Below are 57,671 nucleotides of genomic sequence, written 5' to 3' on the forward strand. Positions count from 1 at the left end.
TGGCACATCTCTTGATGAAGTTATTCGTGCTTATTGTGCAGAAAGAGTGTCTCATACTTATTTGAAATGACTATACAGTGGAGAAAGCTACTTGATGAAGAGCTGCGGCAGCGCTTTATCTCTTAGGATGGAAATTAAGCGGGGAAATACATTAAAAAGCAATGGGGAATGGCAATGAGGCAAGTTGTAATTGTGGGATCGGGGCCAACTGGTGCGGCACTTGCCTTACTGCTGGTGAAACGAGGTATTGCTGTAACCTTGGTTGAGGCGGCAAAAGATTCCTACCGAGTCTTTCGCGGTGAAGGGTTAATGCCCAGCGGATTGGATGCGATCGCACAAATGGGCTTATCCACTATGCTAGAAGGTGTTCCACACCGACAAATTGATGCCTGGGAGTTCATTGTGGGCGATCGGCAACTATTTCGAGTTGATGAGCCAATGGGATCAAATCGACCTTGTACACTGGTATCGCAACCGCCTTTGCTAGAAACACTAATTTCAGAAGCTCAGTTGCATCCAGAGTTTGAATTTATCCAAGGTGTTCCCGTAAAAGATTTACTGTACAGCAACGATCGCATTGCGGGTGTAAAGCTAGGAGATGGGCGAGAGATTCCTGCTGCACTTGTGATTGGTACAGATGGTAGAAACTCGGTTGTACGACAGCGTGCAGAATTAGAGTTAGTAAAACAGCAGAATAGTATAGATGTTCTGTGGTTTAAACTTGCCGCTCATCCTCGGTTTGTGGCAGATAATGTATTTTATTCTATTCTGAATGGCGGTAGCGGATTCAGTGTTTTTCATGGGGCAGAATCAGGAAAACTTCATCTGGCTTGGGTGCTATCGGCAGATGACAAAACCGATTGGAAACACACAGACTGGGCAGAAACTTTCGCATCGCGATCGCCTGCGTGGATGGCAGAACATTTCCGCAACTGTGCCGATACGCTCGAATCTCCGATGCGATTATCTGTTGTGGTTGGTCGCTGTCCGCGCTGGCATCGACCAGGAATCATACTTTTGGGGGATGCTGCACATCCCATGTCTCCGGTTCGCGCTCAAGGAATTAACATGGCTTTGCGCGATGTAATTGTTGCCGCAAATCACCTTATACCTTTATTGAAAGCAGGGGCTAATTACGAGGATATTGACTTAGCATTATCGCGGATTCAGGCAGAACGCGAACCCGAAATTATTCGCGCCCAACAACTTCAAGCACAAGAAGCGTGGAAAGGCGAACAACTGCGAAAAAATGGATTATTGCGTTTATTGATGATGCAAGCTGCTCCGTTTTTGGGTGAAAACATTAAACAATTTTGGGTAAAAGGACAGTATGAATTGCGCCAAGGAGTAACAGAGGTAAAATTGGTTGTGTGAAAAGAGGAAATTCACAATTAGGAGAAAATTTTATGCGATCGACAAATATCAAAGGACCGATCGGCACTATTCACATCATCGAAGCCAGCCCCCCTGTCACCGCTGCGGAGTCGGAACTGCTGCCGGTGGTGTTCGTGCACGGTATGGCGGTTTCTGCGAGTATCTGGGAGGCGCAGCTTGCCCGTGTCGCCCGTACCCGACGCGCGATCGCCCTTGATATGCGGGGACACGGCGATTCTGCACCGCCGGAGGACGGCAACTATGCGCCCGCCTCCTGTGCAGCGGATGTTTTGGCGGTACTGGATGGGCTGGGACTCGATCGAGTGGTGCTCGTCGGGCACAGTTTCGGTGCCTGTATTGCCCTCGCCACAGCAGCCGCTGCACCGCAGCGCATCGCGCAGTTGATCCTGGCAGATCCACCTGGAGATTTTACCAAGGTGCCTGCAGATGTGTACGAGGAACGCATCGTTCCCTACCAGAGGGCTCTGGAGACGGAAGATTGGGCGGCTGCTGTGGAAAACAGCTTCAATGAGGCGCTGACAGGAAGCACGGCCGATACGCGCGATCGGATTCTCGCTTGCTTGGCGGCGACTCCACAGGATTGTCTGGCTGGAATGTCTCGCGGGATGTTTGCCTTTGAAGCTGTTGATGCTCTCGATCGCTACCTAGCAGCCCCTGGAACGCGGGCCCACGCCATTATTGCTCCCTCAAACACTTTTCCGTTCAGCCTCCACATCCTCCGTCCCACACTGACGACAACGACGCTACCCGATACTGGACACTGGCTGATGCTGGATGCGCCAGAGGCCTTTGCTAGGGAACTGGATATTTGTTTGGGAAAAGAATCGATATGAATGACTCCTCGTTAAGTAGCTACAAACAGCAAATTCTTAATGACTTTAACAACCGTCAAAACTACGAGACAGAGCTTCATATACGGGCTGCAAACCGATTAGTAGAGTTCGCAAAAATACAACCCGGTCAGCAAGTTTTAGATGTCGCTACTGGAACAGGTTTAGCGGCGATTGCTGCAGCTTTTGCTGTTGGTTCCACAGGTCGTGTTTTGGGAACTGACTTTGCTTCGGGAATGCTGCTGCAAGCCGAGCAGAAAGTCGCTGTTTCGGGACTGACGAATATCAGGTTTGAGAAAGTGGATGCAGACGAGCAAGAGTTCCAGGAAAGCCAATTTGATGTTATTTTGTGTTCGTCGGCGATCGTCTACTTCACAGATATTCCGACATCGCTGCGTCGATGGCACAATGCTCTGAAACCAAGAGGGTTACTTGCATTTTCCTGTCTGGCAGAAACCTCCCCTACCGCGTCTGTCTTGTTTCGGAAAGCAGTACAAAGATACGGTATTGCTATCCCGAATCCCAATGAGTTACTGGGAACGCCGCAGAGGTGTTGCCAAATGCTTGACAATATCGGGTTTGAAGACATCGAAATCACGACTGAGCAATTTGGCTTCTACTTGCAAGATGCGGAAGCTGCGTGGACTGGCAATGCCAAGAGTGCATTCGGGCTTCAAAATGTGAAATGGTCAGATGAACAGTGGCAGCAGTGCAAGCTGGAATATTTTACAGAAATAAATGAAGCTTCAACCGCAGCAGGTTATTGGAACGATATCACAATGTTCTTTGTCAGAACCCATAAATCTGGTCAAGTCGATGCACTCCTTACTTAGGAATGAAAATTAAATAACTTACAATTTTGATGGTTCTTGTGGGATGGGCGTCCCGCCCGTCCAGAAAGGGCGGGCGGGACGCCCACCCCACTTTCCTTGTGTAAATTATTTAGTTCGCGATCCTTAACAAATCTTTTTTCAAAGTATGCAGCATATTCACATCGCTAAAATTTCCGAGTTTGATGAGGGATTAATTATCCATTTAATTGAGGAAAGTCTGTCCCAAGGTTTTCAGTTTGTTGAAAGACTGGTTCGAGATTATCGTAATGGTTATAACTGCTTCGACAAGGTTGGTGAAGCTTTATTTATAGCGTCATCGCAGGAAAGAGCGATCGGAATTTGCGGCTTGAATCGAGATCCTTATTTCAACGATCCAAAAGTTGGACGATTGCGGCATTTGTATGTTGAGTCAGTTTGGCGGGGAAAGGGGGTGGGGCGTTTATTGGTCGATCGGCTGATTTACGAAGCCAGTCAGCATTATCAGTTATTGACGTTGCGAACAGATACGCCAGCAGCCGACAGGTTTTATCAAAAATTGGGATTCAAGACTCAGCGCAATTGGCAGCATACGACGCATCATTTACAATTGAGCAAGATAGACTGTGCGTGACTTTTAGTTTTACCACAATTCATCGAGAGTTAAGTTGTGGGGGTTTTTGAGGATGAAGGCGTTGTTGTCTTTGATTAAGTCACCGCTACAGAGAATCGGTAAGCGTTCTTGATAAGCTTTAATCGCCAGGATGTAATCTTTGTCGGCGAGGGAGGTTTGAATTTTCCGCAATTTGTCAGCAATGACGCCTATTAAAGTTATTTCGCCACTTAATTTGTCGGTGTTGGGAGTGTGAATTTGCATAACAATTCCCTGAATTATCGTGTTGGGAATGCTGGTAAGCAGTTCGCTTAAAATTTCAATTTGAGGGCGATTTTCTGCGTGTTCTAGGGTTTGGATTGCCTCGCGGATGCGGGCTGCATAATCTCCCAGGTTTTCCCGGTTAGGTAGCAATATTTCAAATTCTTCTGCATCGGCTGTTGGTTTGTGCCAAAGTGTGGCATTATCTAAAAAAGGTTGGTCTTCATGCCAGCCGTGAGTGTGTAAGTAATTTCTCAGTTGATTTAGCTCGATAGTTTCGAGAGTTTGGCTATCTTTTACGGTGACTTTCATGGTTGAACTCCTTGGCTAATTCCCTCCATAATTGACTGAAGGGCGGCGACTGTAAATTGGTTGATTCTGGGGATGGCGACGGTGACAGCGTTTGTGTTTTGTGTTTTTGGCTTTCCCCGCAGCGAGATCCAATATCCGCAGTTTCTGATGCAGAGTTCTGTTTCCGACTGGGTTAACCAGTCTTCGGGTGTTTCGGGGATTAAAACGACAACTAAAATTCGGGGAATGGCGAAGTCATCCATTCTTAAGTCGTCGTAGTTTTTGAGCTTGAGGGGGTAGCGGATGGAGTGATTGTCTTGGATATCTCTTGATGTAGATTTTAACTGCAATTCTAAGCGAGGTGCTCTAATGGGGCCTGTCCCGCCTTTCGCAGCTACTCCCCAGTCTACGCTATCATCGTCTACGAAAGGTTTGTAGAGGGAATAGCCGGCAATGGTGGTGACAGCTTGCAGGTAGATGTTGCTGAATTGTTCTTTTTGTTGGTTGATATCCACTTTTTAGGTAGCGATTATTCTTGTTAACCTGGTTGGTTTTAAGTCGTAGATAAAATTACATCATGTTGGTTATGGTTTCCTTGATTTGTATCGGTTGGTTAGTGACAATGGAGTAGAGAACATCGGGGTCTAAATCTGCTCCATTTTCCCAGTAAATTGTCCCCCATTCTGGATTTAGTTTGACTTGGTTAAAGTAAGCCAAGTCTTGCAGTGGGGCGAAGATTCCGGTAAATTCGATTAATTGGCTAATGTCAACTACTCCCTCTTGGTTATCTTCAAATTTGAGGTGAAGTTGATAGTTTTCTAATGGTTGAACTGAGCTAATATCTTTGAGCATTGTTTATTCCAAAGGGGCAATAGGTTCTAATGGTGTTTGAAGTCTGGCAAGTTGCCAGTTTTGCATGAGCTCTGTTTGATGAAGGGCTGCCCACTCTACAACTAATCCTAAGATGCGAGGGGAAAGTTTGCCTTCTAGGATTGAGAGGGTTTCGATATCAATGATGGCTTTTTGTTGATTGTAGCGGGCATGAAAGTGCGGGGGCGGGTGGTCGTTATAGTACATCGTGATGATGATGCCTAAAAATCGGCTGAGCTCTGGCATTAGATTGTCTCCTATACAATTCTTTCGGCGTCTTTTTCCAGATTTCGCAAGACTAAATCCGCTCAATACATTCTTTAATATTGCTTAAAACGTGCGTTTTGGTTCCAATTATACTAAAAAATCTACCTCGCTATCTGCTGTTGCTTCACCCCTGGCAACCGAACCAAAAACGCGCACATTTAACGCGCCTGGGTGAGTAGCAATTCTCAGGATATCCGAGCGCTTGGACTTCAGCAATTCCTCAATTCCCATAACTCCACCCCCGCAGATTTTCCGGAATCATCGCCTCTAACTTGGCACTCTCGGCAAATTGCCTCTCCAACTTCCCCGTCAAATGCAGCATCTTCTCGTCCAAACCCTCCTCCTCCTCCTCCCAAGCCTCCGCGCCGACATACCTCTGAGGAGTTAAAACCTAACACTTACCGTTTTCCTTTTTTGTTGCCTTTTGACTCCGCACAAGTGTTACAACTCTTCTGGAAAGTACATTTGCAGCAAATCTGCCCCGCCCTAACCCAACTGGCCAAACTTCTCCAGAACTTAGGTAAAAAGCACCTAAAGTATGATGCGAAACTCGGGCAAAACTCTTATTGTATAAATCCATCGGGCATTAAACCGATATCCACAACCGCTAAGATTTATTGCCAAAAATTAAATCTTTCCGGCGAAAAGTTGCTATTTAATGAATAAGACTTTACAATCCAACAAGGTAAATGAAACTCTCAACGAGCAGGCCTGCAAGCACTAACCCGAAATGGGTCGCAAGTGCCAAAAAGCAGCAAAAGCTACCTTTTTTAACTCTTTCAACAGCAAAGCATTGGCAAAAAAACCAGGGATCGACGGTTGGCATCTTGGAACGAATGCTTTGCTAGCAATACTACATATGTATTAAAACTTGTCTGCAAAAATTTAGCCCCAAGAGAGGCCTAGCTGCAACTCTTGCTGCGTCAGGTTTTAGTCTCTAATTAGGCTGGTTTTATTGTCTTTAACTACTTGAGGATTCGATCGCATGATTTCGATTTCTACAACTCAATCTGATGTGGTACCTTTGCCTTCGCCAACCGTAACGGCTGCAACCCAAAGCACCGCGGCTGCAGCAACTGGGGTCTGCGTGACGGTTCACGGTCACTTTTACCAGCCACCCCGGGAAAACCCTTACCTGGACGCGATCGAACGCCAAGCCAGCGCCTCCCCCGCCCACGACTGGAACGAACGCATTGACATCGAGTGCTACCGCCCCAACGCCTTTGCCCGCATACTCAACGATCGCGGCGAAGTCACGGGGATCGTCAACAACTACGAGTATATGAGCTTCAACATCGGGCCGACCCTGATGAGCTGGCTCGAACGCTACGACACGGAAGTCTACCAGCGGATTCTGGAAGCCGATCGCAAAAGCTGTCAGCGGCTGGGTCACGGCAACGCGATCGCCCAAGTATACAATCACATCATCATGCCGCTGGCTAACGAGCGAGACAAATACAGCCAAGTTCGCTGGGGGATCGCAGATTTTCGATCGCGGTTCGGTCGCGATCCCGAAGGAATGTGGCTCGCCGAAACCGCCGTAGACTACGCCACCCTCGAAGTTTTAGTCGCCGAAGGCATCCGCTTCATTGTCTTAGCCCCCTCCCAAGCAGAACGCTGCCGCCCGTTCATCGGGCAAAACGAAGAAGGGGAACCAACCGCAAATTCCGAATGGCACGAAGTCGGCGGCGGCCAAATCGATCCGACTCGCCCGTACCGCTGCTATTTGAAACCAGAAATGCGGTTGCTGGCCGACCACCAACTCTCGCCGCTGAGCTCTCACCATTTTGGCCGCAGGCACTTGCAAAATACCGAAGCCCCACCTCCCAACACTCCCTACATTGATATCTTTTTCTACGATGGCCCGATCTCGCGGGATATGGGCTTCAATGACGTGCTCAGCAGCAGCCACCACTTGGCCGGGCGCTTGGGTCAAGCAGTACGGGGAGACCACCGACCGGCTCAATTAATCTGCGTGGCGACGGACGGCGAAACTTTCGGCCACCACAAAAACGGTACTGAAAAATGCCTCGCCTACGCCTTCACAGAAGAGTTTCCCCGTCGAGGCTGGACGGTGACAAATTTTGCTCATTATTTAAGTCAAAATCCTCCCGCTTGGGAAGTGGAACTCAAACCGGTGACGGCTTGGAGTTGCTCTCACGGGGTCGATCGCTGGCAAGATGATTGCGGCTGCGGTGGCGGCGGCGAGTGGAACCAAAAATGGCGCCGCCCTCTGCGGGATACTCTCAATTGGCTGCGCGATCGGCTGATTCCGATTTACGAAGAAGCGGGGCGCAAGCTGTTTAGCGATCCATGGAAAGCCAGAGATGAATATATTGAGGTTATCCGGGATCGATCAGCCACTAATGTTGACAGTTTCCTTCAACGCCATCAAGTGCGCGAACTCGATGCCTCCGAACAGGTGGACGCCCTGCGGCTGCTGGAAATGCAGCGCCACGCCCTGTTAATGTTCACTAGCTGCGGCTGGTTTTTTGAAGAAATCTCGCGGCCAGAAGGCGTGCAAATTCTGCGCTACGCGGCCCGGGCGCTGGAATTGGCGGCCGAAGTTACCGGCGTCCAGCTAGAAAAGGATTTTGTCGCTCAACTAGCCCTCGTACCCAGCAACGTTGACTGTTTTAAAACAGGGGCAGAAGTTTACCGCCAACTGGTGGTGACAGCCCAAATTAGCCTCCGACAAGTGGCCGCCCACTACGCGATCAGTTCTCTGTTTGCCAAATATCCCCGCGAACAGCGAGTTTACTGCTATCAGGCCGAGCAGCAAGATTTCCAAATTCAGCGCATGGGATCGATGACTCTGGCTGTGGGCCAATTGCAGTTAACCTCGGAAATTACGCGGGAAACAGAGATTTTTGTGTTTGCTGCGTTGCACCTCGGCGGCTGGGACTTCCACTGCTGCATTCAGCCTTTTGGCAGCCGCCGGTCTTACACTATGCTCAAAGAGCGGTTGTTTGGAGTTATGCAAGAAGCTTCCGCGTCCCACGCGATTCTGGAAATGGTGCGGCTGTTTGGGGATCAGTCCTTTAGCTTGCGGGATTTGTTTGCTGAGGAACGCCACCGGATCGTGCAGTTGCTGAGTCAGGAAAACTTGACTCGCTTGGATCAGCTTTACACTCAGGTTTACCGCGAAAATTACGGGGTGATGATGGCGTTCCACCGCGACGAGTTGCAGGTGCCGGTAGAGTTGCAGGTGGCTGCTGAGGTGGCTTTGGGACACCGCTGTTTGACGGCGGCCAAGGCCCTGGAACAGGAAACCGAGGATGTGGAACCGCTGCTGGCCGAAATTGAGGCGATCGCCACTGAAAGCGGCCATCTCCGCTGTCGGTTGAACGTTCCCGAAGTCAAGGAAATTTTGGAAAAGATGGTTTGGCGATCGCTTGAGGCGCTGCTGCAAGCAGGATCGGGCGCGGAGGATCGCTCGCCTGTCAACTTAGAAGCTGATATCCGCACGATCGAGCGTTTGATTGCGGTGGGCGATCGGCTGAGTCTGGGTTTGTGTCTGGATCGATCGCAGGAACTGTATTTCAATTCTCTGTACACTCAAATTGTGCCTCTGTGTTTGGGCTGGCTGCAACTGCAAGATGCCTCGGCGGGCGACAGTGTGGTCGCTGCCGTTGCCTTGGGGATTGCAGGTTCCGGCGTCGGCTGGGACTTGTCTTCGATCCGGCAGTTGCTGGAGTTGGGTCAAACCTTGGCCGTTGATGTTGAGTGTTGGTTAAATCAGTTAAATTGATTGTTTTTCGATTAAACCAAATCAATTCTCGCCCTTGAAAATCCGCCCGATCGAGCTTTAAAGCTCGATCGGGCCTGCGGGTTCAACCGAGAATCATCAACATTTCGGCTGACGTGGATCGCGGCTGGGGATCGAAGCAGCGATACGGAACCGCCAACTTTGTTTAAGTTTTCGCTCTACTTGTGGGAAGATAAGAAGACTGTCGGCAAAGCCTACAAGTGTTAAGCACCCCTAGGCTTTGCAGAGTTTTGAAGAGAGAACACTAAATATAAGTCTATGAAAGTTGGCGATCGCGTTTGCATTAAAAACTCTGTTGTTGTCTACCACCACCCTGAAAATCGCAGTCAACCATTTGATATTAAGGGTATGGAAGGAGAAGTCGTGGCGATCGTTCACGAATGGCACGGCCGACCTGTCAGTGCGAATTGGCCGATTCTAGTACAATTTGACAAAAAATTTCGAGCTCACCTGAAAGAGGATGAGGTCGAATTGATATCTTCGGAAGTCTAGCTGTCTCCAAAGTAGAAGCCGGAGGTCAAAGACAATATTAAATCCGGTCAGTCGATTTTAGATTTTAGATTTTAGATTTTAGATTTACTCCACAGATGAATCTGGAAGCTTGAACTAGAGTCTAAAATTTTGCGCCGATGGCGACTCCTGTAGGAAAGCAAGTATCCGCTTTTGGGCGGGAGTCATATAGCTGTTGTACAGTTTGTAGTCAGGACTTCAGTTTTTTCTGTAGCTTTTAGTCGATCGGCGGGGCTACAGTCCTTACTACAAACCATCTTTTTTATTGAATCCTTAATTTTTCGACCGTCCGCGGCTAAACCAACCGAAGATATTCAAATCTCCCTGCATTTTCTGCAATTCCTGCTGATGCTGCTTGGCTGTAGCGTAATACCACTGGCAGTGAAGTTCTAGTTCTTGACGGTACTTAATTTCATCGTAAAACTCGCGGACAATTTGGTGTCTCTGAAAAATTTCGGCCGCGGGAGTCGGTTCTGGGGCAATGTTTTGCAACTCGTGGGGCAGCATGATTGTTTGGGGGCGACGGTGGCTAATATTGGCTTTAATGACTTTAAGCTAGCACACTGAATCAATTTTGGATTTGGGAAGTGGCTTCACCGTTGAGACTACTTAAATTCTTCCATCCAAAATCCCCAATCTAAAATTCTGTTAAAGCCATCCCCGCAGCCGATAAACGATCAAGCCGATGTATTCTTTCAAAGCTTTAGTTGACTGGTTTAACTGATAGGTATCCGGCAATAAATCCAGTGCGACTGCTTGCCAATTGTTTTGGGATGCTGCGATATCCTGCTGCGTTATCTGGAAGTCTGTGGGTGCGGGAATTGCTTTTATTCCTTGACGCTTGAAAATTAAGAGCGATCGAGTCATGTGCATCGCCGATGTCACTAGCAAAACCGGCCCTCTTATGCCTTTAGCATCTAAAATTTTCCGCACGTTGACGGCATTTTGATAAGTGTTGTGTGAATCGGGGTCTTGCAGAATTGCTGATGCCGGTACACCCATTGTTTGGGCAATTTCTGCCATGTCTGCCGATTCGGGAGCCCCGCCGCCTTTCCAATCTACTCTACCGCCGCTGAGAATGAGCAGCGGAGCTTTGCCTTGCCGGTAAAGTCGGGAACCGTAGATTATTCGATCGCCCGCTTCCGCTAATTCTACCCAAGGACGGGGAGGTAAAGCTGCTTTGACACCGCCGCCCAAGACGATAATCGCTTCAGCTTGAGGGAGTTCGGCGGTTGGTAAGTTTTCCCATTCGAGCGCTCGAACTAACGATTTTGAAACCCAACCGCTACTTCCGAGCAGTAAAATAATTAGAGCCGCAGCAATTGGCACCGCCGCCCATTTCGGACGCTTCCAAAGTGTGATTAAAGCCGCCATCATTAACAGGCAACTCAATCCCAAAGGATAAATAAACAGCGGCAGGAGTTTCGACAGAAATACAAACATTCAGCAAGTAATTCAAATTGCTAGTTAGCGGTAATGGGTAATTGGTAATGGACTCTCGTTACTCGCTAATCTGTAATTAGTAATTTAGGTGGCGGGAGTTGTTAATTTTTAGTATTGAGTTTTGAATTGTGAACTCTTTAACTTAAAGCTTAAAACTCAATACTAAAAACTATTTTCGGTGCTAGCGACGATCCTCTGGTCCCGACAACCAGTCTAACAATGTAGGAGCTTCACGCCTAGAGGTTTTGCTATATAGTTTGCTCTCGGTTTCCACTACTTCTTTATTGAGGATAGCATCCGAGCTTTTATCCTTGGAACGCATATTCGGGTTGAGTAGTAGTTCGTTGTGCCACCAAGCGACAATTAAACCTGCTGCCACACCGCCGATGACACCAAGACCGAGACTCACGGGCAGGTAACATCCTACTAAGCGAAACCCAACGGTAAACAACACAAACCATATCAGCGCGGGGCTAAACCCCTTGGAGTCTCCGGTAAATTTTGGCATGAGCTGCAAGTTGTGTTTGTAATAACACAGAAAGATATTGACAATATTAGCAGACAATCCAATTCGCAAGGGCGATCGCTCTGCAACTACTCTCCACAAATCAAGTTTAATTGTACCTCTAAGTCTTGGGCGGTATCTACAATCTTTACAGAAATTTGCTCTAATTCTGTAAAAGGTTCAAAAGCTGCTTGCTGCGAACTCAATAGTTCGGCTGTCGCGTCGGCAATATCGCCCCTGCGCTGTTGCAGTCGTTCTCGCAATACTTCAAATGGTGCGGTGCAGTAAATAATTTGCAGGGGCAAGCCGTGGGATTGAGCCTGATTAATTGCATCGGTTCTCCAGTTTTGGCGATCGAACTTTGCATCTAAAATCACATCCCAACCTCGGTCAGCCAGCACTATCCCCAACTCTAACAATCTACCATAAGTCTGCGCGGTCATTTCATCCGAATACAAATCTTGCCCGCCGCGTTCATTTAAAGGAATTTCGCCTAAATGTTTGCGAACCGCATCCGAGCGAATGTGAATTGCCCCTGTGTGGCGGGCCAAATATCGAGCTGCTGTACTCTTGCCAGAACCTGACAAACCCGACATCAAAGTTAACTTCCCTTGGCGCGGTTGCGTGTATTGCCAAGCCAGTTTATAGTAATGAGCTGCTGTCTGTGAAATCTCTGCTTTTTGGGCAGTTGAAATAGCGGCATCGTCCAACATTAACGAAGTTACTTTCGCTCTAACATAAGCTTGACGGCTCAAATACAAAGGCAACAGTTGCAGTCCTTCCCAATCCCCTGTTTGTTCGATGTAAGTATTGAGAAAAGCATTGCCCAAGTCTCTGCGCCCCCGCGACTCCAGATCCATTACTGTAAAAGCCACATCGTACATGACATCAACAAAGCGAAAAGGCTCGTTAAATTCAATGCAGTCAAACAGCAATATTGTATCTTGCCAGAATGCTATATTCCGCAAATGCAAATCTCCGTGGCACTCGCGAATTTTATTGTTGGCAATCCGCAGGTTAAATAACTCTTGATTGGTCGCAAAAAAAGCATCAGTATAATCTTTAGTTTCCTGATATTGTCTCTGAGTCTGCGGCCCGCCGATATATTTTTGCGAAATCCGGTAATTGTTATCTATTGCTGTGCGAATCTGACTGACTTCGCCAAATGTGCGAATGTAGCTGTTACTAATTGCCCTGCTGTGAAAGTTGGCAACTTCGCGCCCTAAGTCTGCCATAAGTTGCTCTGTTAACAGTCCCCGTTCCAACAAACTAAGCAACAGCGTATCTTGAGGAAACTCCCGCATTTTTAGCACATATTCTACAGCATTTTCTGTAGATTTTAGTGCTGGTAAGTTGCTGCCAAATTGAAACGAATCCCCAATTTGAATAATTGGCAAAACTTTTAGATAAATTTCCGGAGCCGTGCGTCGGTTCAGCAGCAATTCTTCGTTGCAGAAATGCTGCCTTTTCTCCACAGTTGAATAGTCCAAAAAGCCAAAGTTGACTGGTTTTTTGAGTTTGTAAGTATACTCTCCTGTCAGCAAAACAAAGGAAGCATGAGTCTGAATTAGCTGCACTGGTTCTGCCACCCCATGTGGGTAAAACCCGGGCTGCAACATTTGCTGAATCAGAGGTGGGAGACAAGTATCAGTCATATCAATTTTAGATTTTGGATTTTAGCTTAGATCGATTTGGGCTTGGAGATTTAGATAAAGATAACTTAAAGAAAATAGATGTTGAGTTGAAGTCGATTTATTATAAAGTTGATAATTAGTGTAAACCAAAAATTACTGATGACAGAAAACAATCAAGATTCCCGCTCCGTGGATGTGTTTGGCGTGGGAAATGCCCTGGTAGACATCCTAGCATTGGTGGAAGATGAATTTGTACTCGGCCACGGGCTGAATCGCGGCGGGATGACGCTGATGAATTCGGAAACGCAGGGGGGGATTTTGCACGATTTAGAACACAATTCGCTGCAAATGCGATCGGGCGGTTCGGCGGCAAATACGATGATTGGTTTGGCTCAAAGTGGCGGTAAAGCGTATTATTCTGGCAAGGTTGCTAAGGATACTAACGGGGAATTTTATCGGCAAGATTTGCTGGCGGCGGGGATTGATTTTAACGTGCATCCTGCTGAGTCGTCGAAGGAACCCACTGGTACTTGTGTAGTGCTGACTACGCCGGATGCGGAACGCACCATGTGTACTAATTTGGGTGTTTCTACTACTCTGGCGGCGACGGATATTGATGTCGATCGCCTGAGTCACTGCAAGTACAGTTATGTTGAGGGTTATCTTTGGGATGCTCCCGATCCGAGAAAGGCTAGCATTGAGACGATGGAACAGTCTAAGCGTCTGGGTGTGAAGGTGGCTTTTACTTTTTCGGATGGCTTTTTAGTCGATCGCTTTGCTGATGATTTTCACAAGGTGGTTTCGGAATATTGCGATGTAATTTTTTGCAATGCTGATGAAGTTCGGAGCTTTTTTAAGGAAGAATCTTTGGAAGAGTGCGCTCGGAAAATGAGCGAGATTTCGGATTTGGCTTTTATCACTAATGGGGATAAAGGCTGCATGGTGGTAGAGAACAAACAGATTGTGGATGTGGCTGGATTTCCGGTAAAGGCGATCGATACTGTGGGTGCTGGCGATGCTTTTGCGGGGGGTGTTTTGTTTGGAATTACTAACGGTTTGAGTTCTGTACAAGCGGCTCGCTGGGGCAATTTCTTGGCTTCTAGGGTGGTGCAGATTCACGGGCCTCGGCTTGAGGGTTCTCAGGCTCATCTTTTGAGTGAGGTAATTTCTGGTTAGGAATTGAAATGGGCGATCGCACTTTTTTGCGTAAGGGCGATCGCTCTTTTTTGAACCGCAGATAAAGGCAGATGAACGGGGATGAAGGCAGATGGAGCAAGGGCGATGGTGTTAAAATCTGTGAAAGCTTAATTAACCGCACTTGAAATGCTAACAACTACATCGTTCACGGAGATAGTAAATAGGGCTTGAATCACCAATCAATTGCTCTCCTGATTGCCCATAACTTATTCAGCCAGACCTATTTTAGCTGTTTTTTTTTGCGCCTGACAACCTTTTGTGGGTCAGACAATCCATAGAGTGTTTACTTTTCCAACTTATTAAACAAGCCCTAAGTAGGTGTAAGGTGTACCGTGCGCTTTCTACAGATAGAGTTAGCACGTAATTCCTAAACTTTATTTCATCAGATAGGGAGGTTCAGATGACCCAAATAAATCCCGATCGCACTACTGGTACAATTGCGATCGACGTTTGCGCTCAATCAAACGGGCAGTATGTTTGTCAGATTTCATCGTCTCTAAGCGATCGCCCTGATGATACCATGAATTTTTACGGAGAAACGAAAGAACACGCGATCGCGATCGCTCTAGAACATTTAGCCGAAGAGTATCGCGAGAAAGCAGAAGAGTCTCAGAATATAGATTCGCTCGCCGTGGAAATTTCCGATTCTGAAGAATCAACTAATAAATATTATCATGTGATTGTACACTACGAAGAAATTGCGGAAGCAGAATCTAAGTTTGAGGCAGTACACAATACAATGATGGGAAATATGATAGTTGAGAATGCCAGAATTGCCGCCATTAAGATTTCTCCAGATATTGAAATCCAGCCGTTAGAGCACTCGGGATATTGAGCGATCGGGACTTACGCGCAGAGACTATATGTAGGGTGCGTAGTGCGAACCTTACCCCTACGCATCAACGATCGAAACGTGAGTTTGAGGCAATCGACTAGAAGCGATCGCATAATTTCAAATACCCATTAATCCAGGTTTCGGAGGCAAATACGGACCGAATACCCCACCTACTACACCTATTGTTTGTGGTATCTTTCTGCTGTCTCCTTCCAAAAGAGTTTCTCCCTTCACATTTAATTTAGACGAACCCGAACCATCTAGCATCATTACTTTATTAGCTCCAAAATTTTTGAGAGTATCACCAGCATTATTTTGAGTGGATTTGTCAGAAGTAAACAGTAAAACACTCTCATTAATCCCATCAGAATCATGAAGATCGCCAACACCGATGAATGTTCTTCCCTGTTCCGTATTCCGTGATGCTCCATACTCTATAGGATCGTAGCTGACCAGAATATTTTTGGCTGAAGATGAATCGAAAGTGTTACTATTGTAGTCTTTGATAGTTGCCCGATCGGAGAACAACTCTAACATGAGTAGACTGTCTGCTTCCTCTTGGGTTTTAGCACCAGTGCTTGCTCTTTGCCCATCAATTTTTAGAGGGTGAATAACTTGAGCGCTGGTATCCCAGAACCAGCCTCCAAACCAAAAATTGTTCACAGTATCCAAAGGTCCTTGATCGAAGTATTGACCGTTGGTAACAGAGAAAGCCCGCGAATTTGCTCTTGAAAAATCCGACCATGCCTCATCAATAGTTTGAGTCTTAAACTCAGGACTGTTGCCCTGCTCAGTAATTTCTCCATGAAGGAACTTGACGGAGGCTCCTTTGCTTAGATCTACAACTTGTACGTAGTCAGAGCCTCTGCGATAAAAATCAATACCTATTGCACTAGGCAAAGTCTCGAAGCCATTGGGAATAGTTCGCGGTTTTTCAGGTTTTGTACCGCCTTCAGTGTTGCCGCTGTTGCTATTTTCTCCCGGCTTGCTGTCGCCAGGATTGGATGGTTTACCAGGCTCTTGGTAAGCAGTCGCCTTGTTGCCATTCCAGTAAATGTGACCGTTCTCAAAGTATTGAATCTTGTTACCGTTACCCCGATCGATCTCTCCGCTCTTGGGAACTCCCAACCTACCATCCAATCCGCCTGTTTTCAAGTATTCTTGGCGGATCGCACCGTAAATTGGAAAAGTTCCTTTGGAACTGCTGACGATCGAGCCACGCTCAAATAGTTGATAGCTGACATTACCTGAATAGTTGGTAACATCTGAAGTAGGTTTGCCGATCGTACTTTGATACTTGTCGTAAACCGGATAGAATTTGCCAGCAATATTGTGACCGTTGATAGAGGTTGAATTAGGTGACTGTTGCTCTGGCTTTTCGATCGAATTGTCACCGCCATCAGATGCCGCTACTTCTACAGGAACCTCTATTTTTTGACCTTCAGAAATTACGTTGGGATTAGAAATGTTGTTGTGTTTGGCAATGAATTTGTAGTAATCGGGAGCAGCGCTGCCCATTGTTTCTCTGGCAATTTCGCTGAGACTATCTCCGGCTTGAATCGTGTAAGGTTGCCACTCATAAGATTTGCCGTTAAATCGATCGGCAGTAGCTCGTTCCATTGGCTTCACGAGCCCTTCGTAACCCCAAGTTTCAGGTGTTGCGAATTCTGCGCGAGTGCTCGATTGCGGTGCAGTTTCCTTCGCTAACTGCACGGCTTTATCTAAATTCAACAATCCAAAACCTGTTTTCCGATCCCAACCCGGTAAATTGACATCGATCGCACTTTGTTTGAGAAGATCAATTACTTGGCGATCGCTCAATTTAGGATTGCTTTCCCACACAACAGACGCCATCCCAGTCGCTTTCGCTGCTGCAAAAGAAGTTCCCGTAAGCGCATCTAGATCGTTGTCCCCCTCGGCAACTACAGCATCCAAACCATAGCCGTAACTCGAATAGGACGATCGGCGCACTCCGTCAAACGCCCCAACAGTCATAATATTGTCAAACTCCTGGGAAGCTTGACCCAAAACCGACATCACACCGCCATCGTTGCCAGCAGCAACCACCAGCAGCACTCCATTCTGACGAGCATATTCTAAAGCCGCCCGCTCTCTGGGCGTCAACTCGTAGCGCGTCGTCACGTTGCCCTCGCCGTTAACTTGAGTTAAGTCTAGGCTGAGGTTGACAATAGAATTCTGCTGCCCTTGTGCCTTGGCTTCATGCACAAAATCTGTCAGCGACAAGTCCCACTGCCCGGAACCGCTGGCGCGTCCCAGCCAAACAGGAGCGCGATCGTTAATACCGTCAATGCCAATATTATTACCTGCGCGAGCGCCAATCAAACTCCAAACAGCCGTGCCGTGTTCGTTTTCTGCGTCAGACGACACTAAAGGATTGTTGTCATTGTCAATGCGATCGCGCCCCAGTGTCACTTTAGAGTAGTCAAGATCCGGATTGTTCGCAGCAAACCCACTATCGATAATCCCAATCAAAGGCAGGCTGGGCTTCTCTGGTGGCACAGGCGGTTCCGGCTCAGCGGGCGGTTGAGTTTCAGCCGGTACCTGGGTATCATCAACAGGCGGTGTTGGCTCTACAGGCGGTGTTGGCTTTACAGGAGGTGTTGGCTCTACAGGTGGCGTTGGGGCTACAGGCGGTGTTGGCTCTACAGGCGGTGTTGGCTCTACAGGAGGTGTTGGCTCTACAGGTGGCGGTGGAGCCACAGGCGGTTTTGCCTCCGCAGGTGGCGTTGGCTCCGCAGGTGGCGGTGGAGCCACAGGCGGTTTTGCCTCCGCAGGTGGCGTTGGCTCCGCAGGTGGCGTTGGCTCCGCAGGTGGGGGTGAGGCTACAGGCGGTGTTGGCTCCGCAGGTGGGGGTGAGGCTACAGGCGGTGTTGGCTCCGCAGGTGGCAGTGGGGCTACAGGCGGTGTTGGCTCCGCAGGTGTTGGCGCAGGTGCAGGTGTTGGCGCAGGTGCAGGTGTTGGCGCAGGTGCAGGTGCAGGTGTTGGTGTGGGTGGAGGCGGTTCTGTATCCGCAGGCGGTTTGCGCTCATCAGGCAGTTTTGAGGTGACATAATCGATCAATTTCTTACCGCCTTCAGATTTAGTCCAATCCTTAGCCGGAGCGATAACTTCTTTCACCTCGACCGCTTTGCCTGTCGCACCCGTCAAACGGAAAATCACATCCTCGTAGTCGTAATCTGACTTCGGAGTAATTGATCGATCCTCGATCGCGAATGTCTTACCATCGCCAGTAATATCTGCCACCTGACCCAACAGCCAAGCATCATCCGCGTCACTGCTAGATAGCGAAAACAGCGGACGATTATCGCCGCCAATATCCGGTTTATCAAATACTTCTTTAACCGTGCCATCCGGCACCAGCATCACAGCAAATGCTTCTCCAGGAGTCATCGCAAACTTCTTCACACCTTTGTAGGGCCCGGTGTTCAGATTTACCTTCCCTAAAGTACCCCTGAATTGAGGATCTGTTCCTTCTGTAATATCAGAAATCACGACGTGACCCAACACCGAATTACTCAGAGCCCTTTTTGCAGCTTCCTTGATAAACTCCTCAGAGCCTGGAGTAAATTTCTCCATACCCTGCAAACTAAATATGGCTAATTGTCCTTTAAATCCGCCGCCATCATACAGGAAATCAAAGCCTACTTCACCGGCAGGATCGGACGTAAAAAAACCGGAGTCAACCTTCAAACCTGTGAGTGGGTCAACTTTGTCATTTGCCGCCAGACTAATCTGATAGGTTGTGTCGGAGGAGATGGGAGAAACTTTGAGAGTATAGTCTCCTGCGCCCAAATTATCGGTACTGAGAGTTCCGGGATTTTTGCCGCTAGTTGAAATAGTTTCGATCGGCTTTCCTTGGCTGTCGAGCAGTTCCATTTTCAGACCGCCGCTAAAACCTTCAGCCAAGACTTGGAAACTGCCTGCAGCAGGACGATTGAAACGATAAATGTCTGTGGAATCGAGCTTACCAACGAAATCGATATTGAAATAGTTATCGTTAAGACTGCCGAGTTGAATGTTAGACATTTTGCACCCTGCCCACAAACTTACTTGTATTTTAATCAGTCGGCATAATTGAGCGATCTAGTTTCAATACATCTGGGCTGCTTCCCAGATCCGGTCTCTCCCCACAACACAGATATCCGCCCATTCCAAAATCTACGATTGTAAGCTGCTACCTATCTCTCGGAATTAAGTCTTACTTTTTTCGCTGCAAGCAAACTTTACAGACATTACTTTGTAGGCAGGATATAGTATTAGTTTGGGTTAAAGATTTTTTGAAAGAAAGCTCGTTACTACCTTCTATCTGTTGAGGATACTTTATGTGTGCAAAGGTGACAAGCAATCTGAACGATTACTAGCTTGGCGAATTTAGATGTCAGTCAATGAGACAGGACTTACGCACAGCCTCTAAATATAGGGTGTTGTAGGGCAATCCCCCCGCTGATGAAGACTCCATACATCTGGATATGGCGCGTAAGTCCTGCTTGATGTGTTGTGGAACGGGCGGAATATCCCGTTTTCTTAGTCTCTAAGAGAGCGGCTTCATTTTTGTAGTAGTGCTTTCAACCGCCGGGTTTTAACCGCCGAGTTTCAGGAGCCGATTTTAGGGACTTCAACCACTAGAATAAATCCCTCTTTCTTGCAGTTGCTGCATAAAAAACTCTTCCAAACTAGGCTTAGCCAAATTCATCCCAATTAGCTGCCCTCCCGTACCGCTCAGACTAGAAAGAAACTCCTTCGGATCGCCCTGCAAATGACCGTACCACAAATCATTATCAACTTCCATATCCGGTATCCATTTTTTCAGGATATTCAAGTGGCCGCCCCTACCTTCAACCCGGTAAGTTTCAGTATTACCTAGGATTTCGTCGATCGCACCAATGCAAATTAACTCACCCTTCGCCAAAATTGCCACTCGATCGCAAATCTTCTCCACATCAGACAATATATGCGAATTAAAAAAAATTGTTTTTCCTTGATTTTTCAGAGATAAAATTATCTCCCGCATCTGATAGCGTCCCATCGGATCTAAACCCGACATCGGCTCATCCAAAAATACCACATCTGGATTGTTAATCAAAGCTTGAGCCATGCCGATCCGTTGCAGCATTCCCTTAGAATACTGGCGCAACTGTTTTTTAATTGCTGCCGATTGAGATAGCCCAACTAAGTCTAGCAAATTCGGAATTCGCTGTCGCTGAATTGAGGGGGGAATTTCAAACAAGCCCGCCGCAAATTGCAAGAATTCCCAGCCCGTGAGATAATCGTAAAAATAGGGATTTTCTGGCAAGTAGCCGACTCGCTGCTTCACAGTGCGATCGCCCAAAGGCTTCCCCAACAGCAGCGCCCTGCCAGAAGTGGGGCGCACTATACCCAGCAAAGTTTTCAACAGCGTAGTTTTCCCCGCTCCATTTTGCCCTAACAGCCCGAAAGTTTCCCCCTCAGAGACAGTCAGAGTGCAATTTTTGAGCGATTCAATTTTTTCATTCATCCAGAAGCCGGTACGGTAGAACTTCCCCAGATTAAATGTTTCCACCACTGGGGTAGCTCTGGGCATCTCGATGGGATTTGGCGCATCTACAAGAGGTTCCATTTTGGTCACAGAAATAACTAGCACCTGATTATATTCTATTGCATAAGTTAAGTAATAATTGCTATTTTTAATGTTAAACTAATATTAGCTGTAGTTAAAACTTGCTGAATATGGATCGTTCAAAAATTGTTGCTATTATCACCGGCGTGATTTCTATAATTTTAGCAGTTGCCTACCTGCTGCTCGTCACCCTCCTCGACTTCCGAGGCGAAATGCTGCCCGCACCTCCAAGTCAGTTGCCCGTCTCCATGCAATTTCAGCCATTAGGCACTGCTAACCCGACTTTGCGAGCACCCAGGATTTATTCTCAATCGTGAGAAAATTAATACAATTAAAATTCCGAAATTTCCCCAGCACATGATGTAGACAAAATTACCGCTCAACTAACGATAGGTTGAGATAATCGGCTAATAATTCTCACCTATATTTTGGCTAAATAAAGTCAATTTAGCATGATGGAGGATTTTAGATATGAAACCGATAATTCTAATCGCTATCTTAACTCCTTTGTGGTTGACTCCGCCGGCGAAAGCGGAAAATATTACTTGTACCCGACAACGGATTGCAACACATTACTGCAAAGATCATATTAGTCAAGCTCTGAATATTACTCTCGGACAAGCTTCAGATTTAATTAGCAAGTGGCTGGAGGCAAAGCAGACAATATTTGCTCCTCCATTCGATCGCCAATTGCTGGCTAAAATGACTACAGGTATTTTGTATGCCGATACAGTCAAAGGGATAGACTATCTGACAAACAGTAATTCTCAGTACAGATACGGTGTCCAAAAAGTTGAATCCGTCGAACGCTTTGCAGCATCTGGGAACAAAGCCACTATTGAAGTCAGAGTCACCGAAGATGCCACAGTTTACCGAAATGGCAAAGTCGATAGTAGCAGTTTCAATACTAAGCTAGTTCGCTATACTTTAGAGTATTGGGATGGCATCTGGAAAATTGCCGACTCTCAAATTATTAGCCATTAGTCATGGGTTAGTTGTTATTTGTTACTAATTATAATTAGTAATTGCTAATGGTGAGTGGAACTAATGACCAAAGACCCATAAACAAATCACAAATAACAACTCACTAATAAGAACTAACTAATACACATGAATTGCTTTCATCATGTGATATGCAACTAGCAACTGCGTCAAAGCTAGCGGGTAACTTTGCAAAACTTCACCAGTTGTGCCGATCAGTTTGCCAATTTCCGGGTTGCCTTGGGCGGAACAAAATCCCCGCAGGTGTGGCAACTCGCTGCACAAAATCTTTTCTAGTTCGTTTACTTGCTCACTGGTAGCATGGGAGTCTACTTCCAAAACGTCAACAGGTTTGCCCATATCCCGATCGAGTCCCAAGCGAATTGCAGGTTGAAAACTATCGCTGCCTCGACCTAAAATTTCAGTAAAATCAGGGTGAGGAATTGTCGGTCTGAGCACTAAACGGACGCTCAAATTCGATTCATTGTCCGCTTCTGGCGGGTAAAAACTAACTACAACATCTGCCGATTTGCGCTGAGGACGAATGAAGTCTTCAGAGTCCGGTTCCCGTTTTTTTATTTCTGCAAGCACCTGTTCTTCAGTATAACCGCGCTTCATGACATCGCGCTTAACTTTCCACTGACTTCGCAATTCTTCGGGAGGAGCAAGATACACTTTTACGTCGTAAGAATCGCGGATGGTTCGGGTTGCGTAACCCAGCAAACCTTCAACTATTACAAATTTGCTGGGCTTGATGTATTCCGGTGGGTCGAATGTACCTGTGGTGTGGTTATAGATGGGTTTGAGAATTGCTTGTCCGGTACGCAGCAGGCTGAGGTGCTGCTGCATGATGTCGAGGTGATTGCAGTCGGGATGCAATGCTGTGATTCCGATTTCGGCCCGCTGCTTTCTGTCGTAGCGATGATAGTCGTCAGTGCAAATCACAGTGACATTTTCTGGCCCTAATACTTGGGCAATTCCCCGCGTCAGGGTGGTTTTGCCCGCTGCGCTGTCTCCGACAATACCGAGAATAATTGGTCGATCGCTCATTGTTTTTACCCGGACGCACAATAGCAAATTTTGTTGTCAATCTTAAATCTTATCAAAATTGTGTTCGATCCGATCGCTAGGTTTGACTTGCTTCCCCCAGAGTCTCCCCTATGTGTAAAATTATTGTAAAATTTCTTAATAAAATTCAACAAAGCATACTCAGGGAACATCTCATTGAACGATCGTAATTACCCAATTCTCACTTCCCTGTTTGGCCAATTCCCTGTTTGGCCAATGCCCCATTACCATTCATCGTTACGTTTGTTGCTGTAAGTTTCCCAATCGTCTTGTTGGGGTGGCTGATACAAGGGTTCGGGTTCTATTTCGGGTTCCAATTCCGCTGACATTTCTAATTCTGGTTCCGATTCCTGCTGATAAATATTTAGAGGTTCGACAACGCGGGCGATCGCATCTTTGACAAATGCTTTTACAAACTCGTCTTTCCTATTTAACTGAAACTGCCTTTGCACGACTTCGGCAATGCCGCCGTCGCCCCAATCTTGGTCATGGCGGAAATATTCAATAAAACTTTTACCGGCAATTCTGGTTAAATATGCCGCACTGACTGCTTGAATTGCTTTGCCCAGTACAAACCCGGCTACGCTTAACTGCAGCGCCCTTGACACTACTTGAATTACGCCTTCAACTATTCCCAAACTTGCTAGGGTTTTTGCAAGAGACAATGCCAATTCTTTCGCGCGATCGATATTTAATTCGCAGCCGTAAATCTTGGCAATTTCTACTACCATTTGAGCGTTAACTGCTGCTGTCGCTAACAAATCCACAACTGGCAAAGGCGTGACAGCAATTACTCCGGCTCCGATCCACTGAAATCGCTCTACTGCTTTATCAGCTTGCCGCCGCCTTTGAGCGTCAATTAACTTGCGCGCTTGGTCGCCCAAGTGCTGAGATTGCAGCAAAATATTGTCCGCAATTAAGTCTTCGCCTTCAGCTCGCAAAATCGCAGCGACGCGCCGAATTAATGGCATAATATCCGGGTCTGGCTGAAAAATAGTGCCGTCTTCTAGTACAACTTTTTGCGGATTGGCGCTAATGGCTACTACATCCATTGCTGCTACAAAACCTTTGACTCGCTGCCGCAGTCGATCGAGAATTTCATCTCTGTCGGTGTCGGGATAAAGGTCAACTTTATTAAAAACCACGATCGACCTTTTGCCAATTTCCGCCAAAGTCCGCAGCGGTTCGTACTCGGATTTTCGCAAATCGCCGTCCAAAACAAATAAGATCAAATCTGCCCTCGCTGCCAACTGCCTCGCCAATTCTTCTCTGTAAGTCCCGGCAACTCCCGCTTCCAAGATGCCTGGGGTATCAGTAATTGCTAATTCTCGATCGATTCCTTTCAATTTCAGAGTGTAAGTTTCCCCAACTTCGGTAGTTCCCATCGGCGCGCCCACCTGTCCAGCCATCCGCCCCACCAGCGCATTCACAGCGGAAGTTTTGCCCGCAGAACCTGTGCCGAAAACAACTACTCGAACGCTGCCGCGAGCCATGCTAGCTTCAATTTCGCGGGCTCTTAACAGCAAAGCTTGCCGCGCTACTTCATCTTGAATGCGATCGACTTGCTGCCTGATTGCTTTGAGATTTTCCGAAGCTGCTTCACTTTTGACAACAGGAACCTTCGGAGTAATCGGCCGTTTTCCCTTAACTTTCTGAGGGCGTTGCAGCAGCCTAAAATAGTAAACCAGCGCAAAAATTAGGGTTCCCAAAAGTACAATTATCAGGAAAATCAACAAATTAGCCAGCAGCGGAGAAGCAGACCACGCAACTTGACTGTAAAGCCCTGTTAAGGAACTCACCAGCCCAATAATCAGCCCCAGGGCGAGGCAGAAAGCAGCAATTAAGGTTAACAGGCGCGGCAAAGGCATGAGGGGAGTGGCAAATAAAAGGGTTATGCTTTGATTTTTACATTACCAAAAATAATGGGTTTAAAGCCCCGCCCTTCTAGGACGGCTTTCTTTAACGGTGGTATACTTACGCTAGTTATGTCAGCGTAAGTATGCTTGTTTTTGAGGCAAAACTAGAGGGACTTGCACAGCAGTACGAGCGGCTCGATGAAGCCATTCGTACTGCTCGCTTTGTCCGCAATAGCTGCCTTAGATACTGGTTGGACAACTTGGGGATTGCCAAGTATGAGTTGAGCGCCTATTGCGCTGTTCTCGCCAAAAAGTTCCCGTTCGCTGGCAAACTTAACTCCCAAGCTCGACAAGCTTCGGCTTCGCGGGCTTGGAGTTCTATCGCTCGGTTTTATGACAACTGCAAAAAAAGCAAGCCAGGGAAGAAAGGCTTCCCACGCTTTAAGAAGCATCAAACACATGGCTCTGTTGAATATAAAACAACGGGCTGGAAGTTGTCGTTCGATAGACGAACTATCACCTTCACTGATGGGTTTGAAGCCGGAAGCTTCAAGATGTGGGGAACTCGTGACCTTCACTTCTACCAGTTGAAGCAGATTAAGCGAGTGCGTGTTGTTCGTAGAGCTGATGGGTACTACGTTCAGTTTTGCCTTGACCAAGAACGGGTAGAGAAGAGAAAGCCAACGGGTAAGACTGTTGGACTGGATGTTGGATTGACTCACTTCTACACCGATTCGGACGGTCAGACAATCGAGAACCCCCGTCATCTGAGAAAGTCCGAGAAAGCGATAAAGCGTCTTAGTCGTAAACTTTCTCGCACGACCAAAGGGTCGAAAAACAGAGTCAAAGCGAGAAATCGCCTGAGTCGAAAGCACCTCAAGGTAAGTAGGCAGCGTAAAGATTTTGCCGTGAAGTTAGCAAGATGCGTCATCCAGTCTAACGACTTGGTTGCCTATGAGGACTTGCAGGTGCGTAACATGGTTAGAAACAGACAACTGTCAAAGTCTATATCTGATGCTGCGTGGTCGGCTTTCCGTCAATGGTTAGAATATTTTGGCAAGGTGTTTGGTGTGGTAACGGTTGCCGTAGCACCGCACTACACTTCTCAATACTGTTCCAACTGTGGGGAAGTCATCAAGAAGTCTTTGAGTCAAAGAACACATCGCTGTCACCATTGTGGTTTTGTAATAGACCGAGACTGGAATGCAGCAATTAACATACTTGAGTTAGCACTCCGTACCGTGGGGCACACGGGAACGTTAAACGCCTCTGAAGACATCGACCTCTGCATTGGTGAGGCAACTCCTCAATGTAAGTCGAGTCGTGGAAAGAGGAAGCCCAAGAAGTGATTCTTGGAATCCTGCGGTACGGCCGGGGAGGATGTCAAGCCGATAGTCATCAGTCATTGCTAATCTAAAATCTAAAATCTAAAATGGCGAAGCGTCAGATCGTACTGCGCGAACCCGCAAATCCCGATTCTGTCGCACTGCGGGCGCGATTTGCGGGGTTTTAGCGGTAGCGGGTGCAGATGGAGTGCGATCGCGCCCGAGTCTGCAATTGTAGCTTGCACGAGAGCTTAGTCAGTCGGTGGGAAAATTCGCTACCAGTATGTAACAAAAGATTAAGTAGGGTGATTCGAGTTAAATTTAATAGGTTGTGTAAGTTTGTCTGCGGTTTTTTCTTTAGCTTCTATTCCATGAATTAGCGCAGAAGCAAGCTCTAATTCGGAGTCAAATATTTCCCTTGCTAGTTCATCTTTTTTGCTGGGGGGGTGACAAAGAGGTTTAGGAGATAGACACAATAAGGGTTGCAGCCCGTATACCCTGTTGATAAAAGCGACGTTTATTTCGAGTTAACTTCATTAACTGTTGAATTTCTAATGAATGCCTATCGAGATAATCAACCCACTGTTCTCCATCCTTACCAACGCCAAATGTACTCCGTCTACGGTATTTTTTCCTCGGTTCAGAGCGGCGAGATACATATTTTTGTACCTACTTTTTCTGAATTTTAATGCCTTGAAATATCGCTGAATTATAGGCGATAGCCATTAACAGAATCATCTTAATCAGTCGGTCTCCCCTTAAACTACTCCCTTCGAGATTATAACCTCCTGTCTTGCAATCTCGGAACATTTCTTCAATTCCCATTCGCTCTTTATAAGCGGAGAACGCTACTGGCAATGAACCCAAATCTGTGAGAATAAACCAGGCGTCTTTTACTTTTAATCCTCGATAGTTGCGTTTCCATTTACAGGCGATATCAAATCCTGCTACTGGTTGAGTTTTCCTTACCCTCACTCCTTGAAAGTACAACGAAGTTCCGGGTACTACTCCTAATTGGTCTAAGCGTTGCCAGATTAATTTTTCTGTTTCAATACAATGATTCTTTTTCAGCCTTAAACAAAAAGATACACCCATTGCTGTGAGCCAGTTTCCTAAGTCTACTGAACAAAATTCACGGTCGCCCAAAACGATAAGTTTATATTCCTTAAACAAGGGTAACACTTGTTCGAGAGCGAGGGTTTGTTCTTGTAAGTTACTGCTTCCTAATTTGGGTAACAAACACCAGTATAAGGGGATGGCTCTTTTCTGCCAGATTAGGCCGATCGTAAACAGATTGATACAGCCCCATTGAGTCCGATCGATCGCCACTGATAGGGTTTGTCCCACAGAGCAATAAGTTGTTAACCAGTAAGCGACCAAAGGGAACCACATTAGTGTGATCGTTAATTGAGGTAAGTCCAAAAATCTTTGCAATTTGCGACGGCGACTTTCGGTAGTAATTGGGTAGGGAAATACTCGGGCAAGCCTCTCTAATCTCACTTGTTTCTCTGATTTTATCAAGGAGAGTAAGATTGTGAGTAAAATAAACTGAGCTGATGTCAGTTGTTTTTGTAAGTGGGTCTGATAGAATGTTGGTAACATTAATTTTTGAGCTAGGCTAGCTTGTAAGAATTCGGCAGCCTATCTTTTTTTAGCACAAGTGGGTTAAATCTTTACGCTCTCTGGGTTTGGGGCGGGTTGTCACCCCCCCAGTCTTTTTTGATGTGTTGCCACTTCCATACAAAGCAAACTTATTCCTTCTCATTCTCCATAACGATGCCACCGGACTTGATAGAAAAACTCATGCTAATTGCGGACAATCGGCAGAGTGAGATGTACCGTTGTTTCCTTTTGATAGATACTGGTAATTGAGAACTCTCCTCCTGCTAGTTCGACAATTTTCTGGACAATTTTTAAGCCGATACCAGTACCCTGTTGCTCATACTTCTTGCGTTCAAACTGCATGAAGGCACCTATTTTAGCAATTTGCTCTTCTGTCATGCCCTGCCCCGAGTCTTGTACAGATAAATGCAGCATCTCCCCTACGACTTGACTGCTAACTTTAATGGTTGTCTCTGGTGCGGAGAATTTCAGTGCATTATCAATTAATTCACGGAGCATCGTTGATAGATATCGCTCTGAGAGAGCGATCTCCGCTTCCTCAAGACTGAACAACAGATCGTTGCTACGGTTGACCTTCTGAGCCTGGTATTTCAACTCGGTTTCAATGGCGGAAGCTGAAAATTCAGTCCGCGCAGATTCGATCTTGTGCTGTTGACTTGCCGATAGTTCTAATCCTAAATAAATCAGGAATTTTTTCGTTAATGTTTCTAGGCGACGGGCAGAGTCATGTGCCCAGCCTAATATCTCACGGATTTGGGCGATCTCCATGTCTTCGAGCTCGTCCTTGAGCCACGCGATCGTGCCTAAGATGCCATTGAGGGGCGTATTCAGTTCGTGGGATAGAGTAGAAGCTAAGTTGCCACGCAGCTCATTGAGGGTGCTTTCCAAGAGATTGATTGTATTTTCTTGGATGTGGTATAAGTTCTGGATATTATCATACTGTTGCTTGATTCTGAGCATTGAATGCACGCGAGCACGCAGTTCAATAGCATTTACAGGTTTACTGATGAAGTCGTCTGCTCCGGCAGCTAGACAGTTGGCAAGGTCTGATTTTGAGCTTAATGCTGTCACCATAATGATGGGAACGGCTTGCCATTTTGACATGGCTTTGATTTGCCGACAAATCTCGATGCCGTCTATTCCCGGCATCATCACATCCAGCAAAATAATATCTGGATCAAATAGGTCGAGGGATGCGATCGCTTCTTGCCCGCTGGCAGCGTAATGCAATTGATAATCCTGCTCTGATAACAGGGTTTCAATCACATCAAAGTTATCCGGCTCATCATCCACAATTAAGAGAGAGAATTGAGACATAATTTTCACCCTTTCAATAATGTAAAAAGTTTTATTAGTTGATGTGCTAGCCATCAGCTAGGCTGCCAAAGTGATTTCAAAAATGGCACCTTGTGGTTGGTTACTTCTTACACAAATGTCGCCCCCATGTGCCTCAACGACCATTTTACAGAAAGCTAAACCCAAGCCTATTTGAGAGATATCCGACATCAAATTTCCAATCTCGTATTTCTCAAAAATCTTGTGCCGCAATGTATCAGGAACACCGGGTCCCAAGTCTATAACCTGGATTTTGGCATTGCCAGATGTGAGGAATTCTACATTCACTATGATTTGACTATTGGGTGGGGAAAACTTAATGGCATTCGAGAGGAGATTATCCAGGGTTCGATGTATCATGGTGGCATCAACCCAGACTTTCCTACTGGTTTTTTCTGGTAATTGAGCGACCAGCAACTGATTTTTTTTAGCAGCGATAGCTTCAAAGTTTGATAGGGCAGACTTTACGAGATCGCACAGATAAACCTCTGTGTAATTGAGACGATTTTTACCGGATTCTAGTAAAGCAATTTGCAATAAATCATCAATTAATAGCTGTATTGCTTGTGCTGAAGAGTAAAGGCGAGCCAGTTGTGTTTGTTGTTTTTCTCTAGGATACTCTACGCTTTGTAGGAGTTCCAAGCCAAGCAAGATACCAGCCAGGGGATTGCGTAAATCGTGGACTACCATTTTAACCATATCTTCCCGCAATTTGAGTAAGCTTTGCAGGTCGTCATACTGGTGCTTAATTCGCAGCATACAGTGAACTCTGGCACGCAGTTCCATAGCATTTACAGGTTTACTAATGAAGTCGTCAGCGCCGGCAGTCAGACAATGGGCCAGGTCAGATTTTGAGTTTAATGCTGTCACCATAATGATTGGAACGGCTTGCCATTTTGGCATGGCTTTGATTTGCCGACAAACTTCGATGCCATCTATTCCGGGCATCATCACATCCAGCAAAATAATATCAGGCTCAAATATGTCGAGGGATGCGATCGCTTCTTGCCCGCTGGCAGCGTAATGCAATTGATAGTCTTGGTCGCTCAAGAGGGTTTCAATTACATCAAAATTATTGGGATCGTCGTCAATGATTAAAACGGATGGTCTGTTCACGGGTTATCTTTACTTAGAAGCTAAAAGTTGTTGAATAGTGCTTGCCAATTGCTTCAGCTTGACGGGTTTGGTGAGGTAATCATTGGCTCCGGCGGCAAGACAACGATCGCGATCGCCCGTCATGGCTAAGGCAGTTAGGGCAACGATCGGCAGATCAACTAAGTTTGGATCGCAGCGGATCTGCTGCATAGCTTCTAGACCATCCATACCAGGCATTTGAATGTCCATCAAAATTAGATTGGGGTTTTCAGACTTTGCCAGGGCGATCGCCTCCTCTCCATTCTTAGCCAAGAGAATGCGATAGCCTTTAGCTCTCAGGTAACTCGAAACCGTACTGATATTGGCTTCGTTGTCTTCTGCCAGCAAGATTAAGGGAGAACCTCCCTGCTGTTCGGGCTGGCTGGGTTCGATGCGGGACTCTGTTTGGGATTCCAGGTCAACAGAGGAGGGCGCACAACCAGTGCAGGGAAGCTCGATCGTGAAGCAACTTCCTACACCCACTGTGCTGGTGAGCCCCACCTGCCCGCCGTGGAGTTCGACAATGCGTTTCACCAAGGCAAGCCCCAAGCCAGTGCCTGTATATTGACGATTCAGGGCGCCATCGATTTGGATAAAGGGCTGAAACAGTTTGTTGATATGTTCTGGGGCAATACCAATACCTGTATCCATGACTGCAATTCGCAGAGTCTCTTTGACCAAAAAATGGGGTGGGGAATCGGCAGAATCTGGGTCGGCAGGGCGCTGGTGACCGCTGACTTCTAGGGTAATGCGTCCTCCGTTAGGAGTGAATTTGACAGCGTTGTTGAGCAGGTTGATCAAGACTTGGCGCATCCGCCGTTCATCAATCAATAAGTCGGGCAGATTGAGTGGCATTTGAATCTCTAGCTGGATGCGTTTTTGCAGGGCTTGTTGTTTGATAAATGCCAGACTGGATTGACAGAGATGATTGATTGAAACTGGCGTGCAATCGAGTTCCATTTGACCCGATTCAATTTTGGCGACATCCAAAATGTCGTTGATTAACTCTAGCAAGTGAGAGCTACTCCGCTCGATGGTTTGTAAAGCTTTGATTTGTTGTTCGTTGACGGTGCCAAATACTTGCTCTTGTAGCCCCTCGCTCATGCCCAGAATGGCATTAAGGGGGGTGCGGAGTTCGTGGCTCATGTTGGCGAGGAATTCGTCTTTGAGACGGGTAGCACGGGCCAGTTCTTCGTTAGAGGCTCCCAGTTGTTGGTTGCGCTCGGTGAGTTGCTGCTGGGCTTGTTGTCGTTCGGTGAGTTCTTGCTGCAACTGCTCAAATAGGCTAGCTTGTTGAATTGCGATCGCCAACTGGTTGGCAATTTGTTGCAGGAGTTGCGCTTCAGACTCTTGCCATACTCGTTGTTCTCGACAGGCATGGACGACTAAAACCCCCCACAGCTTCTTGGTTTGCCCAGGGGCAACCCATCTATGGCTTTCGCTGTTTCGGACTTCTTGCAGGATAGGTGCAACGATTTTGGACTGGATTTGACCAACGCTTGCGTATTCCACCAAGCAATCAGTCCAGATATCGGTCATTACATCGGGGACGATGCGGGGCTTGCCCTGCCAGTACCGGTTGAGGATTTCTGGCGACCACAGTTCGTCCTCCCAGTGATGGTCTTTGAGCGCGGGGAACTCGCTAGACACAGCTTCTTCAACAATTTGACTTCTGCCATCCCCAAATACCCGGAACACGATGATGCGATCGCCTTGCAAGATTTCTTTGACTTGCTGTGTCACAGTCGCCAAAATTTGGTTAATATCCAACGATTCGCGAATTTGCTGGGCGATTTCTCCCAAAGTTCGCTGCCGTTGCAGTTGTAAAGCGATCGCATTTTCTGTTTGCTTGCGGATAGCCAATTCTGATTGTACCTGTTCGTAGAGGTAAGATTGCTGAATTGCGATCGCTAATTGGTTAGCAATTTGTTTAAGTAAATTGATTTCCCAGTCTTGCCATTGGCGCGGACGATCGCATTGATGAACAATCAGCAACCCCCAGAGGGTTTGATTCTGAATAATTGGAACTACGAGTTTGGCTCTGACCTCGATGTCTGCGAGGAATTCGACCAAGCAAGGTACGATTGATTCGTTTTCATCTTCGGTATCGTTGAGGGCATAAACTCTTCCTTGGATATAGCGCTCGTAGTTCTCTTCGGGGAAAACCTCTTCTGGGAAGAGAATATCCAGGAGCTTAAGCCTATTTGGCGAAACAGATTCAGCAATGGCAGCCCCGGTTCCTTCTGGAAAAACCCGATAAACCAGCGTTCGGTCTGATTGCAATACCTGATGGATTTCCTCAACAGTGCTATTGAGAATCTCGTCCAGATGCAGAGACGATCGCATCCGTTTAGTAATCGCTCCCAGCAAACGTTCCTGTTTTGCTTGTTGTTGCAATCTCTGTTCGGCTTCTTTGCGATCGGTGATATCCTGAAACGTGCCTACCAGACCAATAACATTATCTGAGCAGTCTCGCAGGGGAGCCTTGTGGGTTTCGAGAAATATTTGTTTACCATTGGGTAGGGTTAGCGTTTCTTCGATCCCTAATATAGGTTCACCCGTTTCCATTAACCGCCGATCCATCGCACAATACTCGTTCGCCTCGACTTCTTCCTGGCAAATATCTAAATCTCTTTTACCTATACTTTCGGTCGTAGATGGCAAGCCTAGAGTTTTGGCAAACTGCTGATTGCATCCTAAAAAAACCGACTCTCGATTCTTCCAAAACACGGCGAGCGGGATGGTATCGAGTACCGTTTGCAGAAACTGCTGAGATTCCTGCAAAGCTTTCTGCGCCTGTTTGCGATCGCTGATGTCTACTAATACACAAATAGTTTGATCCTCTGAGCCTGGAAGAAGTGCGGCTCCGAGCAGGACAGAAATCCGGCTGCCATCCTTACGGTAGTATTCCTTTTCCAAGGACTCGATCTCGCCCTCCTGTGTCAGGCGCTCGAGCGCTAAAAAATCAGCGGGGAGATATTCGGGGGGGGTCATGTCATGCCAATGAATCATCCCAGCATTTAGTTCCTCCCGAGTGTAGCCAACCATCTGTAAGAAGCGATCGTTGGCCTCGGTAATGTTCCCCTGAAAATCGGCAAACATCATGCCGCTCACACAGGAATCAAACACCCGGCGGAAGCGCATTTCACTGCTTTCCCTTGCGATTTCAGCTTCTTTGCGCTCGCTGATATCCGATAAAATTCCCTGGACGCTAATCAATTCCCCTTCAGCATTTATAACGGGTGTGGCGCTGCTTCTCACCCAGACATAATTGCCATCTCGGTGGCGGTGTCGGAACTCATAATCACTTGACTTTTTACCAAATTTGAGATTCTCCCGATAACCAGTAACCACCAAAGGGCGATCGTCTGGATGCACCAGATATATAAACGACTTACCAATCCATGCACTCTCATCCCAGCCAAACATGGTCTTGAATTGGGGTGACACATAAGTGAGTATGCCATCGGGTTCACATGACCAGATCAAATCATTAGCCTCTTCTACCAGCCGCCGGAATTTAGCTTCACTCTCTGCTAATTCGGCTTCGATCTGTTTGCGATCGCTCATATCGCGACATACACAAATCAATAATCCATCGTCTGTGAGGGTGAGGGACAGCCCTTCGGCAAAGGTAGAGCCATCTTTGCGGGTGCCGATCGCCTCTCCCTCCCAAGCGCGATCGCGCGCCAGCACCGGAAAGACTTCCCGCTCAAACCGTTCTAACTCCTGTTGGGAATACAAAAGTTGCCAGGTTTTGCCCAGCAGTTCTTGGGGATGTTCGTAGCCAAACAGTTCTAGATGGGCTTGATTCAAATAGAGGTAGGTATCTCCTTGGATAATCGCAATGCCGTCGATCGCCGCCTCAATTGCCGCCAGTTGTATTTTTAGGGTTTCTTCGGTTTGTTTGACATCGCTAATATCGGCAAAATAACCAACAATCTCGGTTGGGCGACCTTGTTCATCTCGCACCAGGCGCATTGCATCCCGTATCCAAACGTAGTAACCATCGCGATGCAAAAATCGATATTCATGCTGATAAGTATTGTACTCAAAGAGAGCCGATAGATCTGCCAAAACTCTAGGGGCATCTTCTGGGTGAAGATGGTTAATCCAGAAGCTGGGGGTCGATACAACTTGTTTTGGCTTGTAGCCCAAAATGGCCTCGATATTTTTGCTGATGAAGGTTGAGTCATAGTCGCGATAGGGTTTACAGCTATAGATCATCGCGGGACTGGATGCCAGAAGAAATTCGAGGCGTTCTTTCAACAGGCGATTTTCTCGCTCTGTCTGTTGGCGATCGGTAATGTCTTGGATCAAAGCCAGCGAATAGAGATGTCCATCATCACCCGATAGGACAGAGGTGGAAATGGAGACAGTGCGCCGCTGTCCATCTTGACGCTGGATTTCCCTTTGCACTGCGATCGGGTGCATCTGTCTACAGTTGGCGATCGCCTGTTCTCGATCTTCTAGATTCGGGTACAAGCTTTGATACCCCAGACGGTTAATTTCTTCTAAGGTGTAACCCGTAATCACTTGCATTTGCTGATTCCAGACTGTGAAGCGGACAAAGGGAAACTCCTCAACTTGATGGAAAACGCACAGCCCTTCTGCCATGTTTTCTACAATTTGTTGACGGAAAGTATTTTCCTGTTGAAGCGTTGCTTCGGCCAACTTGCGATCGGTAATGTCGAAGCGAATGGCTAGATACTGAAAAGGTCGCCCTTGTTCGTCCACAAAGGGGACGATGGTGGTGGCAACCCAGTACAGGCTGCCGTTTTTTGCCCGATTGCAAATTTCACCGCGCCAAATCTGACTGCTGTTAATGGTGCGCCACAACTCTTGGAAGAAAGCAGGGGGATGATAGCCAGAGTTGACTATGCGATGGCTGTGTCCGATCAGTTCATCGCGGGAGTAGCCAGAGACTACACAGAAGCGATCGTTGACGTAGGATATCACCCCTTCGCGATCGGTGATGACCACAATGGCAGACTGATCCAAGGCCTGTTTAAAGGCTGATAATTCTTGAATTAACTGCTGTCGTTGGAGTTCAGCCTGCTTGCGTCTGCTAATATCCAAGTTGACCCCAATCATGCTCTGGGGATTGCCTTGGGCATCTCGCAGAACCATACCAAAGGTTTTAATAAAGTGGAGGCTGCCATCGGGATGCAACACTCGAAACTCGGTATTAAATTCTGCCTGTCCTAAGACGGCTTGCTGGAGCAAGGTTTCGGTGGCGGTGCGGTCTTCGGGATGTAGCCGGTTTGCCCAAATGTCGTAAGGCGGAGGGGAATCAGATTGTTTTGTGACACCGTACAGTTCGTACATCCGCTCATCCCAAAAGATGGTGTTCTGTACAATATCGAAGTCCCAACAGCCTATCGCTCCTGATTTGAGAGACAAAGCGAGGCGATCCGATACTTTCTTTAGTTCCACTTCTGCACGTTTGCGATCGCTAATATCTTGGGCGATGCCTAAAAAGCCGATAATTTGCTGATTGACATCCTTGAGGGTGCTGATGGATAGCGACATAGGAAATCGACAACCATCTTTGCGGATATAGCTCCACTCTTCTTCGCTGACAATACCTTGGCGTGCTTTGGCAACAAGAACCTCAAAGCCGGGGGGAATATTTTGCCCTAGTTCGGCAGATAGTGATGCTGCCCGGTCAATTACCTCATTTGCATCGTGGAAGAGTGCGGGGGAGACTTTGCCGATGATTTCTCGAGCACTGTAACCCAGCATCCTTTCGGCTCCAGCATTAAAGGTCTGGATGATTCCAGTTGGGTCAGTGGAGATGATGGAGTAATCAGTACCATTGAGGATGGCGCGTTGCAGGCTGTTGACTTGCCAAAGCTCTTGGGTGCGTTCTGCGACTTTGGTTTCTAGCTGTTGGTTGAGTTCCTGGAGTTGTTGTTCGGCTTGTTTGCGATCGCTAATGTCTGTAGTAGTTCCTATATACCCGACAACTTGCCCGTCTGCATCCAGTTCGGGAACGGACTGCCCATATACCCAAACCACAGCACCGTCGGGATGTTGAAAGCGATATTCGAGTTGGAAAGGGCCCTTTTCTTGGAGAGATTGCTCCCATTCGGCGATGACCCAATCGCGATCGTCGGGGTGTAGCCCTTGTTGCCATCCTTCCCCGATGGCGGTTGTTGGGGTGAGTCCGCTGATCAGACACCACCAATCGTTAACATAGATGCACTTGCCCGCAGCATCGGCGCGGAAAATCCCCACTGGTACGGCTTCCACTAGGCTGACGTAGCGTTCTTCGCTCTCTTGCAGGAAGGCTTCTGTTCGTTTGCGATCGCTAATGTCGGTAATGGTGCCTATATAGCCGCTCCGATGTCCATTGGCATCGAGTTCGGCGACGCCCTGCCCATAAACCCACGTTACCGTACCGTCGGGACGTTGAAAGCGATATTCGAGTTCAAAAGAGTCGTTACCTTGGATGAATTGCTCCCATTGGGCAATGACGCAATCGCGATCGTCGGGGTGCACTCCTTGTTGCCATCCCTGTGCGATCGTGGCTCCTGGTCTGAGTCCGCTGATCTGAAAGTAGCGATCGTTGACATAGGTGCATAGTCCCTCCGCATCGGTGCGAAAAATCCCCACCGGAGCAGCAGCGGCAAGGGCGGCGTAGCGTTGTTCGCTCTCGATCAGGGTGGCTTCGATCCGCTGTCGCTTGATCAGTTCATTCTGCAATTTTTGCTGGATCGTGGCTTGCCCAAGGGCGATCGCCACCTGTAGACAAACTTGTCGCAGCAGTTCGATCTCGTCAGTCGTCCAAGAGTGCGCGGTGGCTCGATAACTGGCGATCATTAATCCGCGCAGTTGTTCCTCAATCACGATCGGCACCATCAGCTTGGCGCGAATATCAAACCCCACTAACATTTCCTGATGGCACTGGGTCATTGCTTCGCCGTAGATGTCGTTGATGATGCGAATTCTGCCCTGGCGATAGGGTTCAAGCCATTCTGGGTTCCTGCAAGGATCGCGGGCTTCCCTATGGAGCACCGATCGCCCAGTGTCGGTAATCGCTTCCGCAATCACGGTGCCGCTAAAGTCAGGTCGAAACTGGTAAATGATGACGCGATCGCATCCCAGAAGCGAGTGAATTTCCTGCACCGTAGTATGCAGAATATCTGACAAATTCAGGGACGAGCGGATCTGCTCGGCAATGGTATTGAGAAGTTGCTCTCGATCGGCCTTTGCTTTGAGGGCGGCTGTCCGAGCTTCCACCTGCTGCTCGAGCTCAAGGTTGCGATTTGCCAGCAGCGCCACCTTTTCCGCTTCTAGGCGCACCACCTTCTGTTCCCACTTCTGGACCAGTTTGTATAGCTCCAGCGGGTTGAGGGCTTGCAGCAAACTGGTCTGGGTGACGATGCCTAATAGTTCTCCTAGCTCCCCCGTCACCGCCAACCGACGGATCGATCGCTGCTCCACTATCTCCTGCACAGTCCAGAGCGAATCGTCGGGTCTAACGGCAAAAATCGGCGTACTCATTACCGCCTGAGCCAGAAAGGTTTCGAGGTGCAAGCCCAATGTCTGAAATTGCACAATATCCCGCTCGGTGAGAATCCCCACTGGAATTTGTAGCGGTTCAGTAGAGATTCCGCCTGGGTGCACGATCATCACGGAACTGACGCGATGCTCTGCCATAAGTTGAGCGATCGCCAGTAGGGAAGAATCTGGCGCAGCACAAATCACTTGGCGGGTCATCACTTCTGCTACCATACGCAACCGCAGCAGGTCGATCGGTCGAGAGGTTTGGCGCAGACTTTCGTGAGTCACTATGCCCACTAGGCGATCGAGATCGTCCAGGATGGGCAAATGGCGAATCTGGTGCTGCTGGAGCAGGTTAATCGCAAAAAATAAATCGGTGAAGGCGGACTCGCGGAGGGTGACGACGGGGTGTGCCATCACCTCCCGGAGCGCCACATTTTCCAAGGAACGCTGTTGGGCACTCAGCCGCACCACATCTCGCTCGGTCACTACGCCGACCAATTGCTCGTTTTCCACTACCAACACGCAGCTCGATCGCGCCTCTAGGTGGAGGTCGTCGAGTTGACCATCCGCCGTTCTAGGGGTGTTGCAGAGCGATCGCACGCCGCTCATTTGGGCGATCGCATCCATCACCGTCGTATCGGGCGAAACCACCAAGGGTTCCCGGACGATCGCAGTCCCGATCTTTATGGGAGTGAGATCCGTAGTACGCATGAACATGAGTTTATAGGGTTTTATTGCTGATTATTTTTTTAAACACTTCGCCTTAAACACATGAGCTGATAGCGTAGCCTGGGGTCAGCCCTAGTAACGATAAGAGTTACTTAGCTGCCCGACCTTCTCTAAATATTATATTTACTTACAGTTCGCTTCTGCATGAAATGAGTTAGGGAATTTATGCCACTCTAAAATAATGCTTTTTCATCATTTTCATAAGATAATAAAAAGAGGAAGTACCGCTTTTTAATCACTTTGTTGAGATAATAAAAATAGCAAGTGCCGTAAACCCTTTACGACTATGTTGAAGCTCGGAGAACCTGTCGTAACGATAAAATTTGTTGATGATTGACGATTACTGTGAATTATACAGAGCATACAGAACACTATGCCCCGAAGTGAGAAGTTGTGAGGCGTTTAATTACTTTCATGTGGGGATTTTCTGATATTAAGCGTAAAACACTACCAGCAATATCTCGTGTAGTGGGATTAAGCAATGAACACAAACTAGGGTATTTCCTAAGCGAATTAATTGAAAAGTATAAGGCTTGAGAGAGCTAGATTAAACCGGATTTTACAAGAAATACCCGCACAATAAATTTTTATACTTATTGTTGACAAAATATGAAATCAAAAGAAAGGGAATACAACCGATTATCTGAAACGATGTTAACAGGCAAATAGAGTTTTAGTAAGTCGGAGTGAAAAAAACGAACAATGTTAAAAAAACGAGTGAATACAGACAATGTTTCTACTGAGGCAATTCAATATATGGGCGCTATATTAACAGAAACCCGGTTTTTTAACACCAGTGCCTCCTGGAAGCTCCGAAAGTAGAAACGAGAAACCGGGTTTCTTAGGCAAGGTAAGAGCGTCCTAATTTACAAAAATTATCACATTAAATATCAATACGGTACTCTCTAATCAGCCACGAGTTAAGTTAGACTGAATTGTCAGTGCGTGAATTATTCACAGGTTAGCATCTATGCAGCTCAAACATCTAAATCAGCCTTCACAAGAACTCTCTACGTCTTGCGAGCATAACATCAAAGAGACCCAGCCACCAAAGCCCAATTATTTAGCTCACATAGCCCGTTCCTTTGGCAACCTCAGTATTCACGACAAAATCTGCCGTGGGTACGCACTGGCTCTTTTTGTTGCGATTGGGGGAACGAGTGTCGGGATGTTGGTGGGCACTCATTACTATCGAATAACTAATAATCAAGTACACATCGATCGAGAAAGTCAGCTTTTACATAAGTTGCAGGTGGCTTTAGTTCGGACGCAAAACAGCCAAGAGTGGCTGATTTACGGGATCGACAAGCCCCAAATATTTGACAGCAAATACCAACAGCTACAAAAAAATATTTACAGCTTAAAAGTGTTGCTATCTGAAGTAAAAAAACCTAAATACCTGAAACAAATAAAAGGGACAGGTAAATTTAGAAAGACTTGCGATTCGCTACTGTATAATTATATTTATCAACTAGAAATAGTTAATAAAAAAATTAGTCATTTGCCAAATAACCCCGCTCAACAAAGCGTAAAACGTAAGTTGGTGTCGAATTTCGTTCGAGATAAAATAAGGTTGCAACTAGATACGGCTGTCAATGATATAACAGAAATTATCGATCGCGCCCAAGAGCAAGAAGATGCTGGGCGGGAGGCACTGCTGCAAGCGCAGGCGCTGCGGGTGCAAATAATTTTGGGTAGCATGGCACTGTCGATCGTCGTTGCAGCACTGCTGGCGCGCTTCACCAGTCGGGCGATCGCCAAACCCCTAGCCGCTGTAACTAAAATCGCTCAGCGAGTCACTGAAGAATCTAATTTTCAGTTGCAAGTACCAGTTACCAGCACCGATGAAGTGGGAGTATTAGCAGCTTCGCTGAATCAACTGATTCAGAAAGTAAATCACTTGCTAGAAGAATTGAAATCTGAACAACAAACCCAGATACTTCAAAATGAGAAAATGGCAACTTTGGGGCGGATGTTAGCCGGTGTTGCTCACGAAGTTAACAACCCAATCAATTTTATCTATGCCAATATCGATCCGGCCAGAAATTATGTTGAAGATATTTTAGATTTGCTCAAAACTTACGAAACAGAAATTTCCAACCCCCCGGCCGCAGTGGTCGCGAAAGGCGAAGAAATAGACATCGATTTTCTTAAAGAAGATTTGATCAAAATATTTGACTCAATGCAAGTAGGTGCTGAAAGAGCAAAAGCTATTATCTTAAGTTTGAAAGATTTTTCTCGTCTTGATGAGGCAGCTCCTCATCCCGTCGATTTGCACGCCTGCATAGACAGCAGTTTGCTCATTCTCAACAGCCGAATCAAACAGGGCATTGAAGTGGTGTGCAATTACGGGAAAATCCCGACTATTGAAGGCTATATGGGTTTGCTTTACCAGGTATTTGTGAATCTTCTGAACAATGCACTAGATGCTGTGGAAGAGAAAGCAAAAATTGAGAAAAGCAGCTTTGAGGAGGCGAAAAAACAATCGGCTTCGGACTCACTTAAACAAAAAACACCGAGTTTTTCGCCGAGAATTGTCATTGCTACAGAATACTTGGACGACGACTCAGTGGTAGTGCGAATTTCAGATAACGGTATGGGAATAGCACCAGAGAGTCAAGAAAAAATGTTTGAAACATTCTTTACTACTAAACCGAGAGGTGTAGGTACGGGTTTGGGATTGGCAATCGGTCGCGAAATTATCGTCAAGAAACACGGCGGGACGATTAACTTTTGGTCTGAGGTGGGAACGGGGACGGAATTTGCGATAGCCCTGCCGATTAAGCACGAGGATTCAATGTTAAATCCGCTGTTAAAACCTCCAATTGCTGGCGAATATAATTCCCTTGGCAACGGGAACGCGCCAACCAAGTCCGAAAAGAGAGGAACTGTAAAAACTTAAAAAGATATTTTTTGTACATAGTAAAAAAAACCAACTGCAAGCAACCTAAAAAATCTGAGATCGTAATTCCTGCCAAATCTCCAATTTTAAATAGTATGAGATTGCTTACTGACTGCCTGCCGCTACCCGACTCACTGAGTGATAATACCAAAATAAAAACTATTTTCCATAATCTTGAAAAACAGGATTTGCTATAATTTAAAGTTGAGCAATCACTGTACGGAGCGAAAATTATGGGACTATTTGACCAAATTTTGAGCGCGATCGACAATCCCAACCAACAAGCAAGCCCCAATCAGTTGGGCAACATTATCGGTGCGGTAGAGCAGTTGAGCGGCAACCAGGGCATCGATGCGGGTACGACTCAGCTAGCAATGTCGGTTTTGGGCGGACACGTGCGATCGGCATTGCAAAACGTGCGATCGCAGTCGGGAGACGCACAAGCTCAACAACTTGTCAACCAATTTAGCGGTACAAATCCCAATCCCCAAGCGGTACAGAGTTTGTTCGGAGCCGGCCAACTGACGCAGATAGTGAATGATATCGCCCACAGAACCGGTTTGAATAACGCCACAGTGCAGGCGATGATACCTGTTTTGGTGCCGCTGGTGCTGAATTTGCTAAAAACCGGCAGCAACGCCCAAAACCCAGCCCAAGGCAGCAATCCTGTTTTGAATACATTTTTAGATTCAGATGGAGACGGCGACGTAGATATTACTGACGCCATGTCGATGGCAGGCCGCTTTTTGAATCAACGCAGTTAATTTGGAATGTTTTAACCGCAGATATTAGCGACACAGATGAACGCAGATAGGATTTTATCTGAGTTCATCTGCGTTTATCTGCCTTCATCGGCGGTTACAAAAACTCCTACTTTAACCCAAACCTAAATCAGTCACAGCACCAACACTGCTAGAAGAAACCAACTTAGCATATTTAGCCAAAACGCCCTTAGTATAGCGAGGTTTAGGAGGCTGCCAAAGAGCCCGCCGCTGCTCCAATTCTGCATCAGAAACATTGAGCTGCAACAAGCGATTGTTAGCATCAATTGTAATCGAATCGCCCTCTTTTACCAAAGCAATTGTCCCGCCAACTTGCGCCTCCGGTGCAACGTGACCAACAACCATGCCGTAAGTTCCGCCAGAGAAGCGACCGTCAGTAATTAACCCTACAGAATCTCCCAAACCAGCGCCAATAATTGCCGAAGTTGGTGCTAACATTTCGCGCATTCCCGGCCCGCCTTTGGGCCCTTCGTAGCGGATGATAATCACATCTCCGGCTTGAATTTTCCCCGCTAAAATTGCATCCAAACAATTTTCTTCAGATTCAAATACCCGCGCCGGGCCGGTAATTTGGGGTTTTTTAACGCCCGTAATTTTAGCAACGGCTCCTTCTGTTGCCAGATTTCCCCTGAGAATTGCTAAATGTCCTTGGGCGTAAAGCGGGTTGTTCCAAGGGCGGATGACATCTTGGTCGGTGCGGGGTTCGGCTGGAATATCTGCTAACACTTCAGCAACAGTTTGGCCGGTAATTGTCAGGGCGTCTCCGTGGAGCAAACCCTTTTCTAGCAGCATTTTCATTACTTGAGGAATGCCGCCGGCTTTGTGCAAATCGGTTGCTACGTATTTGCCGCTGGGTTTGAGGTCGCACAGCACTGGTACTTTTGCTCGAATAGTTTCAAAATCGTCGAGGGACAACTCAACGCCGATCGCATTGGAAATGGCTAATAAATGCAGCACAGCATTGGTTGAACCGCCGACTGCCATGATTACCGCGATCGCATTTTCAAAGGCCTTGCGCGTCAAAATTTGGCTCGGTAACAACTGTTTGCGGACAGCTTCCACCACAACTTTTGCAGATTCGGCAGCGCTGTCAGCTTTTTCGGCATCCTCAGCAGCCATTGTCGAAGAATAAGGCAAACTCATGCCCATCGCTTCAAAAGCGCTCGACATCGTATTTGCTGTGAACATTCCGCCGCAAGAACCCGCACCCGGACAAGCATTCTGTTCCACTGCATTGAGTTCTGTTTGGTCAATTTTGCCTGCGCTGAATTGACCGACTGCTTCAAAAGCGCTGACAACGGTTAAATCGCGTCCGTTGTGGTGTCCTGGTTTGATCGTGCCACCGTAAACAAAAATAGCAGGAATGTTCATGCGGGCGATCGCAATCATCGCCCCCGGCATATTTTTATCGCAACCGCCGACAGCCAGCAACCCGTCCATACTTTGGCCGTTGCAAACAGTTTCTATCGAATCAGCAATTACATCTCTCGACACCAGAGAATATTTCATCCCTTCTGTTCCCATCGAGATCCCGTCGCTGATAGTAATCGTACCGAACATCTGTGGCATCGCCCCAGCTTCCTTTGCACCCGCAATAGCCCGCAAAGCGAGGTCGTTCAATCCCATATTGCAGGGCGTAATCGTGCTGTACCCGTTGGCAATCCCCACAATCGGCTTAGTGAAATCGCCGTCACCAAAACCGACTGCCCGCAGCATTGCTCGGTTGGGCGCGCGCTGCACGCCCCCAGTCACAGCTTGGCTTCTCAAATTTTCAGGCATTTTAAAATTTCCTTTGTCTGTTGACAGTTGACAGTTGACAGTTGACAGTTGACAGTTGACAGTTGTCAGTTGTCAGCTCGCCCAAAAACGAATACAAGTTTCCGATAATCGTCGTGGTGAGCCCATAATTTTAGACCAAAGTTCCGGCTCCCAGATGAATCTGTGGAGCAAATCTAAAATCTAAAATCTAAACTCGACTGACTCAGTGCCGAGCGCCGAGAGTTTTACCCTATTGTTGATTTTCTCAGAAGCTTTGATATTTGTCAGACCTTTTAGGAGGCAGTGGCACAGCAGTGTCCGGAAAGCAGTCCAAAGATTCTACAGATAGTACAGCGTGCAGAGTGAATACCGTAGTTATCTGGGATGATGTGGTAACACCCATCACTCTAACGTTTAAAAAAAATTGCGAGGCGAATGACATGGAGGCCGATCGAATTCTGAGGCAATATGCGGCCGGAGAAAGAAATTTTCGAGAGATTAACCTCGTCGGGGCCGACTTAAAAGGGGTAAACCTCAGCGAGGCTAACTTTACCCGAGCGAATTTCCAAGACGCAAACCTCAAAGGCGCTAACCTGACGGGAGCGAACTTGCGCGAGGTGAAATTGGCAGGGGTGGACTTGACGGAAGCCAACCTCAGCGAAGCAAATCTCATCGGTACCGATTTGAGCCGCGCCAATCTCAGCGGGGCTAACCTGATGGGAGCCAACCTGCGCGGATCAATGGCGAGAGAAGTCAACATGACCAAGGCTAATTTGACCGAAGCTAATTTGACCGAAGCCAACTTTACCGAAGCGAATTTGTTTGCGGCCAACTTAACCGACGCTAGCATGATTCGTATTAATTTGATGAAGGCAAATTTGAGTTGGTCAACTCTCAAAGCGGTAAACCTGACAAATGCCATCCTCAGCGAGTCGCTTTTAGAAAGAGCTAATCTGAATCAGGCAATTCTCAGCGGGGCGATGGTGAGCGGGGCCAACTTGGCTGGTGCAGACTTGCGCCAAGTAACGATGGTTGGAGCTAATCTCACCGACGCTAATCTGAGCAATGCTAATTTGAGAGTTGCTAATGTGAGTTGGTCTACGCTGGCAAGAGCTAATTTGAGCGGTGCTAATTTGTACCGGGCAAAGCTGTGCTGGTCTAATTTCAGCGGGGCTGTTTTGGTGGAAGCGGTTTTGATTGATGCTAATCTCAATCGAACTAACTTCCGCGATGCCGATTTGAGGCGGGCAATTATGCCGGACGGCACAACTAATGATTCTTAAAATTTGATTGTTGACTGTTAACTGTTGACTGTGGACTGTTGACTGTTGATTGTTGACTGTGGACTGTTAACTGTTGACTAATGACTAATGACTATCACTGAATTATTGATGTTGGGTGCGGCGGGAGTTTTTGCCGGAATTCTAGCTGGATTTTTGGGTATCGGTGGCGGTACGGTTCTCGTGCCTTTGTTGGTGGCTCTCAATTACGCCCCCGTGCAAGCGGTTGCTACTAGCGGTTTGTCGATCGTCATTACAGCTATTTCTGGCAGCATCCAGAATTGGCGCATGGGCTACCTCAGCTTGAGCCAAGTCGCAGGCATCGGATTTCCCGCCGTCATCACAGCACAAATCGGTGCTTATTTGGCGGGGATATTTCCGCCTTACTTGCTGTTACTTACTTTTGGGCTGTTGCTGTGGCTGAATATTTATTTGATTGAAGTTCGCAAGCACCTGACAGCTAAGAAGAAAGCGGAACTAGAACAAGAGGAACTGGGAGGACAAGCGGGACAAGGAGAAAATGCTCAATTACCAATTACCAATCACGAATTACCCAATAATTCAAATATTTTATTTCATCCAACTTTTGCTAAAATTGCTACCGGCAGTGCGGCGGGTTTATTAGCCGGTTTGTTCGGCGTAGGCGGCGGCGTAATTATGGTTCCCCTGCAAATTTTGCTGTTAGGAGAAAGCATTAAAACCGCAATTCAAACCAGCTTGGGCGTCATAGTCATCACGGCAATTTCGGCGACGGCGGGACACGCGGCGCGCGGGAATGTTTTGTGGGTTGTGGGGTTAATTCTTGGCGGCGGCGGTTTGTTGGGCGCGCAGGTGAGCACGCGGTTTTTGCCGAGATTGCCCGATCGTATTGTTAGTTTAGCTTTTCGATCGCTCTTGGCAGTGTTATCGATTTATGTTTTCTGGCAAGCTTGGCAAAAATTTAGTAACGGGTAATGGGTAATTGGTAAGGTGCGCGGCAGAAGAGCCCCCTACGAAAGAATGCGGGAAGATGCCCGCGCTGCACCCTACGAAAAACGAATAAGTAAGACTAATTTGCTGATAGTTTCTTCACGGCGCGAGTCAGACGCTGCAAATAAGGCTTGACAATTTCTTGATTTTGTCTCTGCAACTCGGACACTTGCTGCTGCAAATGCTGTATCTCGGTTTGCAGCATCCCTGCATCTATTGTGGGTCGATCGAGCAAGTCCTGCAATTGCTTGAGAGAACCTTGGATGGTATCGAAGTCTACTTCGTTCGATCGCTCCTGTAACTGAGCCGTAATAGTTTTAACTTCAGTTAACTTTTCGCCCATCAATAAAAATCGGACGTTGACATTTTCCCAATCATGCTCTCTCAGGGCGCTAGTTTCCAAAATGCGGAGTTTTTGCTGCAAATCGGAGAGGATCGTGTAGAGTTCCTGAGAATCAGCAGGCAGCGCCTGGGCTTGGCGTTCGAGGGAGGCTACGGCAGCTTGTACCTCGGCGATGGCCCCGGATTCCAAGCCCTGGAGTTTCTGCTGCAAGTCAGAGACGGCGGTGTAGAGTTCCGCAGGTTCTCCAGGTAGTATCTGAACTTGCTGCGATCGACGTTCTACTGCGGCCTGTACGTCCGCAATCGCAGAATTTGCCTTTTGTTGCATTTGTTGCTCGAAACGCTGGCGATTGGCGAGATTTATCGAGAGTGCTGCGGTTAAGGGGGCTGCAGCGTAGACAATTTGGCCCGACAATCCTGCTGCAATCGTGCCAATCGCTGAACCAGCAACAGAGGCGTATTCTACCAATTCTAGCCAGTCCGGCTGGTTCGGGGCACTTCTCAAAGCTGGGAATGATGCTTTTTCAATCTTCTGCATAGCCTTTTAGTCGTAGTCGGATAGATGGCGATACGGACATGATAAAAGCGATCGGCAAATAAATCAGGGCTATTTGTCAAAATTTCCTGATTGTGGTATTTTTATTGACCGAAAGCATCCAGGATACAAGCCCCCCGATTCATCCGTAGAGAAATAAAAAACCTGTATCCGATAAACAAGGCCCCGAATTGATCCGTGGGGTCAAGGCTTCAATTCTGTAATCTCAAATCTCAAATCTCAAATCGATTGACCTCCTGCCGAATACCTTCTGCCTTCAAAACGGTCAATCTCAGTTGACATCCTCACGCCCGCTAAAGCCACGGTGATTCTAAACATCACTGTTTAGGTTTCCTCTTTCTACGACCCGACTTACTTGAAGGAGTTTCCTCACTCAACCAGAGGTCGATGTCTCCAGAGGCGTTTGAGGTTCCCGTGTGCCCCACGGTACGCAATCCAAGTTCTAATATGTTGCGAGCTGCATTCCAATCTCGGTCTAAAACAAATCCACAATGCGGGCAAATATGTGTTCTCTGACTTAGCGATTTCTTCGCAACTTTCCCGCAATTAGAACTATTTTGGCTGGTGTAGTGTGGCGCGACTGCAACAGTAGCTACACCAAACACTTTGCCAAAGTATTCAACCCAACCCCTAAAAGCTGTCCAAGCTGCATCTGAGATCGACTTGGATAGCTTTTTGTTTTTAACCATATTATCCACCTGCAAGTCTTCATAGGCTACCAAGTCGTTTGACTGGACTACGCACCTTGCTAATTTCACAGCAAAGTCTTTACGCCGCCTACTTACCTTGAGGTGTTTTCTGCTCAATCGATTCCGAGCCTTGGCTCTATTTTTAGAACCTTGCTGGGTTCTGGAAAGTTTACGATTAAGTCGTTTAAGTGACTTCTGAGACTTTCTCAGGTGACGTGGATTATCAACAGTATTACCATCAGAGTCTGTGTAGAAATGGGTCAAGCCCACGTCTAAACCAATAGTCTTACCAGTAGGTTCGCGCTTTTCATTTCGTTCAGCGTCAATACAGAATTGAGCGTAGTAGCCATCAGCGCGACGAACTACTCGCACCCGTTTGATCTGGTTCAATTGGTAGAAGTGTAGGTCGCGAGTTCCCCACAACTTAAAGCTTCCTGCTTTGAAGCCATCGCTGAACTTGATAGTTCTTCTGTCTTCAGAAAGCTTCCACCCACAAGTTTTGTATTCTACGTAACCGTGTGTTTCATGCTTTTTGAAGCGTGGGAAACCTTTCTTTCTAGGCTTACTTTCCTTACAGTTGTCGTAGAAACGAGCAATTGATGACCAAGCTCTTTCAGCAGACGCCTGTCGTGCCATTGAGTTTAGCTTGGCAGCCCAAGGGAATTTTTTGGCTAGTACCGCACAATAAGCGCTTAAGTCGTATCGATCCACACCCTTCGTATCCATCCAGTATCTGATGCAGCTATTACGAATAAAGCGAGCAGTGCTAATGGCTTCATCTAGCCTTTCGTACTGCTCGCTTTTTCCTTCTAGCTTGACTTCAAATACTAACATTTACGTTTCTGAACAGGTTATAAAAATAATAGCACTGTTCTAGGAAAATTAAAGCCGTCCTAGAAGGACGGGGCTTTGTGCGATAGACCCAAGTTTTTGGTAAAATTCAGGATTAAGCCGATCGCTCAACAGTTAACCAATAACCATTCACCGCCGTCTGTCAGGAGTATAGAGAAAATGGGTCTTAAGATTATTGAAAGTTACGATAGCAGTTTTGTCCTCGAACCAGAGGCTAAAACTGCACTGTTCGGTTTGTTAACCGGTGAAAGCTTTGTAAAACAAGTAGCGGTACAATTGCAATGCTCGCGCATTGAGTTTGCCGAGTTACTTTTTCAGCCAGTCCCTTACAGCAGCGAGACGCCGAAGGGAATGCCTGCGGAATTTGAAAAGTATCACGAATCGAGCGATTTTGCGATCGTCAACGTCCCGCCTAATTTCATGTTCCAAGCCAAAATATTTAAACCCAGCCGCCTCTGTGCAATTTATCGAGTTTTTAAGACTTAGGTAAAGGCTGGCTAATCTGTGGTTTAATCTAAAATCTAAAATCTAACATCTAACATCTAAAATCGGATGACAGAAGACATTCAATCTCTCGCCAGCTTAGAATTCATTCCCTACATAGACTCCGAGGGAAAATTGCCCGATTTTGTCCAGGGAAAAATCGGCGTTTACGCGATTTTTGACAACGAGAAAGTCCTGCAATTTGTCGGCTATTCTCGCGACATTTACCTCAGCCTCAAACAGCATTTGGTACGCCAAACCCAATATTGCTACTGGCTGAAAGCCCAAACTATTGACAAGCCCAGCCGCACTATCCTAGAAAGCATCCGATCAAGTTGGATTGCCGAAAACGGTTCCCAACCCCAGGGTAACGGTGCCGATGCTGGCAAGTGGAACGATCCCATCGACACCAAAACTGTAATGACGGCCCAAGAAACGGCAAATTATGAAGGTATCTTCGCCGATGAAATTGCCAAAGATAAATTGTTGAAAAATGTCGCGCGCCGCGTGGAAAATGAAATTTTCTCGCTGCTGAAAGCTCGCGGCGTAACTGAAGAAATCCGGTTTAATCCCAAGCTGAAAACGAGCGGGTTGCTGGATTTAAAGTAAATACAATCTCACGACTTTAGTGCTTATTACGCACCTGTTTGTAGTGAGGAGTTTAGTCCTCTATTTCTGGACTAAACTCCTTACTGCGAACTTATAAGATTTAAAAGATTTTAACATTTAATATCGTTTCCGGTTGCATCGGTATGGTTCAAATGTCCAAACAGTTAACAGTCAACAGTCAACAGTCAACAGTCATTCCGGTGCAACCGGAATTGATTTAACAGATATCGGAATCTGCACAATTAACTTGGTTCCTCGGTCCGGAGCAGAAATACAACTGATTTGACCTCGATGTTTTTCCACTACAATATCGTGACTGATTGCCAACCCTAATCCAATACCGCGGCCTACAGGCTTCGTAGTAAAAAATGGGTCAAATATCTGGTGGCGCACTTCCTCACTCATCCCACAACCGTTATCGGCAATGTGAATAACAACGGATTTATAGTTGTGAGTGGCTAATTTTGAATCTTGATTGTGCAGGGCAGATTCAGACTCACAACTTACTGAAGTGCTGATGGTAATTTTTCGGGGAGATGGTTGAGTTTCCAGGGCATCAATAGCATTACTTAGCAGGTTCATGAACACCTGATTTAACTCACTGGCGTAACAGGTGACTCTTGGCAGTTGGCTGTAGTGTTTAATGACCTCTATCTCACCAGCTTTGTTTGCTCCCTTCAACCGGTGCTGCAAAATAACTAAAGTATTGTCAATGCCTTCATGAATATCCACTGGCTTGTACTTTTGTTCACCAAGGCGGGTGAATTTCCGCAAAGACATCACAATTTCGCTAATCCGAGAAGCACCTTCGGTCATCGAATTCAGAAGTTTTGGATAATCCTCTGCGATGAATTCGGGTTGAATCTCGTCCAATTCGCCGATAATTTCTGCAACTGGGTGGGGGTAGTAATGTCGGTACAATTCGACGAGGCGAAGCAAATCTCGTGCATAGTCCGCCGCTAGAGCAATATTGCCGTAGATAAAGCTGACGGGATTGTTGATTTCGTGAGCAATTCCTGCCGCTAGCTGACCTAAAGAAGCCATTTTTTCCTTCTGTATTAACTGAGCTTGAGTTTTCTTGAGTTCAGTTACGCTTTGTTCGAGTTGCTGGGCGTAGGATTGTGTTTGCTGGAACAACTGGCGCTGCACGAGTTGATTTGAGACGCGGGCGAGAACTTCTTGTTCGTGAAACGGTTTTGTGATATAATCTATACCACCAACTTCAAAGGCTTTGACTTTATCTAACACTTCATTCAAAGCACTGATAAAAATAACCGGAATGTCCTTGGTTGTGGGAGAAGCTTTCAATGCTTGGCAGACTTTGTACCCGTCCATACCGGGCATCATGATGTCGAGCAAAATTAAGTCAGGAGGAGTTAACTCGATCGACCGCAGCGCTAGTTTGCCGTCGGGTGCGGTGCGTGTTTTGTACCCTTGCTGCGACAGTATTTGAGCTAAAAGTTGCAAATTAGTCGGAATATCATCAACAATTAAAATATTCCCTTTTAAGACGGGAGTTGCTTCGTAATTCATATCTAGTTCGGTAAAATAACCTTTATAGGCTTGTAGTGAGTACGATCGTCCTAGCGGGTTTTATGAGGACGGTCGTACTCACTACGAACCGGGTATAATATCATTTCTCTTTCGTTTCGGGATGGATGAGAGCTAGTATTTGATTGAACTGAAACTGGTTAGCAAATCCGGCTAGAGCACTAGCTAAAGCGTCATTGCGATCGCGAATTTGCTCAATTTGGATCAGAATTAACTCTAAATCGCACTCAATTGTGGCTTTCTCTAAAGCTGCCAGCCAATCTGCGGGTAAAGCTGCAAGAGTCTCTGGAGTCGGAGCCTCGATTTGAGTTGACTCGGGAACACTCTCCGGTTCACCGTAAATGTAACGCACTCCCAGATGTTTGTGGAGGGTGGCAAAAATTTCTGTATCTCGAAAGGGTTTGTGGATAAAGTCATCGCAATCATCTGATACAGTAACGCTTTGCGCTTCTTCAGCGTTACCGGCACTCACGGCAATAATTGCCGTAGCTTGACCTTTAACGGTGGCTTTAATGCGTTTGGTTGCTTCATGTCCATCCATCACGGGCATCCACATATCCATAAAAATTAAGTGTGGCTCAAAACTCGACCACATTTCAATAGCTTCCATGCCGTTGCTGGCTTCTTCGAGTTCAAAGTTAAAGCCCGCGAGGAGTTTGATCAGCAGTTGGCGGTTGTCCGATTGATCGTCCACAATCAAAATACGATAGCGTGGCTGGTTGCGTTCCAGCGCTATCACCCGACGCGGTGGCTGTACGGGTTGAGTCGCCGGGGCATCAACGGCGCTGACGGGGATATCAAACGCGAAGGTGGTGCCGCGTCCTACTTCACTCCGTACAGTAATCACGCCGCCCATCAGCTTGACAAACTGTTGGCTGATAGCCAGCCCCAAGCCTGTTCCTTGCTGAGATTTGGTTCCTGTTTTGGTTTGCACAAAGGCTTGGAAAAGCTTATCTAACTCATCAGCAGCTATGCCGGAACCCGTGTCTTCTATTTCAAAATGTAATTGGTAATTACTGATGGGTAAGTGCTGATTTTCACTGTCGATAGATGCACTTACTCTTAACCTAATTACTCCGTGTTTGGTAAATTTAATGGCGTTAGAAAGCAGGTTAATTAAAACTTGGCGCAATTTCATTTGATCTGTTTGCACGTATTCGGGAGTTTCGCTAGAGCAGTAAAAGATTAACTGCAATTGTTGCTCCCTTGCCTGGAGTTGAAACATCTCTTCCAGATCGTTCAACAGGCTGCTTAATTGAAATTCGGTGGGGTTGAGTGTAATGCGTCCTGCCTCTATTTTGGCTAAATCTAATATTTGATTGATCAGAGCTAGCAAGTGTTCTCCGCTGCGGTTGATAATGCGGATATTTTCCTGTTGTTCGCGAGTGAGGTTGGTAGAGCGCTGCATCAATTGGGAGAATCCCAGAATTGCGTTGAGCGGGGTGCGGAGTTCGTGGCTCATATTTGCTAGGAAAGTGCTTTTGGCAAGGTTGGCAGCTTCTGCGGCCCAGGCGGCTTGTTGAAGCTGTACTGCTTGCTGTTGAGTGGCTTCGAGCAATTGAGCTTGTTGTAAGGCGACTCCTAGTTGAGTGCTAATTTGCAGCCCAATATTGATTTCTGCTTCGCGCCAAGTGCGGGGTGCAGAATTTTGATAGCTGGCGAGCAAACCCCAAAGTTGACTGCCGCAAAATATGGGGAAAATAACGTAGGCTCTAGCTTGGAATTGTTTTAACAGTTCTAGGTAACAAGGACTCAACCCAGCGCTGTATATGTCTTCAATTATGCGGTAAGGAACGCCTCTAGCGTACATACCGCCTTGATTTTTTTGTAGATAGGTATCCAGCACTGGTGTACCGCCGGCTTGCATAGTTTTCACGGTACAGCGAGAGTCTTCGACGAGAGTGTTTGGCACATTAAAATCGTCGGCTTGTGGGATCAGAGACTTCCAGCCGGCAGCCATTGATTCGGCAACAAATTCCCCGCTCCAATCAGGATTAAAGCGATAGATACCGACACGATCGCATTTTAGGGTTTGTCGCAGTTCAGAGGTTGTGGTTTTGAATATTGTGTCAATATCTAAGGATTGACGGATGCGCTCGATCGAGCGGGCGATGGCTTGTTCTCCCTGGGCGCTTTCTCGCAAAGCTGACTCCGCTTGTTTGCGATCGCTAATATCCAAGACAGTGCCGAACAAACGGATCAACTGCCCTTTTTCATCATAAACAGGTTTCCCTCGGACTTCAATGTAACTGAGCGAGCCATCTCTTCGGATCAGCCGCAGATCAATTTCAAAGCTTTTCCCACACATAGCTTGATCGCGCACCATTGCCAGATAGCGCGATCGATCTTCTGGATGAAAACGCTCGATTAATTGTTCGCTGGGCAGCGGTTTTTGAGTCGGATCGAGCTCATAAATGCGATAGAGTTCTTCACTCCAAGTGGTTGTTGCTGTGGCAATATCGTATTCCCAACTGCCAATACGGGCAATTTTTTGGGCTTCCAGCAGTCGGGCTTCCGCCAACTGGCGATCGCTAATGTCGCGCGCTACCCAAACCGCAGAGCTATCCGACAGCGGCGAAATTTTCGCAGCAAACCAAACTTCTTGGTTATTAATCTGCAGACTGTAATCAAAACTAATAGTTTGTTGGGTTGCCAATGCCTGTCTAACTTGCGCGAAATAAATCGCCTCGCTGGCCTCCTGAAAAAATTGTTCGATGATGGTGTCGATCTGATTCGTATGATAGTTGTATTGAAAAATTCCCTTAGTGGGTATAACTTGGATGGTTTCTTCTTGGACATCAAAAATCAATACAATATCTGTAATTGACTCAAATATTTTCACAAATTGCTCAGTAGAAGTGTAAAGTTTTTGTTCTAGCAATTGGCGATCAGTAATTTCATATTGTAATAGTGCGTTAGCACGAGCTAATGCCCCGCTACGTTCGGCAACTTCGGCTGCTAAAGTGTGATTGTAGTCAGTTAATATTTTTTCAGATTGTTTGCGCTGTGCGATATTATAAAAAGCATGGATGGCATAAATAATATTTCCGCCTTCGTCAAAAATTGGTGTGGCGCGCACCTCAAAAGGAATAAATTTCCCATTTCGATGAAGTTCTACATCTTCCACGAATACTGTTTCGCCACGCAGTGCTCGGAATGCGGGCAGTTCTTCAGTGGGATAAAGCTGGTTTTGGCGGTAGATTTGATAAACTTCTACTGCTTCTTCTAAAGTCACATCGGGGATAGTTTCTACGCCGAGCCAATGCTTGGCAGTTTTGTTCAAGTACACGACTTTACCGGAGGCATCGTGGATAGATACTCCCGCAGGTATGGCTTCGAGAAATTGCTTGAGTTGGCTCTCTCTTTGCGCTAAAGCTTCGTTTAAAGATTTTTGGTCTGCAAAAGCCTGTTGCAGTTGCGCTGCCATAAAATTGAAAGAATTGGCGAGATATCCGACTTCATCCCAGCGTCTAATTTCTAAAGGTTGATCCCATTTTCCTGTGGCAACATTTTGGGCTGCCGTATTCAAGCGCCTAATTGGCTTTGTCACCCAACGGGAAGTCAAAAATCCGATCGCGATCGCCAGCGGCAGTGTACCAGCCAATAACCACAATGTGTTGCGCGTATTTGCTTGAATGCGAGCCATGAAATCAGACTCTGGCACCACCACCACAATCAACCAATCCAAACCACGGAAATCTCGATAGGGAGTGACGCGGACAAACTGCCTATCGCCCTTGCTCGCCAGGGTCAATTTCTGGGTTGTTTGCAACGTGCGGAAGTTGCCAAATCGGTTGGCGAGTTGTCGAGCAATATCTCGCGTGCGGGCATCCTTGCTGTTGGTGGCTAGCAATGGCGTCGGTTGCTTTTTTGTTGGCGTCACCAAGGGTGTTTCTAGTGTGGATGTGGCAATCAGATTGCCCGATCGATCCATAATAAAAGTTTGTCCTGACGCCGAGAATTGCAGCCTAGGCAGAAAGGTATTGATTGCCGACAGCCCATTATTATCCGTGAGGCGATCGCTAATCCGTTCTCCTACTTGTTCGATTAACTGATGCGCCACATCCTCGACTGATTCCTGACCACTTTTGAAAGAAAGATAGCCCACTAGCCCAACTACACTTACTGTTTGCAAAACAAACGGAACAATCAGAACCGTTCGCAGCGGCAGCTTGCTGAAAAATTTGGCGGTTAGGCGGTTGAAGTGATAAATGGGCATGGGTGTGAACCAATTGCGCTGATAATCCTATTTTAACTGCTGTAGCGTGCCTTTCCCGGCAATTGGCGCGCCCTAAAAACTGTGAAATTTTCCGCCCGGTTCAATATAGCCCAATACGGTTCATTTAAAACTATTTATTCCTCGGATATCCCCCTCGCATCCCCCTTAAGAAGGGGGACTTTGAGTAAGTTATTGTCCCTCCTTAAAAAGGGGGCTTAGGGGGAATCGAGCTTAAATGAACCGTATTGCAATATAGGCAACTACTAGGGAAGATTGGACGCGCATGTCCAAATTTGCTTCTGTTAGTTCTGTTTCTAGCTGTTGGGCATTTGATTCATTTTTACTTACAAAAACTGTGATAACTTTTCTAATTTCTTTGTGTATTTCGGCAATCATGTCGTTAATTAAAATCCAGCGGGGGCGGGTTTATGAGATTGTAGATTAGGGGCAATTATTATTGGTGACCCCGCCCTTACAAGATTTAACATCATACAAATCCGAATCAAAGGGAAATGATCTTATTTGTGCGTTAATCGAACCCGATCGCCCTAATGCCCCTTTGCTAACTTGGCTAAAACGGTGGCGAAGAAAGCCGGTTCGATCGGCTTTGTTAAATGTTCGTTGTAACCAATGGCGATCGCCCGATCGCGGTCTTCTTCGCTAGCATAAGCTGTCAGCGCCACGGCGGGCAAGCCCTTGATTTTGTCGGATTCGGACGATCGCACTTTGCTGATCAGCCAGTAGCCGTCCTCAACGGGCATACCGATATCGCTGACTAAAATATCAGGCGGCGACTGCTGTAAAATGTCGATCGCCTCTGCAGCCGTTGCAGCAGCAATCGCAGTCGCCCCGCACTGTTGGAGCGCAAGCATCAAAAACTCGCGGTTGTCGGGTTCGTCGTCAACTACCAACACCTTTAAACCAGCCAAAATACCCGGAGACCTTGGATTGGATTTCCTTTCTCCTCTCAACTGCGGCTGCTTACTCCGAGGCTGTTTGAGAGGCAGTGTCACGGTAAATGTCGCACCCTGGTCTTTACCGGGACTTTCCGCAGTCACAGTGCCCCCGTGGAGTTGTACCAAGTGATCGACGATCGCCAATCCCAGTCCCAAACCCCCCTCAGCCTTAGTTTTCGAGGCGTCTGCTTGTCGGAAGCGATCGAACACGTAGGGCAGAAAATCAGCAGGAATGCCCTTTCCGGTATCGCTGACAGTAATTTGCACGTAATTGGGTGATGAGGAATCGCTAACAGCCACCGCAGACAAGCGCAGTTGCACATTTCCCCCCGAAGGCGTAAACTTCACGGCGTTAATCAGCAAATTCCACACTACCTGCTGCAACCTCTGGGCGTCGCCCCACATCAAGCCGACTGCGGGGTCAAGTTCTAACGAAACGGTGATAGACTTGGCCTCGGCTGCCAAACGAACTGAATTATGAGCCGCCTCGAGCGTCCTTACCATATAGAACCAGCCGGGTTTCAGGGCCAGCTTGCCTTGAATAATCCGGGAAACGTCGAGCAAATCTTCCACTAGCTGGATCTGCACCTTCGACTGACGCTCGATGGCTTCCAAACCGCAAGCTAATTTATCTTGGTTGTAGGGGTGGGCGCGCAGGATCTGTGCCCACCCCTGAATCACATTTATAGGGGTTCGCAATTCGTGGGAAAGAGAGTCTAGAAACTCGTCTTTCCGGCGGCTGATAGCTTCTGCTTCCGCCCGCGCGGCCTGTTCGCGCTCTAGCAACTGAGCGCGTTGGGCCTCGACTTGCTTGCGATCGCTGATGTCGGCGACGATCGACATACAGTTGATATTGCCGTTGCTGTCGCGGACTGGAGTTGCCCACAAACTGATGTCGATCGAGCTGCCGTCTTTCCTTTGGCGGTGGGTTTCCATGCCTGCGATCGCGTTTCCTTCGCGAATTCTTTTCAAATTAGCCGTGAATTCCTCCCGCTTGTCTGCGGGAACGCAAGGCACAAATTGACCTACCGTTTCTGATTCATGCCAGCCAAAAATCCTCTCGGCTGCTGGGTTCCACATTTTCACAGTGCCGTCGTCGCAGTCCAAAACGGTAATTGCTAGGGGACAAGCCTGAATCAAGGCTTCTAAAGTTTGATTGATGTGCGATCGCGCTGCTTCTGCTTGTTTGCGATCGGTGATATCGACATTCACCCCGATCATCCGCAAAGGCAAACCCCGAGCGTCCTGAAACACCTTCGCCCTGCAAGCAATCCAGCCCACGCTTTTGTCCGGGCGGCAGATGCGGAACTCAAT

At 47.1% G+C, this 57,671-nt stretch carries 39 protein-coding genes and 1 pseudogene (1 of these 40 running past the window's edge); 17 read left to right on the plus strand and 23 right to left on the minus strand.

Annotated elements, in window-relative coordinates:
- The first annotated feature begins 174 nt into the window (after positions 1-174).
- The 4 genes from QUA57_RS07535 (at position 175) to QUA57_RS07550 (ending at position 3,668) form a co-directional block, all read left to right on the plus strand.
- On the plus strand, positions 175-1,374 hold the full coding sequence (locus QUA57_RS07535) for an FAD-dependent monooxygenase (protein WP_333251024.1): 1,200 nt from the start codon (positions 175-177) through the stop codon (positions 1,372-1,374).
- A gap of 32 nt (positions 1,375-1,406) precedes the next feature.
- On the plus strand, positions 1,407-2,228 hold the full coding sequence (locus QUA57_RS07540) for an alpha/beta hydrolase (protein WP_333060202.1): 822 nt from the start codon (positions 1,407-1,409) through the stop codon (positions 2,226-2,228).
- Positions 2,225-3,058, plus strand: coding sequence for a class I SAM-dependent methyltransferase (locus QUA57_RS07545; RefSeq protein WP_333060201.1), 834 nt, complete (start codon positions 2,225-2,227; stop codon positions 3,056-3,058). Before QUA57_RS07540 ends, QUA57_RS07545 begins: the two co-directional genes overlap by 4 nt.
- Before the next feature lie 145 nt (positions 3,059-3,203).
- On the plus strand, positions 3,204-3,668 hold the full coding sequence (locus QUA57_RS07550) for a GNAT family N-acetyltransferase (protein ID WP_333060200.1): 465 nt from the start codon (positions 3,204-3,206) through the stop codon (positions 3,666-3,668).
- A gap of 9 nt (positions 3,669-3,677) precedes the next feature.
- On the opposite strand, the gene QUA57_RS07555 is transcribed toward QUA57_RS07550, so the two are convergent.
- The 5 genes and pseudogenes from QUA57_RS07555 to QUA57_RS07575 all read right to left on the minus strand — a co-directional run.
- Complete coding sequence (locus QUA57_RS07555) at positions 3,678-4,220, minus strand: hypothetical protein (RefSeq protein ID WP_333060199.1); 543 nt, start codon at positions 4,218-4,220, stop codon at positions 3,678-3,680.
- Complete coding sequence (locus tag QUA57_RS07560) at positions 4,217-4,714, minus strand: DUF4365 domain-containing protein (protein ID WP_333060198.1); 498 nt, start codon at positions 4,712-4,714, stop codon at positions 4,217-4,219. Before QUA57_RS07560 ends, QUA57_RS07555 begins: the two co-directional genes overlap by 4 nt.
- A 55-nt stretch (positions 4,715-4,769) precedes the next feature.
- Entirely contained in the window at positions 4,770-5,051 is a 282-nt protein-coding gene (locus QUA57_RS07565) for a DUF2442 domain-containing protein (protein WP_333060197.1), read from the minus strand.
- A gap of 3 nt (positions 5,052-5,054) precedes the next feature.
- Complete coding sequence (locus tag QUA57_RS07570) at positions 5,055-5,315, minus strand: DUF4160 domain-containing protein (RefSeq protein WP_332984565.1); 261 nt, start codon at positions 5,313-5,315, stop codon at positions 5,055-5,057.
- 111 nt (positions 5,316-5,426) lie between these two features.
- Positions 5,427-5,567: pseudogene (locus tag QUA57_RS07575) on the minus strand (nucleotidyltransferase family protein); the annotation flags it as partial.
- A 754-nt stretch (positions 5,568-6,321) separates the two neighbouring features.
- On the opposite strand from QUA57_RS07575, the gene QUA57_RS07580 reads away from it, so the two are divergent.
- Entirely contained in the window at positions 6,322-9,087 is a 2,766-nt protein-coding gene (locus QUA57_RS07580; RefSeq protein WP_333060195.1) for a DUF3536 domain-containing protein, read from the plus strand.
- A 276-nt stretch (positions 9,088-9,363) separates the two neighbouring features.
- Complete coding sequence (locus tag QUA57_RS07585) at positions 9,364-9,597, plus strand: ferredoxin-thioredoxin reductase variable chain (protein WP_006635793.1); 234 nt, start codon at positions 9,364-9,366, stop codon at positions 9,595-9,597.
- Positions 9,598-9,888: 291 nt separating this feature from the next.
- Here QUA57_RS07585 and QUA57_RS07590 read toward each other — a convergent pair whose 3' ends face one another.
- The 4 genes from QUA57_RS07590 to QUA57_RS07605 form a co-directional block, all read right to left on the minus strand.
- Complete coding sequence (locus QUA57_RS07590) at positions 9,889-10,122, minus strand: hypothetical protein (protein ID WP_172186607.1); 234 nt, start codon at positions 10,120-10,122, stop codon at positions 9,889-9,891.
- Between the two features lie 141 nt (positions 10,123-10,263).
- On the minus strand, positions 10,264-11,058 hold the full coding sequence (locus QUA57_RS07595) for a YdcF family protein (RefSeq protein WP_333060194.1): 795 nt from the start codon (positions 11,056-11,058) through the stop codon (positions 10,264-10,266).
- Between the two features lie 181 nt (positions 11,059-11,239).
- Positions 11,240-11,566: a hypothetical protein gene (locus tag QUA57_RS07600; RefSeq protein ID WP_333060193.1), complete on the minus strand. Its 327-nt coding sequence runs from the start codon at positions 11,564-11,566 to the stop codon at positions 11,240-11,242.
- 86 nt (positions 11,567-11,652) lie between these two features.
- Positions 11,653-13,218 (minus strand): AAA family ATPase, encoded by a 1,566-nt coding sequence (locus QUA57_RS07605; RefSeq protein WP_333060192.1) that lies wholly within the window; start codon positions 13,216-13,218, stop codon positions 11,653-11,655.
- Positions 13,219-13,356: 138 nt separating this feature from the next.
- Between QUA57_RS07605 and QUA57_RS07610 the strand changes: the two genes are divergently transcribed.
- Both QUA57_RS07610 and QUA57_RS07615 read left to right on the plus strand, forming a co-directional pair.
- Complete coding sequence (locus QUA57_RS07610; RefSeq protein WP_333060191.1) at positions 13,357-14,373, plus strand: adenosine kinase; 1,017 nt, start codon at positions 13,357-13,359, stop codon at positions 14,371-14,373.
- Positions 14,374-14,794: 421 nt separating this feature from the next.
- Positions 14,795-15,229 (plus strand): hypothetical protein, encoded by a 435-nt coding sequence (locus QUA57_RS07615; protein WP_333060190.1) that lies wholly within the window; start codon positions 14,795-14,797, stop codon positions 15,227-15,229.
- Between the two features lie 117 nt (positions 15,230-15,346).
- On the opposite strand, the gene QUA57_RS07620 is transcribed toward QUA57_RS07615, so the two are convergent.
- A complete protein-coding gene (locus QUA57_RS07620) occupies positions 15,347-19,276 on the minus strand; it encodes a S8 family serine peptidase (protein ID WP_333060189.1) in 3,930 nt (1,309 codons plus the stop codon).
- A gap of 589 nt (positions 19,277-19,865) precedes the next feature.
- On the minus strand, positions 19,866-20,846 hold the full coding sequence (locus QUA57_RS07625; protein ID WP_333060188.1) for an ABC transporter ATP-binding protein: 981 nt from the start codon (positions 20,844-20,846) through the stop codon (positions 19,866-19,868).
- A gap of 110 nt (positions 20,847-20,956) precedes the next feature.
- Here QUA57_RS07625 and QUA57_RS07630 point away from each other — a divergent pair, with 110 nt between their 5' ends.
- Positions 20,957-21,163: a hypothetical protein gene (locus QUA57_RS07630; protein ID WP_333060187.1), complete on the plus strand. Its 207-nt coding sequence runs from the start codon at positions 20,957-20,959 to the stop codon at positions 21,161-21,163.
- Between the two features lie 154 nt (positions 21,164-21,317).
- Complete coding sequence (locus tag QUA57_RS07635; protein WP_333035783.1) at positions 21,318-21,830, plus strand: ARC6/PARC6 family protein; 513 nt, start codon at positions 21,318-21,320, stop codon at positions 21,828-21,830.
- 117 nt (positions 21,831-21,947) lie between these two features.
- Here QUA57_RS07635 and QUA57_RS07640 read toward each other — a convergent pair whose 3' ends face one another.
- Both QUA57_RS07640 and QUA57_RS07645 read right to left on the minus strand, forming a co-directional pair.
- Positions 21,948-22,877, minus strand: a complete 930-nt coding sequence (locus QUA57_RS07640; RefSeq protein ID WP_333035784.1) for a phosphoribulokinase — start codon at positions 22,875-22,877, stop codon at positions 21,948-21,950.
- Between the two features lie 242 nt (positions 22,878-23,119).
- Complete coding sequence (locus QUA57_RS07645) at positions 23,120-24,763, minus strand: GTP-binding protein (protein ID WP_333060186.1); 1,644 nt, start codon at positions 24,761-24,763, stop codon at positions 23,120-23,122.
- Positions 24,764-24,894: 131 nt separating this feature from the next.
- Here QUA57_RS07645 and QUA57_RS07650 point away from each other — a divergent pair, with 131 nt between their 5' ends.
- Complete coding sequence (locus QUA57_RS07650) at positions 24,895-26,100, plus strand: transposase (protein ID WP_333060185.1); 1,206 nt, start codon at positions 24,895-24,897, stop codon at positions 26,098-26,100.
- Between the two features lie 645 nt (positions 26,101-26,745).
- Here the strand turns inward: QUA57_RS07650 and QUA57_RS07655 are convergent.
- From QUA57_RS07655 to QUA57_RS07670, 4 genes are all read right to left on the minus strand, one after another.
- Positions 26,746-27,678, minus strand: coding sequence for an IS4 family transposase (locus QUA57_RS07655; protein WP_333060184.1), 933 nt, complete (start codon positions 27,676-27,678; stop codon positions 26,746-26,748).
- Positions 27,679-27,882: 204 nt separating this feature from the next.
- Complete coding sequence (locus QUA57_RS07660) at positions 27,883-29,016, minus strand: hybrid sensor histidine kinase/response regulator (protein WP_333060183.1); 1,134 nt, start codon at positions 29,014-29,016, stop codon at positions 27,883-27,885.
- Between the two features lie 57 nt (positions 29,017-29,073).
- A complete protein-coding gene (locus QUA57_RS07665; protein ID WP_333060182.1) occupies positions 29,074-30,150 on the minus strand; it encodes a hybrid sensor histidine kinase/response regulator in 1,077 nt (358 codons plus the stop codon).
- 9 nt (positions 30,151-30,159) lie between these two features.
- Positions 30,160-38,397: a PAS domain S-box protein gene (locus QUA57_RS07670; RefSeq protein ID WP_333060181.1), complete on the minus strand. Its 8,238-nt coding sequence runs from the start codon at positions 38,395-38,397 to the stop codon at positions 30,160-30,162.
- A 982-nt stretch (positions 38,398-39,379) separates the two neighbouring features.
- Between QUA57_RS07670 and QUA57_RS07675 the strand changes: the two genes are divergently transcribed.
- Entirely contained in the window at positions 39,380-41,311 is a 1,932-nt protein-coding gene (locus QUA57_RS07675; RefSeq protein WP_333060180.1) for an ATP-binding protein, read from the plus strand.
- A 233-nt stretch (positions 41,312-41,544) separates the two neighbouring features.
- The gene (locus QUA57_RS07680; protein WP_333060179.1) at positions 41,545-42,075 is read left to right on the plus strand and encodes a hypothetical protein; all 531 of its coding nucleotides are present in this window, start codon (positions 41,545-41,547) and stop codon (positions 42,073-42,075) included.
- 111 nt (positions 42,076-42,186) lie between these two features.
- Here the strand turns inward: QUA57_RS07680 and ilvD are convergent, their stop codons facing one another.
- Positions 42,187-43,872 carry a dihydroxy-acid dehydratase gene (gene ilvD, locus QUA57_RS07685; protein WP_333035795.1) on the minus strand — a complete coding sequence of 562 codons (1,686 nt, stop codon included), beginning with the start codon at positions 43,870-43,872 and terminating at the stop codon, positions 42,187-42,189.
- Positions 43,873-44,291: 419 nt separating this feature from the next.
- On the opposite strand from ilvD, the gene QUA57_RS07690 reads away from it, so the two are divergent.
- Positions 44,292-45,134 (plus strand): pentapeptide repeat-containing protein, encoded by an 843-nt coding sequence (locus tag QUA57_RS07690; RefSeq protein WP_333035969.1) that lies wholly within the window; start codon positions 44,292-44,294, stop codon positions 45,132-45,134.
- An 87-nt stretch (positions 45,135-45,221) separates the two neighbouring features.
- Positions 45,222-46,085 (plus strand): sulfite exporter TauE/SafE family protein, encoded by an 864-nt coding sequence (locus QUA57_RS07695; RefSeq protein WP_333060178.1) that lies wholly within the window; start codon positions 45,222-45,224, stop codon positions 46,083-46,085.
- Positions 46,086-46,179: 94 nt separating this feature from the next.
- Here QUA57_RS07695 and QUA57_RS07700 read toward each other — a convergent pair whose 3' ends face one another.
- Positions 46,180-46,980, minus strand: a complete 801-nt coding sequence (locus tag QUA57_RS07700) for a hypothetical protein (protein ID WP_333060177.1) — start codon at positions 46,978-46,980, stop codon at positions 46,180-46,182.
- A 335-nt stretch (positions 46,981-47,315) separates the two neighbouring features.
- Positions 47,316-48,521, minus strand: a complete 1,206-nt coding sequence (locus QUA57_RS07705; protein ID WP_333060176.1) for a transposase — start codon at positions 48,519-48,521, stop codon at positions 47,316-47,318.
- Positions 48,522-48,698: 177 nt separating this feature from the next.
- Between QUA57_RS07705 and QUA57_RS07710 the strand changes: the two genes are divergently transcribed.
- A complete protein-coding gene (locus QUA57_RS07710) occupies positions 48,699-49,025 on the plus strand; it encodes a hypothetical protein (RefSeq protein ID WP_333060175.1) in 327 nt (108 codons plus the stop codon).
- 66 nt (positions 49,026-49,091) lie between these two features.
- Positions 49,092-49,631, plus strand: a complete 540-nt coding sequence (locus tag QUA57_RS07715) for a GIY-YIG nuclease family protein (RefSeq protein WP_333060174.1) — start codon at positions 49,092-49,094, stop codon at positions 49,629-49,631.
- A gap of 192 nt (positions 49,632-49,823) precedes the next feature.
- Here QUA57_RS07715 and QUA57_RS07720 read toward each other — a convergent pair whose 3' ends face one another.
- The 3 genes from QUA57_RS07720 to QUA57_RS07730 all read right to left on the minus strand — a co-directional run.
- Entirely contained in the window at positions 49,824-51,164 is a 1,341-nt protein-coding gene (locus tag QUA57_RS07720; protein WP_333060173.1) for a response regulator, read from the minus strand.
- Positions 51,165-51,264: 100 nt separating this feature from the next.
- Positions 51,265-55,401 (minus strand): ATP-binding protein, encoded by a 4,137-nt coding sequence (locus QUA57_RS07725; RefSeq protein WP_333060172.1) that lies wholly within the window; start codon positions 55,399-55,401, stop codon positions 51,265-51,267.
- Between the two features lie 548 nt (positions 55,402-55,949).
- On the minus strand, positions 55,950-57,671 hold the 3' portion of the coding sequence (locus tag QUA57_RS07730; RefSeq protein ID WP_333060171.1) for a PAS domain S-box protein. The gene runs 3,786 nt beyond the window's last position; 1,722 of the gene's 5,508 nt are visible here — the last part of the coding sequence; its start codon lies off the right edge, out of view; it ends in the stop codon at positions 55,950-55,952.

The sequence above is a fragment of the Microcoleus sp. Pol7_B2 genome, assembly GCF_036701035.1.
Taxonomy (GTDB): Bacteria; Cyanobacteriota; Cyanobacteriia; order Cyanobacteriales; family Microcoleaceae; genus Microcoleus.

Bases quoted from the DNA above. Each gene is read 5' to 3' on its own strand.
- QUA57_RS07535 (WP_333251024.1), top strand. From the start codon at position 175: ATGAGGCAAGTTGTAATTGTGGGATCGGGGCCAACTGGTGCGGCACTT.
- QUA57_RS07540 (WP_333060202.1), top strand. From the start codon at position 1,407: ATGCGATCGACAAATATCAAAGGACCGATCGGCACTATTCACATCATC.
- QUA57_RS07545 (WP_333060201.1), top strand. From the start codon at position 2,225: ATGAATGACTCCTCGTTAAGTAGCTACAAACAGCAAATTCTTAATGAC.
- QUA57_RS07550 (WP_333060200.1), top strand. From the start codon at position 3,204: ATGCAGCATATTCACATCGCTAAAATTTCCGAGTTTGATGAGGGATTA.
- QUA57_RS07555 (WP_333060199.1), bottom strand. From the start codon at position 4,220: ATGAAAGTCACCGTAAAAGATAGCCAAACTCTCGAAACTATCGAGCTA.
- QUA57_RS07565 (WP_333060197.1), bottom strand. From the start codon at position 5,051: ATGCTCAAAGATATTAGCTCAGTTCAACCATTAGAAAACTATCAACTT.
- QUA57_RS07570 (WP_332984565.1), bottom strand. From the start codon at position 5,315: ATGCCAGAGCTCAGCCGATTTTTAGGCATCATCATCACGATGTACTAT.
- QUA57_RS07580 (WP_333060195.1), top strand. From the start codon at position 6,322: ATGATTTCGATTTCTACAACTCAATCTGATGTGGTACCTTTGCCTTCG.
- QUA57_RS07585 (WP_006635793.1), top strand. From the start codon at position 9,364: ATGAAAGTTGGCGATCGCGTTTGCATTAAAAACTCTGTTGTTGTCTAC.
- QUA57_RS07590 (WP_172186607.1), bottom strand. From the start codon at position 10,122: ATGCTGCCCCACGAGTTGCAAAACATTGCCCCAGAACCGACTCCCGCG.
- QUA57_RS07595 (WP_333060194.1), bottom strand. From the start codon at position 11,058: ATGTTTGTATTTCTGTCGAAACTCCTGCCGCTGTTTATTTATCCTTTG.
- QUA57_RS07600 (WP_333060193.1), bottom strand. From the start codon at position 11,566: ATGCCAAAATTTACCGGAGACTCCAAGGGGTTTAGCCCCGCGCTGATA.
- QUA57_RS07605 (WP_333060192.1), bottom strand. From the start codon at position 13,218: ATGACTGATACTTGTCTCCCACCTCTGATTCAGCAAATGTTGCAGCCC.
- QUA57_RS07610 (WP_333060191.1), top strand. From the start codon at position 13,357: ATGACAGAAAACAATCAAGATTCCCGCTCCGTGGATGTGTTTGGCGTG.
- QUA57_RS07615 (WP_333060190.1), top strand. From the start codon at position 14,795: ATGACCCAAATAAATCCCGATCGCACTACTGGTACAATTGCGATCGAC.
- QUA57_RS07620 (WP_333060189.1), bottom strand. From the start codon at position 19,276: ATGTCTAACATTCAACTCGGCAGTCTTAACGATAACTATTTCAATATC.
- QUA57_RS07625 (WP_333060188.1), bottom strand. From the start codon at position 20,846: ATGGAACCTCTTGTAGATGCGCCAAATCCCATCGAGATGCCCAGAGCT.
- QUA57_RS07630 (WP_333060187.1), top strand. From the start codon at position 20,957: ATGGATCGTTCAAAAATTGTTGCTATTATCACCGGCGTGATTTCTATA.
- QUA57_RS07635 (WP_333035783.1), top strand. From the start codon at position 21,318: ATGAAACCGATAATTCTAATCGCTATCTTAACTCCTTTGTGGTTGACT.
- QUA57_RS07640 (WP_333035784.1), bottom strand. From the start codon at position 22,877: ATGAGCGATCGACCAATTATTCTCGGTATTGTCGGAGACAGCGCAGCG.
- QUA57_RS07645 (WP_333060186.1), bottom strand. From the start codon at position 24,763: ATGCCTTTGCCGCGCCTGTTAACCTTAATTGCTGCTTTCTGCCTCGCC.
- QUA57_RS07650 (WP_333060185.1), top strand. From the start codon at position 24,895: ATGCTTGTTTTTGAGGCAAAACTAGAGGGACTTGCACAGCAGTACGAG.
- QUA57_RS07655 (WP_333060184.1), bottom strand. From the start codon at position 27,678: ATGTTACCAACATTCTATCAGACCCACTTACAAAAACAACTGACATCA.
- QUA57_RS07660 (WP_333060183.1), bottom strand. From the start codon at position 29,016: ATGTCTCAATTCTCTCTCTTAATTGTGGATGATGAGCCGGATAACTTT.
- QUA57_RS07670 (WP_333060181.1), bottom strand. From the start codon at position 38,397: ATGTTCATGCGTACTACGGATCTCACTCCCATAAAGATCGGGACTGCG.
- QUA57_RS07675 (WP_333060180.1), top strand. From the start codon at position 39,380: ATGCAGCTCAAACATCTAAATCAGCCTTCACAAGAACTCTCTACGTCT.
- QUA57_RS07680 (WP_333060179.1), top strand. From the start codon at position 41,545: ATGGGACTATTTGACCAAATTTTGAGCGCGATCGACAATCCCAACCAA.
- ilvD (WP_333035795.1), bottom strand. From the start codon at position 43,872: ATGCCTGAAAATTTGAGAAGCCAAGCTGTGACTGGGGGCGTGCAGCGC.
- QUA57_RS07690 (WP_333035969.1), top strand. From the start codon at position 44,292: ATGGAGGCCGATCGAATTCTGAGGCAATATGCGGCCGGAGAAAGAAAT.
- QUA57_RS07695 (WP_333060178.1), top strand. From the start codon at position 45,222: ATGACTATCACTGAATTATTGATGTTGGGTGCGGCGGGAGTTTTTGCC.
- QUA57_RS07700 (WP_333060177.1), bottom strand. From the start codon at position 46,980: ATGCAGAAGATTGAAAAAGCATCATTCCCAGCTTTGAGAAGTGCCCCG.
- QUA57_RS07705 (WP_333060176.1), bottom strand. From the start codon at position 48,521: ATGTTAGTATTTGAAGTCAAGCTAGAAGGAAAAAGCGAGCAGTACGAA.
- QUA57_RS07710 (WP_333060175.1), top strand. From the start codon at position 48,699: ATGGGTCTTAAGATTATTGAAAGTTACGATAGCAGTTTTGTCCTCGAA.
- QUA57_RS07715 (WP_333060174.1), top strand. From the start codon at position 49,092: ATGACAGAAGACATTCAATCTCTCGCCAGCTTAGAATTCATTCCCTAC.
- QUA57_RS07720 (WP_333060173.1), bottom strand. From the start codon at position 51,164: ATGAATTACGAAGCAACTCCCGTCTTAAAAGGGAATATTTTAATTGTT.
- QUA57_RS07725 (WP_333060172.1), bottom strand. From the start codon at position 55,401: ATGCCCATTTATCACTTCAACCGCCTAACCGCCAAATTTTTCAGCAAG.